This is a genomic window from Vibrio sp. J383, assembly GCF_023503985.1.
Classification (GTDB): domain Bacteria; phylum Pseudomonadota; class Gammaproteobacteria; order Enterobacterales; family Vibrionaceae; genus Vibrio; species Vibrio splendidus.
On sequence record NZ_CP097293.1, the window covers coordinates 2,474,813 to 2,532,483 of the forward strand.

The window sequence follows — 57,671 nt, forward strand, 5'->3', positions numbered from 1 at the left end:
CCACTGGTTCAAATTGTTTAAAGACAACGGACTTGCTGACAGTCATATTCTTGATATCCCACACCCGTTTGTATGGATTGTACAAAAAGCTCGCCCAGTCATGATCGAAGCGATTTGTCGTCAATACATCACCGGCTCAATGTGGCGTGCATACGCAAACGGCGAACGTGAATTCTGTGGTATCGAGATGCCTGAAGGCCTCGAGAAAGACAAGAAGCTACCAGAGCTACTGATCACGCCTTCAACAAAAGGGATTTTGAAAGGTATCCCTGGTGTTCCAGAAGCTGACGATGTGAACATCTCGCGTAACAACATCGAAGATAACTTCGCAGCGTTCAACTTTACTCAAGCAAGCGATATCGCACACTACGAGAAGCTGCTAAAAGAAGGCTTCAACGTTATCAGCCAAGCACTCGCGAAAGTCGATCAAACCTTTGTGGATACAAAGTTTGAATTTGGTTACGTCAACGATGCTCAAGGTAAAGAAAAGCTGATCTACATGGACGAAGTGGGTACTCCAGATTCATCTCGCATTTGGGATACTCAGGAATACAACAAAGGCAATATCGTTGAAAACTCTAAAGAGGGTTTCCGTCAGTTCTTGCTTAACTACTTCCCTGATGCAGACATCCTTTTGAACAAAGAACGCATGCCAGAGCGTGAAGCATTAGCTCGTGACAATGAACTGCCTCTCGATTCACTGATGTCTCTGTCTCGTACTTATCTTGATATCGCAGCGAAAATCACAGGTGCAGAGATCGTACTGAGCGAGAATCCTAAGCAAGAAATCATCGATGTACTGCGTGCTGACTATGGTCTAGTTGACTGATTGACTGATTGACTGATTGACTGATTGACTGATTGACTGATTGACTGATTTCAGTCTAGAAAGCGAATAAGCTCGTAAACACAAGTTTCAGATACTAAAAGGGCCTCATCATTATTGAGGCCCTTTTTACGTGTGCGATTTTTAATATTCTTTGAGCTCGCTTCTAAGCGATATGTTCTAAGCTCTAAGCTCTAAGCTCTAAGCTCTAAGCTCTAAGCAATACTGAGAGATTACAGCTTGATAGTAAACTCTTCTCCAGTATTCTCGGCGATCACCAAATGACTGCGCGTCTCGATGTACTCTATCTGCTCTTCTTCAAGAGAATATGGCATAACAACTTTGAGCTCATTGATCCCTTCCAGCCTAGCTAGCTTAAGTAAGGTAACAATGTTTGACTCATCACTTTTACGCGTCGACATTGATTTTAATGCCATCTGCCATAAACGATCTTCAGGGCTTGCTAGCTCTTTAATGCTATCTCGCCAGACGGTACTGAATACTGGTGCAATTGTGGTTAGTGCTTCCAGAAAAGTCCATTTTTTACTGCATGAGGCGCCAAGAAAGGTTGTGTAATCGAACTCTACACGCGTCTCTATCTGTTTTTCCATGATGTCCCCCGACACTTTGACAACACAATATACTCAATATCTATCAACTCTTTCTTTATAGCAATAGGATATAGAAGAATAGTCTTTTATGACCTTTTGATTGGTTAAAAAGGCATATAAAAATCAATTTTGTAACAAAATAAGCACTGAATAATCATATATGCACCTATTTGATTAATATTTTAGAGATAAAACTTATCTATCTATTTTATATCAATTATCCGGCTCGCTTTTTTGTATTGAATACGCCAGCCAGACCATGTTGGCAGCTCCCAGCGTTTTGGTGATAACTTTCGGCTACCCGATTGATAGTGCACGTAAATCAGCTTTCGTGCGGGCAAGTATTCTACATCGAGTTGTAAGTCGGCAAGGCTCAGTGCAAACGGGTATTTTTCAGAGAACTCTGAATAGAACCAACTTGGAATGCCATCAAATGGAATATCGACATGGTCGAACATTTCCAACTCGCTCACATCAGTGACACCTAACACTTCAAGCTGTTCTATAAACCATAGCTCAAAGTTCATTTGGTCAATTTCTGGTGTGTATTGGGCTTGTTCATCGAGCCCAAGTTTCACATACAACTGCCAGTGTTTGATTTCTTGAGTGCGAACCTTTGCAAAACCGGGAAGTTGGACGCCTTTTAACACAAGATCGACAATAGGCTTTAATGATAGTTGCCCTTCAGCAGCGACGAGCTTAGTCGTAATTGTACGGCCTGCGTACACCAAAGCCATCTCGGTAAAAACACCATCGTCATTTACTCTTGTTTCACCTTGCTCCCACTCTCCGAGTTCAGCTTCAATGATAAGCTCAAGAGGAATAGGTGCCGTGACCGTCGCTAAGGTCAGTGTTTGCTTAACACCTCTTCCCGGCAAACTATGGGTATCAAGCACCAACATCGCTTGTGCATTGTCCGGGAAACGATTCTGACGGCCAAGTACTACCTCTAACACTCCATTGGCAAAGGCTTCTTTCCTCTTCAGTCGGCGCACAAACACCAGCTCAGGATGCAAATTCACAATAGTCTTAAGCAGTTCAATACGCTGGAAACGTGACGCGACTTCTAACTGAGGAAGTTCAAACACCTCACGCATTTGCTTTGCCAGCCCTTGTGCTTCATTCAGTGCCTGTTGGTCGATTTCTAAATGCGGATAATCGCGACCACGAACAATCTGAATTAACAGGCTTAAGTCACACCCTTCTTTCTCTTGCTGAGCCAGCGCTTCCAAATGTTCTGCATTGTTTGGTAATTGGTACAAGCGAGCAGGAACGGACAACGCAGCTGTGAGATCGACCATCGCTTCTTTTAATGCTTTGGTTTTGATTCGAGTAACAATATCGGCATACAAAGCATCAATCGGCAATGGATACAGCTTTTTGCCATGCTCGGTAATTTTATGGTCGGCGTTAATCGCCTCCATCGTCAGCAAGGTTTGAGTCGCGCTGTTTAATGACTTCTCAGGAATAGGGTCAAGGAAGGACAAGCTCTCAAACGGAGCACCACAACATGCCGCGGCCAACATAGGTTCAGTCAACTCTTCACGTTGCAATTCAGGCGGTGTCACTAACTCCAACGCCGCATGTTCGCCATATAGACGCACACAAATGCCATCCATCACTCTACCCGCACGGCCAGCTCGTTGTTTGGCACTCGCTCGTGATATGGATTTAAGCATCAGTGTGGTTCTTCCGTTTCGTTGAACGGTACGTCTTTCTAACCCTGAATCTATCACCACGCCAATATCAGGTATGGTGAGGGAGGTTTCAGCAACGTTGGTCGCCAAAATGACCTTTCTCAGGCTATTACCTTCAGTATTGATATTGCGACCCGATAACGCTAAATCTCGCTCTTTATCACTGACCGACGCATGCAATTTCACTACTTGGATGTCTGGATTCTTTGCCAAGGCTTGTTCACATTGCACGATCTCTTTTTTACCTGGTAGGAAAACCAAGATATCGCCATGTGAAGCGAGCAGTTGATGATTCACTTCTTCAGCAATGCGTTGCTCTAGATGTCGAATGTCGGGCAATGCTCTTGATTCATTCGCCCTGTGTTCAATAGCAACTTGATAAGTTCGGCCTTCACAGCTAATTCGATTCGCATCCAAGTAATGAGCAAGACGCTCCCCTTCAATGGTTGCTGAAGTGATCACCAAGCGATGGCTCTCTTTTTGTTTGAGAATCGCCACCAGCAGATCAATGTCCCAGCGCCTCTCGTGAAACTCATCCACCACAATCACATCAAAACTGGCTAATCCGTCTTCGGATAACCAACGCAGCGCGATACCGGGAGTCACAAAAACAACGTTAGTTTGCTCGTTGTACTCCGACTCAAGCTTAATCGCATAGCCAACCTTGCTACCAATCTTCTCACCCGATTGCTGTGCGAGGTATTTAGCCAATGACGTACATGCGATACGTCTTGGTTCCACCACCAGCACTCGTCCATGCTGAGAAGCCCAAAGTGGCAAACGCGTTGATTTACCCGATCCGGTTTCAGCTTCGACTACAAGGTGAGAATTGGAGATTTGCTCGTGGAATACGTTTTGATAAGAATCAATAGGAAGTAATGACATAAAAAGGAGGAGTCGCGAAAAAGTGTGAGCGAAGTATAACGAATTATGGCGCTAGAATTCGATAAGTGTGGGACATAGGTAAGAATATCATTTTGTTTGCAAAGATCGGAGGGAAACTATTTACAATTGAATAACTAAACCGTTATCATTTTTCGGTTACCCTTTCTCCCATATTAGGCATCCAATGAACAACGATAAACGCCCTCTATATATCCCTTATGCTGGTCCTGCTCTACTAAGTACCCCTCTTCTAAACAAAGGCAGCGCATTCTCTGCTGAAGAGCGCAGTTCTTTCAACCTTGAAGGCTTGTTACCGGAAACGACCGAAACAATCCAAGAGCAAGTAGGACGTGCATACAAGCAATATTGTAACTTCGAAAGTGATATGGATAAGCATATCTACCTTCGTAACATCCAAGACACTAATGAAACGCTTTTTTATCGTTTAGTTCAAAACCACATTTCTGAAATGATGCCTATCATTTACACGCCAACGGTTGGCGCAGCATGTGAGAACTTCTCAAATATTTACCGTCGTGGCCGTGGTCTGTTTATCTCATACCCGAACCGCGATCGTATCGATGACCTACTGAACAATGCGACAAACCACAACGTTAAAGTTATCGTGGTTACGGATGGTGAGCGTATTCTTGGTTTGGGAGACCAAGGTATCGGTGGCATGGGTATTCCAATTGGTAAGCTAGCACTGTACACAGCTTGTGGCGGTATCAGCCCAGCTTACATGCTACCTATCGTGCTCGATGTGGGTACAAACAACCCTCAACGTCTTGCTGACCCAATGTACATGGGCTGGCGTCACCCTCGTATCACAGGTGCTGACTACGATGCATTCGTTGAAGAGTTCATCCAAGCGGTTCAACGCCGTTGGCCTGATGCATTAGTTCAGTTCGAAGATTTCGCACAAAAGAACGCAATGCCACTGCTTGAGCGTTACAAAGATCGCCTCTGTTGTTTCAACGATGACATCCAAGGCACAGCAGCCGTAACGGTTGGTTCTCTACTTGCAGCATGTAAAGCAGCAAACAGCAAACTTTCAGATCAACGCATCACCTTCTTAGGTGCCGGTTCTGCAGGTTGTGGTATTGCTGAAGCTATCATTGCTCAAATGGTGTCTGAAGGTATCAGCGATGCACAAGCACGCTCTCAAGTTTACATGGTTGACCGTTGGGGTCTGTTACAGGAAGGCATGCAAAACCTGCTTGATTTCCAACAGCGTCTCGTTCAAACCAACGAAAACACCAAAGACTGGGAAAGCGACGGCACTGGTTTCTCTCTACTAGACGTTGTTCGCCACGCGAAACCAACCGTATTAGTTGGTGTATCTGGTGCTCCAGGTCTGTTCAGCAAAGAAGTCATCAAAGAGATGAACCTACACTGTGAACGCCCTATCGTGTTCCCACTGTCTAACCCAACAAGCCGTGTTGAAGCAACTCCAAACGACATTATTCGTTGGACTGATGGCCAAGCACTGGTTGCGACAGGTAGCCCATTTGAGCCAGTAACTCATAACGGCACCACTTACCCAATCGCTCAGTGTAACAACAGCTACATCTTCCCAGGTATTGGCCTTGGTGTATTGGCTGTGAATGCGTCACGTATCACTGATGAAATGTTGATGGAATCAAGCCGTGCGCTTGCTACGTGTTCTCCACTTGCTATCAATGGTTCAGGTGCGCTACTTCCACCATTAGAAGAGATCCACACCGTATCTAAGAAGATTGCTCTTGCCGTTGGTAAGAAAGCGATTGAGCAAGGTGTTGCACTAGAGATCACTGAAGAAGCTCTTCAACAAGCGATTGACCAGCACTTCTGGCAGCCGGTTTACCGTCGCTACAAGCGTACTGCATTCTAATAAACCGTGCTGTACTTTGAATAAAGCGTACTGCGCTTGGAATAAAGAGCGTTAACTACTCTTATAAGAGCCTCTGCAACTGCAGGGGCTTTTTTCTTTACACTGTCTTGTCTTTTTAACTGATTTTTCTCATTTTTATTTGGTATTATCGAGCACTCAAAAATTAATGCTCAGTCAAAGGACCATACCGAGAGTGAAATTTGATTCTCACATTATCCGTAGCTACATAAAAAAAGCTTACAAAAAACTGCAAGGTTTTCTGTTTGGCGCTTTCCTCGTGTTCTTAGTTGGCAGCGCTGCGGTTATTGCGATCGATTATTGGGTTTCATGGCAAGCGGAAGATCGCATCATCTACGATATTGATGACGTGCCCGAGCTTGAGGTCGCGGTTGTGCTTGGCACAAGCAAATATCTGGGCAGAACACTCAACGACTATTATAAACACCGAATCGAAGCCGCGATTGAGCTGTTCGATCGTGAAAAAGTGGATCAATTTCTACTGAGTGGCGATAACGCTCATCGCTCTTACAATGAGCCGTGGACGATGAAACGCGACTTGTTGAAAGCGGGTGTCCCCGATGAACGCATCAATCTAGATTACGCCGGGTTTAGAACCTTGGACTCGATTGTTCGCGCCAAAAAGATATTCGATACTGATAACTTTCTGATCATCACTCAGAAATTCCACTGTGAAAGAGCGCTATTCATCGCCAATTCTTACGATATTCATGCGCAGTGTTTGGCAGTTTCAGGGCCAACCCACCATTCGGGAACCTCAATACGTTTACGTGAAGTGTTTGCGCGCACCAAAGCATTCCTTGATCTGTATATTATGGGAACAACGCCAAAGTTCCTTGGACCTAAAGAGCCGATTCAACCCAGTCCAAAACCGGAATCATTTCCGATTCCAAATCCTATTACTGACCCGACTGTAAACCCTGTTGTTGACCCTACAGCAAGCCCTATTTTAGAACCAGCAGAGACCGATGTGTAGAAAACTACACATTTTGAATTTGTTGCCTCACACTTCCCCATTGTTAAGCAAAAACACACCAACACTCCTTTATTAACTTGAGTAACATTCTTCCAACAAAGTCTGACCCTACATCAAGCTATATACCTCGAAAATAATAAGCACGACTCAATGAAGTCGTGCACCAATAAAACGAGGATAACAAAAGGAGCGTCTTATGACGGCACTTGTTACTACACTGAAACACTGGTTGTTTACCCGCAACAGCATGATCTTAATTGGTAATTTCACGCTATTTGCAGTTTTGCTCAATAATCTTCCTTTCGAATCACAAGTGAATACGGGTTTGAGTATTCTCGTGTTCGTTGCCATTTTATGGTTAACAGAAGCGATTCACGTCAGCATCACCGCTTTGCTCGTTCCCCTATTGGCTGTCTTGTTTGGTGTATTTAACACGCCCGCTGCGCTGGCTAACTTTTCGAACCCAATCATCTTCTTGTTCATGGGTGGCTTCGCATTGGCAGCTGCGCTGAACAAGCAAGAGTTAGATAAAGCGATTGCTGACAAAGTACTGTTGATTGCAAAAGGCAGAATGTCTGTCGCCGTGTTCATGCTGTTCGGTGTGAGTGCGGGCTTATCAATGTGGATCTCAAACACAGCCACCACAGCAATGATGCTTCCTCTTGTTCTAGGCATCATGAACAAAGTTGACCAAAGTGAAGACCGTAACACCTACGTATTTGTGCTACTAGGTATCGCTTACTGTGCGTCGATTGGTGGCATCGCAACCTTAGTGGGTAGCCCACCAAACGCAATTGCTGCCGCAGAAGTTGGTTTAAGTTTCACAGAATGGATGGCGCTAGGTCTACCTATCTCAATGATCTTATTGCCAATCACAATGGTTGTCCTGTACGTGATGACTAAGCCAAAGCTCGACCACAAATTTGAGCTAGACCACGCTCCTGTAGAGTGGACAAACAGCAAAAAAATCACACTGTCTATCTTCCTTTTAACCGTAACGCTTTGGATATTCGGAAAACCAATCAACGCAATGATTGGCGGTTTCTCTAAATTTGATAGCTTGGTGGCGATTGGTGCCATTGTACTGCTTGGCGCTTCAAGAGCGGTTGAATGGAAAGATGTCGAGAAGACAACGGATTGGGGTGTACTTATCCTGTTCGGTGGCGGTATCTGTTTAAGTAACATTCTTAAAGCGACTGGAACCAGCGTATTCCTAGCACACTCACTAAGCGGATTTCTAGAAACAGCAGGCGTGCTTCTAACTATTCTAGCCGTGGTAGCGTTCGTGGTATTCCTAACGGAATTTGCGAGTAACACAGCGAGTGCAGCCTTACTTGTCCCTGTATTTGCAACCATTGCTGAAGCGCTGGGTATGTCGCCAGTTATCTTGTCTGCACTAATTGCGATTGCCGCATCTTGTGCCTTCATGCTACCAGTCGCGACACCACCTAATGCGATTGTATTTGGCTCTGGTCATATCAAACAAAAAGAAATGATGCGAGTCGGTATGGTGTTGAACCTAGTTTGTATCCTAGTGCTAACACTGTTCGCGTGGATCTTCTGGTAAGCAGCAAACACTTATAGAGAAAGCTTTATAGGCAAGTGCTTAGAAACACATATTTATAGGTAAATGCTTATAGATAAATGTTTACAGGAATGCCCCCCCAAAAAATCTGGTTGCAGCCTCCCCCGGCTCAACCAGTACAAAAATGCCCGCTCAGCTAACAAGATCCGTTTAACTAACAAAATCAGTTTAACTAGCAAGATCCGTTTAACTAACAAAATCAGCTAAACGGGCATCTAAAAACAAGAAACGCTTTTCCCTTTTGGTGGCCCCGCGCCACCTTTTTTGTATCAACTTGCCACTAACCACACATTATCGTTCTAAGATCTGGCTCTCACGCCACACTTGGCACCAGACGCGTCCAACCTAACAGCAACATAGAAGCACACATAACCCAAACGACAGTGGCTAAAGAGAGCGTCGATACCAAATTGTAGCGATAACTGAACACATAAACCGCGCCAAGATAAGCCGCGTATGGCACAAGCGAGAACAAGCCAAAGAGTGCCGTGGTACGTAACTCCACCATGGTTTGTTCCGTGCCAACAATGTAGTGAGCAATCAAAGCAAAGGTTGGAAACAACGGCACTAACCCTGCGATGTAAAAGCTCTTACTTTTCGACAGCAGCGCAATCAACAAAACAGCCGCCGCACCAAGCAAACATTTAAAGAACAGTGAGATCATTTTTTATACGCTATCCAAGCAAATCAATAAAGGCTCTAGAGGGTAAACTCATATAGCGCCCATAAAAATGCCACACGTCACATATGCACGTGTGGCTTATAAACTAACCAAAACAATTTTCAGATTAGTGACTCAAGATCACCTGATTTCGGCCTGAATGCTTCGCTTGATATAGAGCTTCATCAGCGCGAGCAATGGTCTCTGTCACCCGCTCTTGTTTCATCTCAGCAATACCGATGCTGCAAGTGAGTGGATCTCCATGAACCCAAAGGTGTTGGCTGACCAAAAGTCGGATTTTCTCGGCCTTTCTCTGTGCTTCACCAGCCTCAGTCTCCGGGCAAAAAACAATGAACTCTTCACCACCCCATCTCACCAATTTGTCGGAAGCGCTGATCGAACTGCCGACCACCATGCTGAATTCTCGTAAAATATGATCACCCATTTGGTGTCCGTATTTATCGTTGACGCTCTTGAAGTAGTCAATGTCGAGATACAACATACTCAGCTTTCCATGCCCCTGCTTTACCTGCTGAGACTGCATTTTTAGCCAATCACGAATCGCGTGTCGGTTGAGAATCCCAGTCAGTTCATCACGATGAGCCTTTTCTGAAAACTCAAAGTTTTGCTCTCTCAGTGCTCGATTGACGTTCTTTAAGTGATGATGTCTTTTCTCTGCAAGCACCATACGTTTTCTTGAACGGTTTAACTCAGACAATAAGAATACGGTGCCTGTGCTAACCCAAACAAACAGTAGAATCAAGAACAAGCTTTCGCCTGAAATATAAGATCCCTCGAACTCAATACTACGGATGACTATTCTGTGGTGACCCAGTTTCGCTCCAGACGCGGTAGCAAACTCAACCATATTCACGTTCGAATACTCAGGCGCTGAATGCTCTAACGCAATCTCGTTATCCGCTAACCACCATGTCATTACTTGCAGGTTTTTGATCGGAATCTCAATCACACCACCATCCACGCCAGGAGAAAACTCCATCCCGTTGTACTTATGCGTGTACTCGTCATCAGGAACCGAATAAGCAGGATTATAATTACGCAGGTAAGTTCGCAAACGACCGCTAGAATCGGCCTCCGCATGGTAATCAATATTGACTCTAAAGGTGTGGTACTGCGAAAGGTCAAGGCCAGTGGTAATGTCTGGGTTGATACGAATTGATAGGCCGCAATAAGGCCACGGATACTCAGACTTTTTAAGCTCGCAGTCGAGAATATACTGGCCATTTTGATAAGATAATTGGGACGTACTGACACCCTTATCCACTTGATCGCTGGTCGCGATAAACTCATATTTATCCGGCGTAATTGCCGTTATCACACGATTTCCGCTCACACGGTAATACTGGACAATCGCCAGCGTCGTGATAACTAAAAAGATGACTATTTTATGGATCCACTTCACGTCTAAGCTTCCGGCTTAAGGTCCCTATAGTTGGGATTTCACGATAAAAACAAGTTAGGTAAATTAGTGATCTTAATGCCAATAATTTACTAAAAAACGTTATATCACGCCTGAACAAAATGTCATACCATAATTTTAAACGAGCGTTTACTCATCAATTATCCATCGCAATAATCAAGTAATATTGCGTATTAAAACGGACTCTATTTGTTATACTCATCGCATAATCATCGTTAACCGTAACGCCTGCTTACAGAGCGTCCGAGTCGACGAAATAATAATCAAAATACAACGAGTAATGTCATGTCTTTATTAGCAAAAGGAACACTCAAGAAAATGAGTGCTTCGCTCGATGGTGCGGTTACCTACCGTTTACCTGTCGGTGAAGAGTTTGTAGAGCTAAACCCTCTGATTGGTAAAACCATCAACCTCACTCACACCGGTAATATTTTTTGCTGCTCGTGTGGCAAGAAAACTAAGAAAAGCTACTCTCAAGGCCACTGCTTTGTGTGCATGAGAAAGCTAGCAAGCTGCGACATGTGCATCATGAAGCCAGAAACTTGCCACTACGATGAAGGCACGTGTCGTGAGCCTGAATGGGGCGAAGCGAACTGCATGGTTGATCACTTCGTTTACCTATCGAACACATCAAGCCTAAAAGTGGGTATCACTCGTCACACTCAAATCCCTACTCGCTGGATTGACCAAGGTGCCACTCAAGGCCTACCGATCTTGAAGGTAAAAACACGTCAGATTTCTGGCCTGATTGAAGTTGAGTTAGCAAAACACATTGCCGACAAAACCAACTGGCGCACGTTGCTAAAAGGCGACGGTGACGATATGGAGTTGGTAGAAAAAGCCAAAGAACTCTTGCCATTGGTTGAAGATAAAATCCAAGAGATCAGAGCGAAGTTTGGCGACGATGCAATCGAGATTCTGAGCGAAAACATCACTTCACTGAGCTACCCAGTTGAGCAACACCCAGTGAAGATTGTTTCTCATAACTTTGATAAGAACCCTGAAGTGACAGGTGTGCTGCAAGGTATCAAAGGCCAATACCTTATCTTGGATACTGGTGTGATTAACATCCGTAAATTTGGCTCTTACGAAGTAGAAGTTTCTGCTTAGTAAGCCAACGGTTTTGAGATGATCGCTGTTTTGATAAACCAAAGCGAAACGGCTTTGATCGGTGAAAGCGAAACGGCTTTGATGAGCTAAAACTAAAATGCCCTCAGCAATTGCTTGAGGGCATTTTTGTATCATGACCAAACATTATAACGGGGTGACACCCTAGTTAGCTTTGTTACTTAAGCTTCTAGATTTATAGCTTATGCTTCTGGATTTATGGCTTAAGCTTCTAGATTTATTACTTATGCTTCTAAATTGATTGGGTGTGCTAAATTGACCGAGTTTACTCAATAGATTGAAGTCGTTTAGTGCGGTAATGCTTGGCTTATATCGCTGGCAAACACTTCTCCACACACGCAGTTCTTTCCATTCGCTTTGGCTCGATACAAAGATTGGTCAGTTAGGTTAACCAGCGCATCAATAGACACTTTTCCTTCGCAAGCTCGGCTATCACTCACTCCGATACTCACGCTCACATTAAAACGAACCTGCTCATCAATCTTAAATTCGGTTTGATTAAACTGTTGGCGGATTTGATCAGCGACTTGACGCGAAATTTGAGATGACGCGTTAGGGATAAATACAATGAACTCTTCACCGCCCCATCGACCAGCCACACCGCCCGCTTTCTCGACATTACGCTTAGTCACATCGGCCAGTGCGCAAATAACCTCGTCACCCACCATATGCCCGTAAGTATCATTGATCGATTTGAAATCATCGATATCAAGCAACATACATACGAGATGAGTATCAGAGGCAATATGTTCCCTTAACCACTCATAAATCGCTCTGCGATTGAGTAAGTCAGTCATTTCATCGTAATTCGCTTGATGAACCAACTGCTTTTCCAACATCACCTTTTGAGTCACATCTTCAAGCACAACCTGAACAGCTGGCTGACCTTGCCAAGTGATCGCATTATCGTAAATATTGAAAAATCGATGAATGCCGTCGAAACCAATGTTTTCAACCACAGTGCTGGTTCCCGATAACTCACCAGATACAATCGCTTGATAGTGCTTACTGATGCCTTCCGTGTTCTGTTGAGGCACTAAGTCGAGAATTGAATCCAACTTTAAGACTTGCTCAATTGACTCGCCACCTTGGAGTTTTACCCACGATTGATTGACCATCAACGGCTTGAAATCTCGGTGAACCAAAATACCTTGCCCTGATTGCATGATCATATCGTGAAACATCTGATCTTGCTCACGCACCACATTTTGCAATTGAATCGCAGGAGAAAGATCGATGACCGTCACTTGCAAAGCAGGTCTTCCTTGCCATTCAGTTACATGATCAATAGAAAATACCGTGAACTCTCTGCCATTGCGGTCAACATTGATATAGGTGTGCACCTGAGGATCTCGTTGACCATCGACGGTTTCTAGATAGTTTTTATAGGCTGCAACGTGAAATTCTTCAGATATGAGGTCCAGAAAGCTATCTATATTAGACAGCAGTTCTTCGGGTGATTGGTATCCGTAGATGCGTGCATAATTAGCGTCAACACTAACCACATTCATATCTTGAATAGTTATTACACCGTACGTGGATTCGAAATTTATTGAAGACATGGCTAACTCCGCTCTATATCTGTACTTCACAAACTGGAGCATAACAACACATCCCACCAACACTTCCACACAATCTATTGCGTATTGGGGGCATTAACATTACATCTAGTATATCGTACCGATACAGGCTTCTCTACAATTCTATCGCTAGCACAAGTGTTTAAAAGTAGACAAGTATCTCATTCCTATTATTCGGGTCAAAAAACAAAAATGATAACGTATGCCAATGTAAGTATTACCTTTTTCTACTTTTGGCTTTGAGCCGAGTTAGCACTCTAGTGTTCACCGCCTCAAACTTGTTGGCTATTCTTTTAAACCTACGCGCGTTATTCATTCCAATCGGAAAAGTAAGCGACTAAGAAGTCGATCGCCAGCCGTGCTCTCTGGGGTAAAAAACGACGGTTTTGATATACGACCCAACTGCTGGTTCCCGCTCCCCAATACTCTTCTAGCACCGGGACAAGCTTTCCATTACTAAGGCCACCATTGAAGCTGCTCTTAGGTAGGTAGACAACACCAAGCCCCTCTTCACATGCTTTCAGTACTGCACTCGAATTGTTGCTGCGCCAGCGCCCATGCACTCGCACCGCATTCAACGGTTTACCCTCTTTCTCAAATAGCCACTGATCACTGTTGGCGATAATACAGCTGTGCATTTTTAACTGCTCTGGATGAGTCGGCGTACCAAATTGCTCTATGTAGTCTTTACTGGCTGCCGCCGCCATCGGGCGATCGACGAGCTTTCTTGCCACCAATCCTGAATCATCCAATCGGCCATAACGAATCGCGAAATCGATGCCATCTTCGATGAAGTTAACCATCTTGGTATTGAAATTCATTTCTATGGTGAGCTCAGGATGCTCTTTGGCAAATTCCATCAGCGCCGCCGCGACATGATTTTCTGCAAACGCGCCTGCCGCACTCACACGCAAAGTGCCGCTAAGCTGAGTCTGCTGAGAAGTCACTTGCTCGTTCGCTTGCTGAAGCCCAATGACCAAATCTCTACACTGCTGATAATAGGTGTGACCCGATTCGGTCAGGCTCACCATTCGTGTAGAGCGTGCAAGCAGTGCCACACCCACTCTCTCTTCTAACCTTGAAACTTGGCGACTTACATGACTGGTACTGCAACCCAGCTGTTTTGCTGCTGCAGAAAAGCCGTGACACTCGGCTACCGCAACAAACTCATTAATACCTTCAAAGCTATCCATACTTCACCTGTTAACGTCTAACGAATTCACATTCGACTAATTCACATCTTACTATTGCTATATAGCAATAATGTTTTGCCTATTCGGTATATTATCACTCAAATGGTTTACTACTAGTATTACAGGTAACGAAACAGCGGCATATCTATTAGAAACACTGATGTCTGTCTTAAAAACGCGGATGACTAAACAACGACGCTGAAACCAAGCAAACGTGCTCAAAGGGACGAATCATGAAAAAAATACTAATACCTGTAACTAACCACGCAACACTAGGCGATACAGATCAAGCGAACGGTACTTACGCGCCTGAACTGACTCATGCACTTAAAGAGATCATTGCTGCGGGTTTTGAGTACGACATCGCGTCTATCAAGGGTGGTAAAGGCCCATTGTACGGAACCGATATTGAAGGTGATTCAGTAAACGCCGAGATCTTGGCTGATGATGACTTCCAGAACCGCATTAATAACACGATTCCTGTAAGCCAAATTAACGTAGAAAGCTACGATGCTATCTTCTACCCAGGTGGTTTCGGTTTGCTTTCTGACTTAGCAACTGACGAGCAATTCGCAGCTATTGCGGCTAAGCATTATGAAGATGGCGGTGTGATCGCATCTGTATGTCACGGCCCAGCAGCCCTGCTTCCGATTGTTTTAAGCAACGGCGAGAAGCTATTGAGCTCTAAATCGGTGACTGGTTTTACACGTGAAGAAGAAATCGACTTTGGCACCATCAACGACATCCCATTCCTATTGGAAGAGTCTCTTGCTCGCAGCGCAGCGCGTTTCAACAAGGTTCAACCTTGGCAAGAGCTTGTGATTGTTGATGATCGAGTGATTACTGGCCAAAACCCAACCAGCGCGCACGCTGTAGGTGCAACTCTGGTTAAGCACCTGTCTTAGTTAAATCAAGGGCTTATTCGAATAACTGGCGTTGATAAAATAAGCTCAATCAAACAAAAAGAGCATGCTTCCTACTCAATACTCTTGAGAGAAGCATGCTCTTTTTTCGATCTAAAGGCACAAACAGCAAAGGCAAGTGACTTCTTATTAATTACTTCTTGCTAATGGCTTCTCGCTAGTTACTTCGCAAGATCCCTTCAAGCACATTGAACAGCAAGTCGATCTCTTCAATCGAGTTGTAATGCATACAACCAATACGCACCACGCCCTGCTCTTCAATACCCAACTGTTTCACCAAACCTAATGCGTAGAAATGTCCGTTCCACACACAGATATTATGTTCACCCAACTTCTTGGCGATGAACTCTGGAGAGTGATTATCAAAGGTAATCGCAAACGTTGGGGTTCTTAGGTTCGAATCAAATTCGTTTTTCCCGTAAAGCTTTGCCCCTTCTAGATCAGACAAGCGTTTAAGGAAGTACTCACTGAGTTGGCTTTCATGCTTATTATAAAGCGCGTAGCTTTGCTCTAAACGAGAACGTAATGAATCGGCGGGATCGCCTAACTGCGCCAAGTAATCCACCGCCGCAATCACACCGGCAAGGCCTTCAAAACTTTGCGTTCCTGTCTCAAAACGACCTGGGCCGATATTAGTCGCAGGCTCAACCTTGTAAGGCTTTAAAGTATGCAGCCATTGAGGCGCAACATAAGCAATACCCACATGCGGGCCGAAGAACTTATACGCTGAACACGCTAAGAAATCACAATTCAATTGCTGAACATCAATCAAATGATGTGGTGCGTAATGAACGGCATCGACATAAACCTGCGCGCCATATTGATGTGCAAGCTCGATCACTTTCGCCATGTCGACAATAGAGCCTGTGGTATTCGAAGCAAACGTCACCGCGACAAGCTTGGTTTTCTCGTTAAGCAGCGATTCAAAATGCGCCATATCCAAACTGCAATCCGACTCGTCTACACGAACTTGGCGAACAATCGCGCCTTTGTCGTCTGCCGCTTGCTGCCAGCTCGATACATTTGAGTAATGGTCTAACGCCGTGACGATAACTTCATCGCCCTCTTTCCAATCGCGGCTGATCGCTCGGCTAAGTTGGAAGGTCAGCGATGTCATGTTCGCGCCGAACACAACGTTGCCAGAAGACTCCGCATTAAGCAGTGCTTGCGCCGCTTCTCGCGCTTGCTGCATTAAGCTTGTGGTCTTTTGGCTAGAAAAATAGTGGCCGCCTAGGTTTGAATTGAAATGCCCTAAGTATTCGGTCATCGAAGCTAAAACATTCTCAGGCACCTGAGATCCACCCGGACCATCAAAAAAGGTCACAGGCTTGCCGTTATGATATTGGCCTAAAGCACTAAACTGTTGGCGCACATCATTAAGAGTGAAGGACATTGCGCGCATCCTTAGCTGTTAGAACAAACACATCCATATAGCCCATCTCATCGTGGTCTATGGTGCGAATCGGTTGTGCATTGTGCCAAAGCTTACTGTCTGCCAGCATCGCAACCTCGCCATCGCCTAACACTTTTCTAAAGAATGGCGCTTCATGTGAATCTTGATACAGCATGATTTCACCACCCACAATGTTGTGACGGTTCACACCGATCAAAGCGATATGGTCAAAACCATCTTGGTGAACACCTTCAGGAGCAACTTGAGTCTCTTCAAAAATAGCGGCAATGCGGATCTGATGGATTTCGATTTCTTGCCCGTCTTCAAGCCCGTTGGTTTCAATAAACAGTTCACACATTTCCTGCATGCCTTCACTGCCTAAAATATTCGCTTCAATCGGCTCGAACTGACGAACAACGTCACCTTGAAAGTGATTAATGTTTTCAGACTGAACAAAGTTATGTTTGTCTTGCTCAACGACTTGTCCATTACTGAATTGAACCACCGAGTATCTTCTCAATCGAAACTGGCCATCCGCATGCTCTGTGCTTGGTAGCTTAGAGAATGATGGTGACAACTCCTCAACCGCGTGGTTACTGAGGTGGGTAATATGTAGGGTATTTTCGTGAGCATGTAACATCATCGACTCCTTAATGATTGTTAATTTACTTTCGATATTTAACGTTTTGTTTACATAAAGGATACTTGAAGATCTTGTCAAATCAACATTAAACAATCATTTATCCCGTCAGATTTAATAATTCAGACACTAAATCCAACTTGAAAATCAAAAGCAGTGTATAACACCAGAATAAAAGATGACCAACTCTTAAAACTAGCACACTCCACTAGCTAGTTATAAATCCCTACAAATTTAAATTTAACGATATTATAAACTAGCAAGCTATGTTTCATATTGTGTCAGCCCTTTCGCTTCAATACGCCAGCCTCCTTGCCTGAGTCCAGCCCTCACTCTCGCCATCATTCATTTCTAAGCTTTTGCACAGCAAAATACGACCTACCTATCAATTGCCAAGCTATTGATTATTTACACAACAAACTGAAATTGGTTAATTTATGAGTAAGCCAGAAACCAAACGCCTTTGCTTGCGCGTCTGGAACAGGTCGAGTTCGGGGGGAACTCGACCGCCCTCAAATGGTTTGCTTCCTTTCGAGCAGCGGTTTCACTTACCTTTCAACCACAAAGATGTTTGTCTCTATTAAGTTCCAGCCTCAAACACCTATAGTTATGCTCAATAACACACCTAAATAGCGACAATGCTCAGTTTCAAATGGCGCGTACCTAATTCGAATTGATGATGCTGCCTGTCTAGAGTTTTGAAATGGGATATTACGAAGGAAATTTACTTAGTGGATTCTGAAAACTAAGAGCATGAAGCTTTTAGAATCGGACATAACAACGGACACCACTTTCAAATTACCAGCAGGCATTCACAAATGTTACACGTTATTCGCTAACACGTTATGACCAAAGGTGAGTTTGCAGAGACTTCGTATAATCTGTGTTAACCAAGTAATTCTATTTTGATGTACTAACCTAAATCTACTTTTGGTGTACGAGCAGTCAGCTCCCTTAAAACCTGTATATATAGCTCGAAAATTGTTCGTTTGAACATCCCTTCCAAACACCATATTCGCATCCAGGTTAACTCCCCCTTGTTTCACACCAACAACACTCTACAGACACAATACACTAAAAAGCCAACTCTCTTGCGAGGAAGTTAGGGGAAATTTTTAGTTCGAACTACTAATGTTTGCTTACTTTTGTATTACCGTTTTGTCCAAAGTTGCATTTATACAAACGCTTTTGCCAAAGATATTCTCCTGCACAAAATAAACTCGGCACCGATACGAATGGTTGGCTCAAGCGGTACAGTACCTATGCTTTACCTTAATGGAAGAGTTGAGTTTTATGCCAACCCACCTCTATAAGCATTTTATAACTATAAAATAAACTAGTTAATTTTTATCTATTGATGCTACCCATCTAAATCGACTTGATTTTTTACTAAATTCAATCAAACGGCACTTTCTGCTCACTTATACTGATTCTCTGATTTATTTCAGCCCATTTTGCGTTGCATTTCAAAACTACACAAAAAATTAAAATAAGCATTTTATAACTTTATTATAAGCATTTTATTATCGAAAATTAATCCCAAAAAACCATTGACTGAAAATGCACATAAAATTAAGCTAATCAAATCAACAACTTAAAGGCACGGTGTGAAGATGAAAAATACAGGCAATAAATCCCCAAAGATCAATAATCAACATAAGCAATTATTAGCTAAAAAAATCAATGAACTAGGTATTGATGGTGTTCTATATCCGAATGCAATCGAGGGCCGGCATCCATATACACAAGAAATTATGCTGTTGGCTATGAGCCAAAATGTAAAACAAGGCGAGTTAAGTGTGCTTTGTGGGGTAACCCAATCCCAAATATCACAATGGGCTAATGGTAAAGGACTTGCAACTGTAGACAAATTAGCAAGACTACTACCTCAATTAAAGAACACAGCACCAGGCAGTTCTTTTCATAAATTAGATGTAGTTAAGAAAAGAACCATAAAACTACCTAAAGAATGGGAACAAGAGAGTTTTATTGCGTATTTACAGAAAGTGATTACGGATGAGGCAAGTAAAATAAACCTCAAAAATATTTGTAAACCTGTTTTTGAAAAACTGAAAACTAAGTCACCTCATGACTGGTATTCAGCTGACTACAGCTACTATTGGAAAAGTATTAACTTCAATTTGGAATTCTTAGAGGCTGCCGTATACGGCACACTTAAACAAGAGCACTCTAGCCAAATAGAAACAATAACCAAACAGCATCAAGAGCAACTTGATAGCATTACCTCAAAGATTGGTGAACTTCAAAGTAGCAAGCAAAGTGCAGAGGAAGAGGAGCAAGATAATCAATCAAAAATGGATACTCATGCTGCATCAATGCAAGAATTCTACAATGAGCGTCCCGAATTGTCTGGTGTCTCTGATGATGTCAAAAAATCCTTAGCTCTACGTGAGTACCCTGAGCCTGAAGCCATTCATGATTCAAATCATACCTATGAAATGTTATTACAATCTATTGCAGAAGATATGAATGCTAGCATCGATTATTCAACCGTCATTGAACTACTTAATCATAAAGTTGAAGAGTTGAAAGCCGAGCATGATACGGAAATTTCCACTTTGAAAAATAGCCAAGATAAAGAAAAAAATGAGAGAACAATTCTTGGGAAATACAATCCAGATTGCGCTGTTCCATCGATTCAAACCTCTGATTTTTTTCTATTACCGTTAAATGTAATTCAGTCAAAAGCAGATGAATTATATGATTCAATCACTTTTGATTTAGTCGTCCCATTGAAGGCTGTCATAAAGAACACATATCTACGTACCGAACATGAGATTGTAATTGACACAACAATTAAGTTAAATGCTAAGGAAGCATTTATAGATTTCTGTAGTGCTTTACCCTTGCTATATGAAAAAGAATTAGTACAAGTTTCCGGTCATTGTATATTTACTTTCGGAGATATTAAATGTTATCGGTTACACAGTGATCGACTGCTTATTAAGCACAAAAGTCAAAGCGAGCATGACTACATTCACGTCGACTATGACGGCAATAGTGCGATAGATACGATACGTAAGCTCAATGACATTTATAACATTGGTTCTGAACTAGAGGAAAACCTAACAAATACTCTTATTGACCAAGGTTATTTACTTACTACTGTTCGTACAATCTATTAGTTATCAATTAAGTTTACACAAGGAAAATATATGACAGCGTTTACTTTTGCAGTACTTGTTGATGGCGAAAATGTCCAGCAATCAAAATATCCAGAGATTTTAAGCGAAATTGGTAGGAAAGGTGTTATAGCTCTTAAGTGGGTGTATGCCGATTGGACAAACCCAAGTCATAAAAACTGGCAGCAATATATATTAGATACAGCATCGACACCAAAGCAGCAATTTCACCATGGGAAAGATGCTGCCGACCATGCACTTATCATGGATGCCATTGAGCTAATTTGTACCAACGAAAAAATTAATGCTTTGTGTATTGTTAGTAGTGACGGTGGATTCGCAGGCTTAGCCCAGAGAGTTCGAGAAAAAGGCTTACATACGATGGCTATAGGAAAGAAAATCACGCCTGAGCGCTTTCGTAATGCTTGTCATGACTTTGTTTATTTAGAGAACCTGAGCCAAGAAGACGCAGATGATGAAAATGAGAAAGAACAGAAAGACACGAACAATCCAACTGAACTTGATGGGTTACTATTAAAGGCTTATTGGCAATTTAACAATAATGAAGATTTTGTTTATCTTGGCGATCTAGGTACTAAGCTGAAACAGGTTGATAGTACCTTTGACACTCGAAGTTACGGGTATTCAAGCTTAAAAAAAGCCATCAAAAACCTGAGCCATCAATTTGAGATTTTCGGAGAAAAAGAAGACAGGTGTTATGTAAGGCCAACATCGTTGACTGGAAATGTAAAAGCTAAGCCTCAAGCAAATAAGAATTTTGCTTTCCTTGTTCATAACAATGAAGATTTTCATTTTAAGAAAACCGATCTGAATGATAGCAAGTTGTGGGAAAAACTATCGAAAGGTATGTCACTAAAATTTCAGGTATCTTCAAATACGACAGGAAAAGCCCGAAGCGCTTGTAATGTCGAGCCAGCATAATAGTAAAACTTATAAAAATGATAGGGGCATTAGCCCCTACATTAAATAGCTCAGAAATTTAGACGGTTCCATTAGTGGAACATATTGAGCTTCTTTGGCCAAACGTACTTTTTCAAACTCGGTCTTTCTGGTTAGTTTAATACCAATGATTTGGCTACAAATTTTTTAGATATTCTGAATACGAAAGCAGTGATCAGCGATACCTATTTCATTACAACTACACCCAAATCAATTCGAGTTCAATATTGATGACTACCTTCGAACTTTACTGTTACTTCCGTTTTTCGTAACAGCACTTAGTCGCGCCTAAATCAAACCTTTAGATAGCACGATTTTACTAAACTGATAATTGTCCATTTAGCTCATCAGAACCTACAACCCGTCTTGCACCCACTAAAACATACAAGCTTCTTCAAGGTCGATTTCAAAATCAACGGGCGGTAAGTTTACTAAGTGCTTGTTCGTAGCATTCAGTAGTTCGACTTTCGCGGGCTTCCCTACTTCGTTTGTGTAGATAGTCGCTAGATAAAGCTTGTCTGAACGGTGGAACGCATCATGAAAGCTCACTTCTTTGTTTAGCAAGCTGGCTAGCAATGGTTTGGTTACCGGAATATAAGCCCACTTAATGCACTGGCCGTTGTCGTAATCCCCACTCCAATACACCATAAACCTTTGGGTATTTTCATTCTTAACCGAAAAGCACTTCGGCCCTAAGACGTCTTGATACACTTCCAGTAGTTCCAATTTACCTAGCTGTGTGCCTGTTGGGAGTAAGTTCATTGCTCGTTCCTCATCTTTCTAACTTTGCCTATCAAACCTTGCCTATAATCTTATAGTTAAACACTGTTTTTATATACAGTTATTTGGGCGTATTTTGATATGCCCGTTCGAAATCGAAAAGGCGGCAGCAACAATCCATGAGGAAGACGGTGGTTTCGCCGATCTTTAAGCCACGAAAACGTTTGTCTCAATTAAGTTCTAACCTATAACGATTAATTACACTTCAGCCCTTGTTTACACTTTTATTGCCTCCATATTTTCCATACAATCCTAAGCGATTATAAATAAAAACAAATTCAATTTCGGAGTCCTCATGAGCGACGTAAAGCACTGTAATTTATTGATTCTTGGTTCTGGCCCTGCTGGCTATACAGCTGCAGTTTACGCTGCTCGTGCAAACCTAAACCCAGTACTGGTTACCGGTATGCAGCAAGGTGGTCAGCTTACAACCACGACAGAAGTAGAAAACTGGCCGGGTGATGCTGAAGGTTTAACGGGTCCAGCTCTAATGGATCGCATGAAAGAGCACGCAGAGCGCTTTGAAACAGAGATCCTGTTCGACCACATTAACGAAGTAGACCTTTCAAACCGCCCTTTCCGTCTTAAAGGCGATTCTGGCGAGTACACGTGTGATGCATTGATCATCTCAACGGGCGCATCGGCTAAGTACTTAGGTTTAGATTCTGAAGAAGCATTCAAAGGCCGTGGCGTTTCTGCTTGTGCTACATGTGATGGTTTCTTCTACCGCAACCAGAAAGTGGCGGTTGTGGGTGGTGGTAACACGGCTGTTGAAGAAGCACTTTACCTATCTAACATCGCGTCTGAAGTTCACCTAGTTCACCGCCGTGACACATTCCGCGCTGAAAAGATCCTAGTGAAGCGTTTAATGGACAAAGTAGAGAACGGCAACATTGTTCTTCACACTGACCGCACGCTAGACGAAGTTCTAGGCGACGACATGGGTGTAACGGGCGTTCGTATTAAAGATACTCAGTCTGATAAAACAGAAGACATCGAAGTAATGGGCGCATTCATTGCTATCGGTCACCAACCAAACACTGAAATCTTCAAAGGCCAAGTCGACATGAAAGATGACTACATCATCGTTCAGTCGGGTCTTGAAGGTAACGCGACACAAACAAGCATCCCAGGTGTGTTCGCTGCGGGTGACGTAATGGACCACAACTACCGCCAAGCAATCACTTCTGCTGGTACAGGTTGTATGGCTGCACTAGACGCAGAACGCTTCTTAGATGGCCTCAACGATAAGTAAATCTGAGATTGCAGATTTAATTGTCGTCGCTTTAACGCTAGCAACCCCTGCCCTAACATTGATAGATGCAGGGCGTCATCACAATTTGTTGTAAATCCTTAGAGCCCAGCGGTATATCCACTGGGCTTTCTTTTGTATACTACCCGCCCTCAACAAATAATAATTATCATTAAGCCTTCATAATGGATAAGAAAAAACAACGCAGCTTGAACAAGTGGCTTAAACAGCAAAGTAAGTTAGCGAAACGCTGGCTTATGATTGCGATTGGCCTTGGCGTACTTTCAAGCGTGTTCTTAATTGCTCAAGCAGCTCTCCTCGCCTCTATTCTTCACCAGCTGATCATCGAGAACGTCGATAAATCTGAACTGGTTGGTCATTTCGCAGGCTTGGCACTATCGGTCGTTGGCCGTGCTGGGTGTACATGGGGACGTGAAATCGCAGGTTATCGCTGTGGTGAACAAATCCGTGTCTACATTAGGCAACTCATCTTAGACAAATTACGCGAGCTAGGCCCTGCCTATATCAAAGGTAAGCCAGCGGGTACGTGGGCAACGCTGTTGCTAGAACAAGTAGAAGACATGCAAGATTTCTTCTCTCGTTACCTGCCTCAAATGTCTTTGTCGGTAATGATTCCATTCATTATTTTAGTCGTGGTGTTCCCGGTTAACTGGGCGGCGGGTCTTATCTTCTTAGTGACCGCTCCTCTGGTACCGTTATTCATGGCACTAGTTGGAATGAAAGCCGCTGACGCCAACCGCAAAAACTTCAAAGCGCTACAGCGTCTTTCGGGTCATTTCTACGACCGCTTGCAGTCAATGACAACTATTCGTCTTTTTGATCGAACCAACGCTGAGACAGAGGTACTTAAAGGTGCTTCTGAGGTGTTCAGAACACGCACCATGGATGTATTGAAAATCGCTTTCTTGTCTTCCGCTGTACTTGAGTTCTTCACGTCGATCTCTATTGCGATGACTGCGGTTTACTTCGGCTTTACTTATATTGGTGAATTAGATTTTGGCCACTATGGCGCAGGCATTACACTATTCGCAGGTTTGTTTATCCTTATCTTAGCGCCAGAGTTTTACCAACCTCTACGTGATTTGGGTACTTTCTACCACGCGAAGCAACAAGCAGTTGGTGCAGCCGAAAGTATTGTCGAGTTCCTAGAAACAGACATCACTAAGGTTAAATCAGGCGACACTCAACTGGATTCGGCTCAAGGCATTAATATTGAAGCTACCGACCTAAAAGTGTTAAGCCCTGAAGGTGTTCAATTGGTTGGCCCTATCTCGTTTGCACTTAACACTCGCCAATCAACGTCGTTAGTTGGCCCAAGTGGTGCGGGTAAAACAAGTTTGATCAACGCCATCCTTGGTTTCATGCCTTATGAAGGAAGCTTGAAGATCAATGGCATTGAACTGCGTGACTTAGACTTAGCCTCTTGGCGTAAAACGATTAGCTGGGTTGGTCAAAACCCGTTGCTACTGCACGGCAGTATTCGTGACAACGTAACTCTAGGTAAGCATGATATCGCTGACCAAGTTGTCGAGAATGCACTTGAGCAATCATTTGCTAGCGAGTTTGTAAACGACCACGGCTTGGATTATATGATTTCTGATCGCTCTGGCGGCCTGTCTGTTGGTCAATCTCAGCGTTTAGCTTTGGCTCGCGCAATGATTCAAGACGGTCAGTTCTGGTTGCTCGATGAACCAACTGCCAGCTTAGATACTCGTAGCGAACAGTTAGTGATGAAAGGCATCAATAGCAATATTGAAAGCCGCACTGCCCTACTTGTGACGCACCAACTCGCTCCTCTTAGATCAGTCGATAATATTCTGGTTATGCGCGATGGTGGTCTGGTTGAACAAGGTCATTACTCCCAGCTTTCGACTGCGGGTGGTTTGTTTGAAGAGATGCTGAACGCGAACTTAGCTCAACAAGACAATAAGGGTAATTTAGATGCGTGATTTACTGCCTTACCTGAAACTCTATAAAAAGCATTGGTTTGGCCTATCGCTAGGCATGCTATTGGCTTTCGCTACTCTGTCGGCTTCTATCGGCTTGTTAACGCTATCAGGCTGGTTCATTTCAGCTTCTGCGGTTGCAGGCCTTACGATTGCACGTGAAACTTTCAACTACATGCTGCCGGGGGGCGGTGTACGTGGTTTGGCAATGAGCCGTACTGCGGGTCGTTGGGGTGAACGTGTTGTCAGCCACAATGCAACATTCAAACTATTAACTGATTTACGTATCTTCTTCTTCAAGAAGCTGGCTCCACTGATCCCAGGTCGTATTTCAAATCTTCGTGACGCTGATCTACTGAACCGTTTGGTTGCTGATGTTGATGCCATGGATCACGTCTACTTGCGTTTAGTAAACCCTGTGACGGTTGGTGTGTTCGGGATTTTCTTCCTAACTCTATTCTTGATGTGGTTCGATACTTCCCTTGGTTTGATCTTGGGTTCTATCCTTCTGATCATGCTGTTGGTTTGGCCAATCTTGTTCTACAAACTAGGCAAGCGTAACGGTGGTGAACTGACGCAAAACAAAGCAGATCTTCGTGTGACTACGCTAGATTGGATTGAAGGCTACAGCGAACTGACTCTATTCGGTGCTGAAGAGCGTTACCGTAATGCGATTCTAGAAACGCAACAGAAGTTGATGGCGAATCAGTTTGTGAATGCCAACCTAACCGGTATGGCGTCTGCAGCTCTGATGTTATTCAACGGTTTGACGCTTGTTCTGATGCTTTGGCTTGCCGCAGACGGTGTGGGTGGCAATGCACCCGACCCGTTCATCGCGCTAATGGCGTTCGCAACTATGGCAAGTTTTGAACTGCTGATGCCTATTGCAGGTGCATTCCAGCATTTAGGTCAAACTCTGTCTTCTGCACGTCGCTTGAACGAAGTGATTCTGTCAGAGCCCGAAGTTCAGTTTGCTGAAGAGAAACTCGACATCAACAAGCCACTTGATATTACGTTCTCAAACGTGACGTTCAACTACCCTGATTCTGATCGCAGTGTTCTGAATGCTGTTGACTTAACGATCCCTGCCACGCACAAGGTTGCGATTGTTGGCCAAACGGGTTCTGGTAAATCGACTCTGATTCAGCTTCTGACTCGCTACTGGGATCCTAAAAAGGGCTACATTTCTATTGCGGGCATTGAGCTAACACAATGGAACGAGTCACAACTGCGTGAATCTATCAGTGTAGTAAGCCAGCGTGTCGACATCTTAAACGGCACTCTGCGCGACAACTTGTTGATTGCAAGACCAGAAGCAACCGATGATCACTTAGCCAATATCCTAAGAGATGTTGGCCTAGAGAAGCTACTTGAGAATAACGCGCTTAATAGCTGGTTAGGTGACGGTGGTCGTCAACTGTCTGGTGGTGAGAAGCGCCGTATTGGCATTGCACGTGCCATTCTTCATGATGCTCCTATCCTGCTTCTAGATGAGCCAACAGAAGGCTTAGATAAGCAAACAGAGCACAGCATCATGGCGCTGTTCGAGAAGCACTTCGAAGGCAAAACGGTTATCTTCATTACGCACCGTTTGATTGGTCTAGAATCGATGGATTCTATCGTTCTGATTGAACAAGGCGAGATTGTTGAAAACGGTTCTCATGAAACGCTGTTAAACGAAGCAGGACGTTATTTCCAACTTCGTCAGGCAATCTAGCCCGTCATAAGTTATAAAGAAAACCATTCAAAGCCCGAGTTTATACTCGGGCTTTTTTGTGTCTCTCAATTTTTACTCTCTACTCCGCCCCTATCAACCTGAACTTGTAACCGGCAACTCGTAACCCGCATCTGTTATTGTTCTCGGACTTAATGTCATAATCGACATTCAAAATCATAGGCTTATAAAAGTATCGACCACCTTCCACATCTTTAAACCATAAACATAAAAACACATTAAAATCACACGTTATCAAACCGTGTACTTTTGGTTATTACTTAAACAACTCAATAGATAAAAATATCAACACAAACACCAGCACTATTGCCAATCAGGAGTTAACCGTTGAAACGTATTTATCTAGCAGGACCCGAAGTTTTTTTAAGTGATGCAGTCTCTATCGGAGACCAGAAGAAGAAGATTTGTGAAGCCTATGGGTTCGAAGGCATTTTCCCACTCGACAACATTTTAGAACTGAATGAGCCAAGTCCACAGCAAAACGGTTTAAAAATCGGTCGTGCAAATGAAGAGTTGATTGAAAGCTGTGACGCAGTGATCGCCAATATGACGCCTTTCAGAGGTGCAAGTTGCGATGTTGGTACTGCCTATGAAATGGGCTTTGGCAAAGCGCTAGGTAAAACTGTGCTAGCGTATACCAACAGCTCAGAGCTTTTCTTGAAGCGAAACCTCGACCAATTGCCAAACGCAAAACAAGTCGACAACCAAGCCTATGTCGATGGCATTGGTATGACGCTAGAGAACTTCGGCTTAATTGATAACCTAATGCTCGATAACTCAGTGTCAGGCCCCATAGAGCTAGAAAACGTAGCGGTCGTTTACGATCAAACGGATGTGTATCGTAACCTGCGCGCATTCATTCGCTGCCTAGAACAGTTGAAAAACGCTTAAGCGGCTAGTTAAACAAATTGCTATGATTCTCCTAACATCCTCACAATGTTGGGAGACTTATATTAATGCTGAGATATTAACGATAAGGTATTAACGCTGAGGTATTAACGATAAGGTATTAAAGCTAAGGAAAAACATGAACGAGACTTGCATGATGTCTCTTACGAGAGACGAAGTAGCGGAACGCAAAGACTATGATGCAATAAAGGCATCATTCGACGATTTATGGTCTTCGATTGACCAAAGCGAAGACGCAGCAGTTAGCATTTGTACCAGTGAAGGAACTTGTCTTTTTGTTGATCGAAAACACCAGTTATACAACATCAAACTTGGCATTGATCAGAATGAAGAGTATCTATCATGCAGAATGAATCAGGTTGGACTTGAAGAGGTTGAGAGATTTCTCTACGCCTATTGCACGTACAGCAAAAGCCAATTGATCGAGTTAATCAAAGAACAAAACGAAGAAAGCTAACAACGACAGTCTTCACGCAACTATTATCAACACAACGATAGTCTGAACGAATGTCGATAACCCTTCCCTCCCAAACCATTCAGGTCAAAGTCATTCAAACAACCCTCAACCATATCGATTTCACAGGCTAAAAAGCTACCTCCCACACGAAAGCTTAGTGAACTAAAGGAAAAAGCAGTTCAGTTAAGGGAAATCACAACTAGCACATGGCTCGCAGCTCACCACACTCTATCTTAGCTCTCACATCGAAAATCAGTGTATTCCAAATATCGCCTAAATGGACAACCAATATTATGAGTAACATTATTCTAGAAAGTCGGAGTGAGCGCTAAACATGCACTTATAACTGAATGATGCGTGGGTAGGAATGAGTAAGCCAAGTGACGTTATTTTTTAATTATTGTAAATTGGGTCCTCCCACACATCTTTGAGCTGAGCCTCTATCTTGAGTTTATTTAGCTCCGCCTTTAACCGCTTAATTTCTAGATCATACAGTCGGTTACAGTTTAAACGTTCTTGCTTCTTACCTAGCGGTATCACCAATTGAACGTAAACACCGCTGTCATCGCTATCGGTTCGGTTGTTGATCGACTTATACTGGTCGGAATTTTGAGTGTCATATTTATCGTCTGTTACCGTTGTATACATACCCGTTTGCAAATACATTTCTGGCGTAATACTCGCTTCACAAGTAGTACCGTCTGCTGTAGATATTCTATCGTATCCACTTGGAACATTGGCACTTGGTATGTAAAACGAAGCAAAAGCTAGTTTTGTAATTGTAAGCGAGAGTATGGATACAATAATTTTACTGATGTGCATATACGAGTCCGTATTTTCACTTTTGAGGTTGGCAAAGAAACGCTGCAAACTTCAAATGTTTCTTTTCTATCTCTCTCTACAGGAAAAATGAGTGATTTTACTTTCTGTTTTGAGCTTCTAATTAGAAATTTATCCCCAGAAACAACACCATCGACATAAATTTGGAAATACTGATCAAACGAAGAATCATTGCCTACCGTTATATCAATTGATGTGTTCTCGCTGTAAACAATCTTTTTAACTTTCATTGGCCCCTGAAAATGAGCAAGCGTATTAAAAGAACACAGACAAACTAACAATACTAAGTATCGAGCTATTTTTGACATGTGATTGTCACCCCCATTTCCAACTTTCCACCTCCAAACCGTGACTTTGGTATATTGCTAAAGTTTGCATACACCTCTGCGTCAAGCCTCCGACGTTTCCTTAACGGATATAACTCGTTGTGTGCCAATTGCCTATCCGGATAACCTCCTCCCCCAGTTTTGAGTACAAAGAGGCTCTGAGAATCCAATACCTGAGACCAAGTATCTACGCTCACCTTTCGATTGTTAACGGTAAGCGAATCAACACCTAACGAAATAAAATAACCACGGCCAAAGCTACTTACCGTAAACTTTGTTGGATCATTGCGTGATAGACCATCAAAACTAATTTCGCCTCGATCGTCATAAACCACCAAACTGCAATAACCTTTGCGACTGGACGCTCTAAAGACTGATTGAGCGAGACTGGTATTATTAACAAAGATATTCAAACTACTAGTGTGAACATTTGGATTACTTTGAAATAGTCTGACCACAAAAATCTTAGATTCTTTACTTTCTAGACCAAATCGAACCCGATAAGGGGTATTACTCCTAAATTTCTCTCCGCCGTTAATAGCTTGACCATTAGGTGATACCTGATAAGCGACGGCATGACTCCAAATACTCAACAGTTTTAGCTCCAATTCTGCTTTGTTATTAGATAAATTTGTAACTTTGATTGGGACTCCAGTGCTGAAACCATCTCTACTAGGCCTTAACCAACTGCGAGATTGCTCTAGTACTCCTAAAGGTGCGTAACATACTTCAATTTTGACTTTTTTCTTCGAAGACAAATCTGCTCTTTCTCTATCTATGCACTGCATGTCATTAGAAGCATTGGCGGTGGCCGTTAGTAAAACCAACACCAATGCAATTGCTAATATACGCCACATATTAGAAGAGAAAGTTAAGCTTAGCTGCATGTCAGAGTTGCTACAGCAGTTATCGTATGATCCCCCGCTGCAATATCAGAATAATTTGCGTCCACTCTGGTTGAGAACTCAATTTTCCCATTATTTGTCGTGTCTTGTTCTGCGTTTTGTGTAATCTCAGTACCCGCCTTGTTATATAGTTTTATTTTTGCCAGTGCTAATGCAGAGCTATCACTTTGATTTTTCAAACTTGTTGCCGTAACGTTTAGTTTATATTTGAGTGTCCCTGAACCTTTATTGGTATATGGCAAAAGCACTAAATTTTTTTTCGCATCGTCAACGGTAGTGTCTGTAAACTTAATCTGGTTATTCGTGACTATTGTTTCACCTCCACTTTTAAAGCCACATATTTCAGGAATCTTTGTAGTAAAGGTTAAATCTCCGCTGGTACTTTGATTATTCAATAGATCAACAGCGGAATATGTATTACAAGAAATTAGTGCTGTTGTTAGAAAAAGCATATAGCAAGTTTTATTTTTCATTTATTATACTCTGGTTGAAATTATAGACATTTTGTCTAAATATGAATTAAGTTGAAATTTGTTAACTGGTTTAGGTATATCTTTCTTTGCTATAGTGACAGGGTACGTTTTTGGTATATCCAAGTAATATCCTTGAAAAAAGTCAGCACCATATTGTGCCGCAATATTGTAGTTTTCAACATTTTCAATCCCTTCGAAAATAACGGTTATTCCTTGCAAGCTTGTAATCGCGTTTAACTCTGCCAGTAAGTTATCTTCTTGTGGCTGATTCATCCCGAATTCAACCAGCATGTCTCTACTTACTTTTATGTAGTTTGGTTGTACAACAGCCATTCGACTGTACCCTGACCATCCAGTACCAAAATCATCTAGCGCAAACGATATTCCAAGACTCTTGAGATACTCCGTACCTTTATGAAGACTTTCAATATCTGATATTGGGCAATAATCTTCGACAATCTCTACTACAATCTGTTTTAAATCGACATTTTCTTCTTTGATCAATGGGAGGTACAACTTTGCTAGGTCATCCCCAATCGAAAAGTATTTAAAAAAGCATGGAGTTAAATTTAGGAACAACTTAACATCTCTACTATAAATATTTGAATTTCTAAAATTCCGTAAATGCATGATGTTCAGATAGAACTTAAATCTAAATTCTGCCTTTTCACCAAAACCTTCTAGAATCTTAAAAAAACGCTTTATGTTGACTCGCTCACCTTGCATTTCAATACGGCAAAGCGCTTCGTAACCAAAGACTGTTTTATCGCTTCGGCTTATCGACTGAAATACGCTGTGAACTTTAAAACCAAGAACTGACATTTCATATCGACTGTTATCTGTGTTCCACTCGACCATAGAATAACTCCCAATTGTATTAGTTTTTGTCCAACAATATCTTCATAGAAGCTACTAATATTATTTCTGCTTCTTCTAATTCCATACGCTGCGCAAACACCAATTCTGAGCTTATTAAGTCATTGATATGAGATGCTAATGTTTGTCGGTCGCTCTTCGTGATTTGTTTACTCTGAAGCGCCAGCAAGCGAATTAACAAGCTAGTGACATCAAGCTCTTTAGACTCCACACACGCCACTTGCCGATATTCCTCAATGTAATCATGTAACTGCACTACACATTTTTTAGAAATGGTTCTCATCCAAACTCCAACAAGCTTTGTTGACTATCCCTCTAACAATTCAACTCCTATCCGTGAAGTAGATCTCAATAGTACGTACCCAACTTATAAAACTCATCACAGAAAAGTAACAAAAAAAACACCAAACCTACATACCACACATTTTTCAAACGAAGTCGATTTTAGATAGCCAAAACCATAAAAAAAAATAGAATCGACAACAAATGGGTTAGCGTAATAAAAAAGACAATAATTAATTTTTGAGAAATAGAATGAATGATAATAATTCACTAGTAATTAATGACGAGTTACATATCAACCTAAGTGATCGTTCGGTCATGAACATAGAAAATAAAACCTTAATCAAATTAAGGCCAAAACCTTTTCGTGTTTTACTTTATCTTCATTACCACAATGGCCACTGTATTAGTAAGGATGAACTTTTTAATGAATGCTGGAATGGTGCTGTTGTATCCGATCAGTCATTAACCAATACAATAAGTACACTAAGAAAAGCACTTAGTACGATTGGGATAAACAGTATGAAACTGACGACAGTAAGCAAAGCCGGCTACCTACTGGAGAACGTAACGACTGAAGTGCCAGTAGATGCTATTAATGCTTCAAGTCCAGAGGTTTCAGAATCTAAAGAATATGTTGAAATTGAAGTATTACCATCGTTTAATAAAGAGGTAGACAAAGAACTCCCAACAAAAAATAATGAGAAACTGGTTTACCTGAAAAAATTAATGATGTTGATGCTAGCAATTACGTCGCTATCCTTAATAAGGGGTTGCTATAACACAAACAATATTAATAAGAACATGAACCAGCGCTTGGTATCTACCGAGAATATTTCATACAACCTTATTGATAATACGGGGATATTAGATCTTGAGAATATTGAAGGGATAATACGATTGAACTCGTATAAAAACTGTAAAGCGAGACATATTGATATCACAGTAACAAAAGAAAAAGACGGCGTATTCGAAACCGATTTTTCGATCGTTTATAAAAACAAGGCTTACAACTACTTGCACTCTTACAAAGTAGTAAGTGATAACTCTGAAGTTCGCATAGTACAGTTATCGAGAATACTTAGCTTATGTAAGCTCTCATTTTAAATAGTCATTATTACTCACTTATTCGTCGATATAAATTAATCAAATCATTTTGTGTGGTTTTCATTATCTATTTGTTTGAACAAAACCTTAATAACTTAGCTAAAGTACGCTCAGCTTAAACACAGAGCTTAAATAAACAAATTCAAGAGACCCACATGAAAAAAACGCTAACCACACTAGCTGTATTACTCCTTACAACTACAATAGCAACAAGCGTTACCGCTGCGGACTATTTAACCACCAGCGATACAGCCCCAACAGGCAAAGACAATACGCTGACTTTTTACTACGAGACAACTTTCAACCTCGTTGGTAACAGCCTGTCTGTGGGTGATTACTTGCCATCGGTTACGTTGATGACGAACCAAAATCAGCCATACGACACTACAGAAAAAACGGACAAAGTTCGTATTTTTAGCGTACTGGCGTCTATTGATACACCAGTATGTAACCAACAGGCTCAGGACCTTTCTAACTTTGTAAAAGCGAACCTAGCATTAACAAGTAACATTGAATTCATCGGCTTAAGTGCAGATACCACGTTCGCTCTAGATCGATTCAAGAAAGAGAAAGGCATTACCGACAAAGTAACTTTACTTTCAGATGCAAAAGACCACGTATTTGGATTTGAGTCAGGGACACAAATCAGCGAACTAGGCTTACTCGCTCGCAGCACATTCGTTGTCGACAAAAACAATAAAATTGTCCACATTCAACGTGTTCCGGAGCTCACTATGATTCCAGACTTGAACAAAGCTGTTGAAGTAGCGAAAGAGTACTTTTAAACACAGATCTGAAATGGGTTAGCTACGGCTAGCCCACTTAAAACTTCGCCAAGAAAAACCTTCGAATAATCAACAAATATAATCTATCACCCAAAAGCCATTTGTAAGTGTTATCGATACACAGCTTACAAACGCTTACTAAGAGCAAATACCATCTCTAGTAACATGCAGGCTTTATAGCTTGCCGATAACTTGGTTCCCTATGGTATACAAACTCACTATTCCAACTCTTATTTTTACGACGATGCTCACCGCGTGTGGTGGAAGCAGCGACAGTAACAACGCTTCAAAAAATGTCATCGATGCATCAAGCGCTAGCTCAGTTGTCAGCTTGGGAAGCAATTACTCACTGCATTTCAGCGTGAAGTCGATTGCAGCGGGTACAGACAAAAACGTGAACATTGATATTACTCAGTATGGTAATAATCTAAAATCTAGCGGCAGCTTCGCACAAGTTCATGGCGTTCCTGAGCGCAATTACAAAACTCAAAGCGATGCAGACATCACCTTTTCAGTAACGGCAACAGACTCAGCGGGTAAAACGTTCAACGTTGAAAACTTCGATATTTACTACGAAAACTTTAACGCAACAACGACACCTGAAAAGCTTGCTATCGCTGAGGTTGAAAACAACATAAACAACGTCATTCGATGGAAAAAATCGGACACCGTGACCATCAATAAACAATTCATTATTGATGCTACTGGCGACAAATTTAATATCGACCAAATGAGGCCTATGAACCTATACGTTCGTGTAGGCAATACCTTGAGTAATGGTATTCAACTTGTCCCATCCTTCGCTCAAAGCGCCTCAGAGACATTCTCACGTGTGCCTACAACTGACTGTTCTGTTATCTCAAATACAACGGGCGAACTACTCACGAACGGCATCAAACAGCAGACTTGCGTAGAAGCTCACGGTTATAAGATCCCACTGTTAATTGAAGACAAATCTGCAAACAATTCAGAAGCAAAGGTCGCTCATATTAAGAACATCATGGAGTACTACCTTGATAGCTTCCCTGCTGAAGTGACTAAGGCAATTTACGACAGTAAAGCGACCATGGCATTTTTTTACGATGAAGATTGGTCTGACAGAGATGGCGGTGACTTCTTAGATGAAAATTACCGCTTCCAAGATCTGTTTGCGACTGAAACTACTGACACAACTGCTGGCGCGAACAAGCCTGACTTAGGGACTCAAAGAGACGCTGCGTTTGAAGAGATCATTCACTTTGTACACGATTACGGTGTGATGAACCTAGCGGTAAAATCATCTTCGTCGAAATGGGGTGTGATGCAGAAAGAGTTAGATGAACTGAATGAGAAAGCGATTCTTGCAAGCTCTTACTTTCCGAACGGAAAAGACTCGACGATTGTCGAAGCTGATTTAGACGCAGAGTCATACGATCAAGAGTACCTAGCCTATTCTTTGTATGCCTACTACGACCTGAACCATAAAGGTTACAGCGCTGTTGAGTTAAGTTCTGCGACGTTCACTGAGCTGCAAGCGAACGACCCTGCGATAGTTAAATTTATGGAGCAATACTTCCCTACTCGTGCAGCCCTTAAAGCTAAGTTCCCAGGTTACCCGAACAACTAGTTTGGGACGTAACTCTAACTAGCAGGCACAAAAAAGCCGAATGTGACAATCACATTCGGCTTTCAAATTACCTGTTAGCGCTTACAGCTTGAAGCGGCTGATTTCGCTTTCTAGCTCGTGAGACAGTTCAGACAGCTGAGCAGCTTGCTCTGCAGCTTGGTGCGCTTCGTCTGCTAGCTCGTTAGATACGTCACGGATTCCCTCAGTGTTACGAGTAATCTCAGACGTTACTGACGCTTGCTCTTCTGCAGCAGAAGCAATCTGTGTTGCCATGTCGCTAATGCGTTCAACAGCAGCGTGGATTTGCGTTAGGCTTGCAGCCGCTGAGTTCGCGTCATCAACACTGGTTTCAGCAAGACTACGGCTATCGTTCATGATGCTAACCGCTTTACCTGTTGTACCTTGTAGCAACTCAATAGTTTGCTGAATCTCTTGCGTTGAACCGTGTGTACGTTGGCTCAGAACTCGAACTTCATCCGCTACAACCGCGAAACCACGACCTTGTTCACCGGCACGTGCTGCTTCAATAGCCGCGTTAAGTGCAAGTAGGTTCGTTTGTTCTGCAATACCTTGAATGTTAGACAAGATAGCGTTGATGCTATTACCGTGCTCTTCAAGTTCTAGGATCACGTTAGTTGCGATTTGAACTTCTTGAGCAAGGTTTTGAATGGAGCTTTGAGTCTGTGTCACTTGACCAGTACCGTGCTCACACGCGCCAACCGCTTCAGATGAATTCTGTGCAGTGTGGTCAGCGTTACCTGCGATCTCTTGTGTCGCTGCAGCCATTTCGTTAACGGCTGTTGCTACCATGTTGATCTCGTCTTGTTGCATTTGGATACGAGCACTACGTTCTTCAGCTTGAGAAGCCGTTTGACGTGCTTGGTTGCCTAGCGCAGCAGATACTTCGCTTAGCTTGATCACCATGGTGTGCATGTTGCCTACAAAACGGTTGAAGTTTTCAGCAAGCTTACCAATTTCGTCATCGCTCTTAGGCTCAAGACGTTGAGTAAGGTCGCCCTCACCTGAAGCAATTTCTTCAAGTGCCGCTGAAACACGGTTCAAATCACGGAATAGGAAGCTCACTAACCAAGACACTAATACGATTACGATTAACGTAATAATGACAGCCGTTGTGATCAACTGAGTAAGTAGTGTTGAGTGGTTCGCTTCTTCTGTTGCTTTGTCCATCTGAACCGCGAAGATCCAGTTAGTGTTAGGCACCTTCGTGAAGTAAAGCAGCTTCTCAGCGCCACGTTCTTTGATGATCTCGATGCTACCCGTACGCACTGCGTTCTCGATAATTGGCATAGAGATGTCGTTTGAAAGCTGGCTTACCGGCTTCAGGCTTAAGGCTGAATCTGGGTGTGCTAAGAATGTGCCGTCAGAGGCATCAATTAGCATTGCGTTCGCATTGTCACCAACATCAAGGCTGATTACATCGTTCACTAGTTGGTCGATAAGTACGTCTGCACCCACTACACCAACAAGTTTGCCGTTATGACGCACAGGTTCTGCAATCGTTACTAGCAATGCTTTGGTGATCGCATCTTGGTAAGCCGTTGTGATGATTTGCTTACCTGCAGCGTTTGCTTCTTGGTACCAAGGACGTTGACGAGGATCGTAACCAGCACGATTACGTTCAGGGTGTGAACGGTACATTCCGCCTTCTGGAGTACCTAAAAAGATATCGTCAAAGCCACCCGCTACACGAGCTTGCTTAAGGAAAGGAACAACATCATCCTCTCGTGAAAAGTCATTAAATGCAGATGCGATATCGGTGCGGATATCAATCCAGTTTTTAATACCTTCAGATGCTGCTTCTGATACGCTTTCAGCTCGCAGGTATACGCCGTTACGAGTCTGTTCAAATAATTGGTTTGCTGATAACCAAGTTAACGCTGTTGCCATAACGACAACAGCAGATAGGCTAGCACCTATTAACTTCTGCTTAAGTGTTAGTTTCATGTCAAAGTTTCACGAGTAGTGGGAAATCTCGCGCATACTACCCAATATCAGTATTAAATTCGAGCGATTTTATAATTTAATAACGTAATATAATTTTAAGCAAACCATTGGCTTATCGAATGTCAATTACTTGGCTAATCGCCAAATTTAAGACGTTATTTTGAAGGTGATTCCATCGGAATATACTGTTCTCTAGACTGTAAAATAGATACAAAAAAGGCAGGAGAGTTTCCTCTTCTGCCTTTCTTTTTACTTTATATTCGACTTCAACTAAATGGAAAGTCGATTAACGATCAGTCTATCGCTTCTCGGTACGCATACCCATTAACAAGCTAACACACATCAGTAATAGAATGATGGTGAATGGCAATGCCGTAGAGATTGCGCCCGCTTGTAGAGCCTGTACTGCTTCAGTACCACCAACCCACAATAGAGCGACTGCAATCGCACCTTCAAGGAACGCCCAGAACACACGTTGAGGCACTGGCGTATCAACTTTACCACCCGCGGTGATGCTGTCGATAACTAGAGAGCCTGAGTCAGACGACGTAATGAAGAATACTAGAACTAAGATAACCGCAATGATTGATAGCAGCGTACCGAACGGTAGAGCATCAAACATTTGGAACATCGCTAGTGATACATCAGTCAAACCATCTTGACCAAGGATACCAACGTTATTCACGATTTGGTCAATCGCCATGCCACCAAATACTGACATCCAAATGATAGTAACAGTCGTTGGAACAATCAGAACCGCTGTGATGAACTCACGAACAGTACGGCCTTTAGAAACACGCGCGATAAACATACCTACGAATGGTGACCATGAAATCCACCAAGCCCAGTAGAATACCGTCCAGCCGTGCATCCACGCTTCATCTTCACGACCATGAGGGTTACTCAAAGGAATGATGTTTTCAACGTATGCCATAAAGGTTGTTGGGATAGAACCTAAACTCACCGCATAGCCGATTAGAGCCACTAAGATAAGCAGTAGGAAAGCAACCAACATGTTGATGTTACTGATAACTTTAACGCCGCCATCAATACCGCGAAGCACTGACACGACCGCTAATAACGTTACTACGGTAATAACAACAACTTGTAACCCTAAGCCAGCCTCGATTCCGAAGACATGTTGAATACCACTTGCTGCTTGTTGTGCACCTAAGCCCAGCGACGTCGCCAAACCAAACAGCGTTGCAAGAACCGCCAGAATATCAACAATGTGACCAGCCCAACCCCACGCTCTATCACCCAAGATTGGGTAGAAAATAGAACGAATAGAAAGAGGCAATCCCTTGTTGTAAGAGAAAAACGCAAGTGACAGTGCTACTACGCCATAAATCGCCCAAGGGTGTAGACCCCAGTGATACATGGTTGCACCTAGCGCCAACTTAGCAGCTTCTGGTGTGTTGGGTTCAACACCTAACGGGGTTTCAAACCAACCCGTGAAGTAAGCAGCGGGTTCCGCCACACTCCAGAACATTAGGCCGATACCCATACCTGCGGCAAACAACATCGATAGCCAAGACATGAATGAGTAATCTGCCGTCGCATCAACACCACCAAGGCGGATTTTACCATACGGAGAAACAATTAAGCCTAAGCAGAAAACAACGAAAACATTACCCGACCAGATGAAAAGCCAATCAAACGAATTGATGATCTGGCCTTTAACGCCATCTAGTGCTGCCTTTGCTGAAGCGGTATCTGTAATCAGAATACCGATCAGGAACAAAGCAATAAGTCCTGCACTGATACCAAATACTGGGTTATGAACATCAAAACCCCATTTTTGGACGTTATCTTGACCGACAGTGTAATCCGTACTGTCGATACTGTATTTATCTATACCTTTAGTCATTATCCCTCTCTACGGAATATTGATAGGGTCTGTTGACCTTACTATCCCTTACTTACTTGTGACTGAATCACAAACTCGAACACACGATCCAAGTAATACAAGCTGTTGTCACAATAATTCAAATACTTGGATGTCTGAAGTTTAGCAGGTTAACTTATTGTTTTCAGTAAACCAGAATCGGTTCGATGGGTTTTCATCCAATATTCACGTAATTACTCAAATTACTGACGAAAAAAAGGCCGAACAAGTCGGCCGTTATTTGAATAATACTTTTAACTCAAAGCATTTTGCTGCTTAACCAATTGATTTTCGGTACGCAAACCTAGCAATAAGCTTAGGCACATAAGCAATAATATGAACGCAAATGGTAGCGCCATTGATACCGTTCCAGCTTGCAGTGCTTGAATGGATTCCGTACCGCCAACCCACAATAGAACGGCTGCAATCGCACCGCCCATCAACGCCCAAAATACACGTTGAGGAACAGGAGCATCGACTTTACCGCCAGAAGTAATGCTATCGATAACCAATGAACCTGAATCTGACGAGGTGATGAAGAACACCATAATCAAACCAATCGATACCACAGAAAGCACAGAACTCATTGGCAGCGCATCATAAGTGTGGAATAGAGAAAGCGTAATATCTTGCAGACCATTCACACCAATCTCACCCACCTTGTTCGCCACTTGATCAATCGCGATACCACCGAAAATAGCCATCCAGATGATGATTACTGTCGTTGGGATGAACAATACAGCAACGATGAATTCACGAATCGTACGACCTTTAGAGATACGAGCAATGAACATGCCTACGAATGGAGACCAAGACATCCACCATGCCCAGTAGAATACCGTCCAGCCTTGCATCCAAGTTTCATCGCCACGACCATGAGGATTACTTAGAGGAATAAAGTTTTCAATGTAACCCATCAATGCCGTTGGAATAGCTTTAATACCCGCCATGCCACCAGCTATGGTTACGAAGATAAGCAAGCCCAAAGCAACCAACATGTTGATGTTACTTAAAACCTTCACGCCACCGTTAATACCGCGAACCACTGACATTGTTGCTAAGAAAGTGACCACTGCGATAACAATCAGCTGCATGCCAATACCACCATCGGTACCAAACACATGGTTAATACCGCTGGTTGCTTGCTGTGCGCCTAGGCCAAGCGATGTTGCAAGGCCAAATAGCGTAGCCAGTACCGCGACGATATCAACGACATGTCCAAACCAACCCCAAGTTCTGTCACCGAGTAGCGGGTAAAAGATTGAGCGAATTGAAAGCGGTAAGCCTTTATTGAATGTGAAGAAAGCGAGGGCTAGAGCAACAACAGCGTAAATCGCCCAACCGTGAAGACCCCAGTTGTAGATGGTTGCACCTAATGCCAACTTAGCCGCTTCAGGAGAATAAGCTTCAACACCGAGTGGCGTTTCATACCAACCCGTGAAGTAAGCTACTGGCTCTGCAACACCCCAGAACATCAAACCAATACCCATTCCCGCGGCGAATAACATCGACATCCAAGATAGGTTGGAGTGCTCTGCTTTGGCATCATTGCCACCAATACGTATCTTGCCATACGGGGAGACAATGAGGGCAAAACAGAAGATAACGAAGATGTTGGCTGCCCACATGAAGAAACCATCGAAGTTACCGATGACTTTCCATTTGATTCCATCCAGTGCCGCTTTTGCGGTTTCTGGATCTGCGACTAGAAGTGCAATCAAGAAGACAATGATCGCTCCTGCACTGATTCCAAATACTGGGTTATGAACATCAAAACCCCATTTCTGAACGTTATCTTGTCCTACTGTATAATCGGTATTTTCAATACTATACCTATCTTTTACAGGCTCCATGCTTCCTCTCTAATTGGTAGCGCACAGTTTGCAACATTGCATTCTGCACCTAAATTTCGAAAAGAAGAATATCAACCTGTCGCAAAAATACTAAAAAAACCTCCAAAAAGCAGGGCTGAATTACACATTTAGTAATTAAATTACACATTTAGTAATTAAATTACACATTTAGTGTCATTTAGCGTACGATTACTCCACAAGCCCCGAATTGACAGCGTACTTGGCAAGCTCTGCCGTAGAGTGAATATCCAGTTTATGCTTGATGTTTTGTCTGTGTGTTTCTACCGTTCGGTAACTGATATTCAAACCCTTCGCGATCTCTTTACTGCTCTCCCCTTTTGCGACTAATTTCAATACCGCTTCTTCACGCCTGCTCAATGGATTCTTCACAGATTGCGGGGGAGTAATCGGCTGAGTAAACAAATTCTGCGTCACTTTTTCACAAAAATAGGTCGAGCCTTGATTGACCGTTTTGATCGCTTGCACCATTTTTTCAGCCGAAATCTCTTTCAACATATAGCCAACTGCGCCTGATTGCATCACCTTCATGATGTATTCACGGTTGTTATGCATGGTCAGCATCAACACCTTAGCTTCTGGGTCTTCTTCTTTAATCAGATGGGTCGCATCAATGCCGTTCATGATAGGCATACTGATATCCATCAACACCACATCAGGGCGCAGAGACTTAACGACCTCAACCGCTTCTAATCCATTACTGGCCGTACCTATCACGCTAATATCTGGCTCGAGTTCCAATCTCGCCATAAAGCCATCCAGTACCACTTGGTGATCGTCAGCGATCACAACTCGAATAACTTCACTCATTCATTAATCCCTCTAGTGTCAGTAACACTGTAATTTCCGTTCCAAGGCCAATCTCACTCATCAATTCAAAATCACCACCGATGAATTCCACTCGCTCTCTCATGTTACGTAGACCGATCCCTCGTTTTTCCATCGCTTTATAGGTGTTGAAACCGACACCGTTGTCTTGGATTAGAAGCTGTAACACGTTGCCAATTTGCTGTGCGATAACCGTTACTTTGGTCGCTTGTGCGTGTTTCTCTATGTTATTTAAGGACTCTTGCACCACTCGATATAAGGTCGTCGCGGCCTCTGATTTCAATTTCCCGGGCTGAGTACTAAACAAGGTTTCAACCTCAATGCCCGAGTGCGCCTGAAAATCCAATAACAACGAAGACAGAGCCGCTTCTAAGCCGATATCATCCAAAGAACTTGGGCGAAGTTGATGCGAGATGTGCCTCACCTCTTCGATCGCTCGCATCAATGAATGCTGCGACTTATTCAAATGCGCTTTGAGGTCTTCATTTTGTAACTTATTACCAAGTAGTTCTAAGTGGCAACGACTTGATACTAATAATTGATTAATACCGTCATGTAGCTCTCGCGCTAAATGCTTCTTCTCGTCTTCTTGGAACATCACCGTTTTATGGGCGAGCTCTTTTAAATTATTATCCGCAATTCGATGTTCATGCATGTTAATGGCCAACGTCAGCACGATAATAACCGCCACCGTCACGCTAAGAATCACCACAATAGAGAAGAACGTGGTTTCAATATTCTTGTTGATCGCAGCCTGCATCGAAGCCACTTCTTGGTGCACGTCTTCAATATACAAACCCGTGCCAATCATCCAATCCCAACGCTCTAACCAAGCGGCGTAACTCAGCTTAGAGACCACTTCCCCAGTCGAGGGCTTTTGCCACAAATACTGGTGGAATCCTCCTCCGGTTTGAGCCTCTCTTAGCAGAGCTTCGATCAGAAAATCACCATCTTCATCTTGCAATTGAAGCAGATTTTTTCCAATCAATTCCGGCTGTATCGGATGAACCAAGTTGGTTCCGTGGCGATCATATGCGAAGAAATAACCATCAGAGCCATATCTAAGTTTAGACAATATGGTTCGAACTTCTTTTTTGGCTTGCGCTTCTTTGATATCGGGGTCGTTGTAGATATGTTCGATCGCATCGAATGCGAGGTCGACCGTGTCTTTGAGGGCGTTTTCACGCGACTTGATTAAGCTGTCTCTGAAGATCTCGACCTCTTTCGCACCCAACGTCTTGGTTTGGTGTAACGAGATCCAACTTATGCTCGCCGTGACCAGTAGCAACGGGAGTAGCGTCAGCAAAATCAGCTTAGCTTTTAGAGGCATTCCTTTCCCTCACAAAAAACGGCTTACTGAACATCAATAAGCCGTTTTACTTTAGCAATTTATAGATAGCCGTTGAAACATATCATTCACATTCTTGGCTTCACTCACATTCCATAGAAAGAAGGGAAAGCGAGAAGTGATCCAAGTACGAGGATTTGAATCAGAATGAACGGCATCACGCCTCGGTAGATGTCTTTTGTGGTGACGCCTTTCGGTGCAACCCCTTTCAAATAGAACAAACTAAAACCAAATGGCGGCGTTAAGAAGGAGGTTTGTAGGTTCATCGCGATAAGGATAGCGAACCAAGTCATGTTGATGCCCATCAGTTCAGCAACAGGCGCAATGATCGGCACGATGATGAAACAGATTTCTACGAAGTCGATGAAAAAACCCAGAATCAAAATCACCAACATGGTAATGATCAAGAAGCCCCATTTTTCACCCGGCAACTGCAGCATCCACTCTTCAACTAGATAATCACCGCCAGTATAGGTAAACGCCATCGAGAATGCCGTCGCACCAAGCAAGATAGCAAAGACCATTGCCGTGACTTTCACCGTTTCTTTGGACGCTTCATACACCATCGACCAACTGAATTGACCGTACAGCAAAGCAAGTACCAAGGCACCCGCGCCACCTAATGCAGCTGACTCTGTCGGCGTGGCAACACCCGCGAAGATAGAGCCCAATACCACAATGATCAGCGCGAGTGGCGGTACGATAGCTTTCAGTGCATTGATGACTTCTTGTTTACGACTAATTGAGTCATCACGTTCAATTGGTTGAGCCGCTTCTGGGTTAAGCTTGGCGTATATCAAGATATAAACGATATACGCACCCACCAACATTACGCCCGGCCAAATCGCCGCTTGAAACAAGTCCCCTACTGGCACACCGAGTACATCACCTAATAAGATCAGTACGATAGAAGGCGGAATGATTTGCCCTAACGTGCCAGACGCACAAATAGTGCCGCAGGCTAAGCCTTTGTCGTAGTTGTACTTGAGCATGACTGGCAACGAGATAAGACCCATGGCAACCACAGAAGCACCTACTACGCCCGTTGAAGCAGCAAGCAGTGAACCTACCAGTACCGTCGAGATAGCAATACCACCACGAACACCACCAAACAGTCGTCCCATTGACTCAAGCAACTGCTCAGCAAGCTTGGTCTTTTGTAGAACAAGCCCCATGAAAACGAACAATGGAACGGCCATCAGTACCGTATTTTCCATGATCGATTGAATTCGATATGGCATGAAGGCGAACATTTCGATGCCTTCAGCCCAAACACCAAAGATTAACGCGATACCACCAAAGGTGAACGCGACCGGGAAGCCAAGTAAAAGTGCAAACAAGGCTACGAAAAACATTACTATTCCAATCATGTTCAGCCTCTACTTATTCTTTGTGTGAGTATTATTTGTGTGAGTATTGTTTGCATGCGTGTTATTTGCATGGATAAGGTGCGGATTAAAAATCTTGTTCAGCGAATGCAGAATCAAACCAACGCCACTGACTGCCATCAAGAAAAACGACAGTGGGATCATCGCTTTAATGATCCATCGGTAAGGAAGGCCTCCAGGATCGCCCGACGTTTCGCCAAGGTTATAACTCTCTTTCGCAACATCGATTCCAAACCAAGCCACTAGCAAACAGAAAGGAAGCAGGAAGACAACGGTACCTATTAGGTCAATAATCGCTTGTGCCTTGAAGCTGAGTTGTTCGTAAAAAACATCCACTCGTACGTGGCCACCCGCTTTGATGGCATAAGGAACACCTAGCAAGAATACGGCTGAGAAAAGGTGCCATTCCATTTCTTGGAAGGCGATAGACACATCGTTAAAGGCGTATCGCATCACAACGTCATACACAACGTTCGCAACAAGAAGGATAAACAACATACTGGAAAGCCATCCCAGTGCATCACCGATACGATTAAATAGGCGTTCAATATAAATTAGACTTCGCATTCCCGACTCCATGGAATTTGAAAAGACATCGTGTATTAGAGTTAGGGCAACTAAAACAAGTAGCGCTAACAAGATGCACGACGTAGAAAGGGTTCTTGGGATCTTGTTACAGGATTTATCCTGCTTAATTATTATGGTTAAAATGAACCCGCCGCTTAGTCACTCTTAGTTACCTAACAAGAACAGCTTTGGGTTCATTTAGCTTCAGTTCGACAACTGTCGATTATTTCGCTTGGCTATTTAAATAAGCTCTGTGTGAAATATCCGTCCATGAGCGCACTTGCTCTAGGTAGCTTGCTTGTGAAGCTTGGATCTCTTTCGCCAGCTCATCTTTCTCAGCATGTGCAGCAAGTAGGCGATCGTTCGCTTCTTTCAGTGCCGACATTACTTCTGGCGGGAAATCTTTAACTTGTACGTCTGGGTATTCTGTTTTCATTGAAACCCAGTTCTTGCCACTTTCGTGCGTTGCTTGTGTGTACATGTCGTAAGCCGCTGTACGCATTGCAACACGCAAGATTTCTTGTAGGTCTTCAGGCAGCTTGTTCCATGTACGCTTATTCACTAGGAATTGAAGCTCTGAACCCGGCTCATGCCAACCTGTGTAGTAGTAAGGCGCGATTTTGTGGAAACCCATACGCAAATCAAGTGATGGACCTACCCACTCTAGTGCATCGATTGTGCGACGCTCTAAAGACGTGTAAAGCTCACCAGGAGCAATGTTAGTCGGCTTAGCACCTAGCTCCGCAAGGATCTCACCAGCAAAGCCTGGGATTCGCATTTTCAGACCTTGTAGATCTTCAACGCTGTTGATCTCTTTTTGAAACCAACCGCCCATCTGGATATCCGTGTTACCACCTGGGAACGACATTAGGTTGTGTGGAGAGTAAACCTGCTCCATCAACTCCATACCACCACCGTGATAGAACCACGCGTATTGTTCTGCTGGCGTCATACCGAAAGGCATAGAAGTGAAGTAAAGAGTGTTTGGAACTTTACCTTTCCAGTAGTAAGAGCCGGAGTGACCCATGTCGTATTGACCAGACTTAACCATGTCAAAAACGCCAAGCGGTGCTTTGTGTTTGTTCGCTGAATCGATTCTGATTTGCAGTCGACCATTCGACATCTTCTCAGCCATCGCAGCCATGTTTTTGGTTGCATCACCGAAAACAGGGAAGTTTGGTCCCCATGTTTCAGCAAGCTTCAAGCGATAAACCTTATCAGCAGCTGTGGCGCCAGTTGCGACCAAAGCTAAACAAGCCGCTGCAGTAACCGCAACGTTTTTGAAAACTCGTGTGAGGGAGTTAGAAATGAGACTCATGTTCACGTCCTTTTGTTGGATTAACACTCTTTCTGTGAGTATTTTTTATGGTTCAACATAAGAGTGCACCTTGATGAGGCAACTAGATATCAGGGAGAGCACGCACGACAGGCCCACACAAACTGCGTATTAGACCAAAGGATTACGTAGAACTACGTAGGAGATAATTGAGTTATGTCGATTTTAAAGGACTTACTCTATTCACCAGGGGAATACTTATTGATAAATACCTAAGTATTAATAATTAAATACCGTTAACAATTGATTGCCATTTCGTGATGAGGCTCTATTCACACCACAGATCAAATACGCACCTAAATGCATTAAATCCATGAGAATCAAGATTTCAGAGAATCAGACGCCCTACTTTGGTGCTTACTGATTCGAAACATGGGACACAAGACAGACAGATGAATAACGGAAGAGATCAGCCGATTGGAAATAAGGCTGCTGGGGCTAGGTTCGAATGCTAGGTTTGAATATGAGTATGGGGGGTTTGGGTTTGGGTTTGGGTTTGGGTTTGGGTTTGGGATTAACATGATCCGCCAGATACAAAAAAGCCTCGAAAATCGAGGCTTAAAAACTTTAACGAAGCGAATGTAATCCCGCGGGATTAGATAGCTTTGTAGATAACCTTGTTACCTGCAAGTTGCTCTTTCGCTACTAGGTTTTCTTCAAGAAGTTTTTTCAATGCGCCTGTTGCCCATGAAGCTGCTTTCGCGTCTTCTTGACCAGCTGCTAGGCCGATACCTTTAGGGTTAATGCCTTCAGCATTGCTAACAACGATGTCTAGAACTTGTTGTTGCTTAGGAGTCAGTGCTACTGCAACTTCTTTAGTTGCTGCTACTGCTTTCTCTACCGCTGGTTTTGCTGCTACAGTTTTTTCTGCTACAACTTTCTCTGCGACAGGCTTCGCTTTTTTCGGCGTTGCCACTGCTTTAACTACAGCCGCTTTAGTGCGTTTCTGCAGTTTAGCCTGCACCTTACGCTTATGAGCAAGTCTCATTGAATATTTCTCCAGTTCACTGCTCTTTTCGCAGTGGTGAAAATTTGAAGCGCGATTTATACCAAAAAACAGGAGCTATTTGTAGAGTGAAGCGCCGAAAGTCGACGAAAAATACCGATATTGTCTACTAGCGTCTATTATTTAATCATCGACTTATCAATTCAGGGTCATATACACTGGTTATCCATCCAGACAAAAATATGAAAACTTGGTGTTGCCTATGGACACTCGTCACCTTACAAATTTCTCTTTGCCTTCGTTCACACGTTCGTACCGTATTCTGGCCGTTGTTTTAGGCTTCGTTTGCTTGATCGTTGCTCTGTACAGTGACAATCCAAAGTTACTGATCGTGGGTGCATTTTGCATTATTGCCCTACTCGGAACTGGCTATTATTTAATGTTGCGCAGCAGAGTGATGTTCACTCTCACACCGACTCATTTTCAGCAGCATTTTTATAAAGGTGGGTGGGTTTTAAAGTGGAGCAATATTGAAAAGATTGGCCTATGTACTTACGAACAAGATGGGTGGCATCAACCTCTTCCTTGGGTTGGTATCAAGGTTAAAGATTACTCGCCCTACCTCGATTCAATTTGCCCTAAAATCACTTGCGAGTTATTGCTGAGCCAGCGAGCGCTTTTGTATCTGGGCGCCAAGCAAGCGGGTAAAGAGTCAAACTTTGAAGATATGGTCCTAGACTCATCGCATTACCATGCGCGCTGCACTGAGAGCGGTTGTGTGGAACTGAACAGATATAAAGAGTCACAAAATACTGACGAGGTTATCTTCAATGATAGCCAAACACAGACTAGCCCAGGTTCATCCCATGAATCGAAATCCCATAAATCGAATGCGAAAAACGCAGTGATTAAAGACTATTCCGGGTTGCAGGCGATGCTAGCGAATAGGATGAAATATCAGAGGGGTTTCCACGGTTACGATATTTTCATATCAACTCAAGATTTGAATATGAGTGGAGAGGAGTTTATTGGACTGGCTCGACGCTACTTGGCGGCTGCCGAGCGTCTTTCTGATTAAAATTAAACAGGTTTAAAAATAAACTCGTACGCAATAAAAAAGCTTAGCTTTCATAGGAAAAGCTAAGCTTCATTTTCAATCGTTCTTCTATTAAATCATAGACCTAGTACAGAGGCATTTCATCCGCTACGAATGGGTTTGATGCGCGCTCACGGCCAAATGTAGACTCAGGGCCATGACCCGGAACGAATGTTACGTCGCTGCCTAGTGGCCAAAGCTTAGTCTTGATTGAAGCAATCAGCGTGTTGAAATCGCCTTGTGGGAAATCCGTACGACCAATAGCACCGTTAAATAAAACATCACCAACAAACGCCATGCGCGCTTGCTCGCTGAACAGTACAACGTGACCAGGTGTGTGGCCCGGAGTATGAATCACATCAATCACTTGGTTACCAAAAGTAACTTTGTCGCCCTCTTCCAACCATGTGTTTGGTTCAAAGGCTTTGCACAGTGGGAAACCAAACATCTGGCTTTGATTCTCTAGACCTTGAAGCCAAAAGTTATCGGCTTTATGCGGGCCAACAATGTTCACGTTCAAGATCTCAGCAAGCGGTACAGTGCCGCCAACATGATCTAAGTGACCATGCGTCAGTACCAAGTTCACCACTTTAACACCTAGCTCTTCAATGATCGCAGCCAGCTGTTGAACGTCACCGCCCGGATCGACAACGATGCCTTCCATTGTCTCATCACACCACACAATTGAGCAGTTTTGAGAGAAAGAGGTAACAGGGACAACTTGATACTTGAGAGACATATACAAACCTTAAAGGGCAAACTGAAATTTGGGCAAACTATGACATTGGATGTCTACTTTGACAAGTCCCTACCGTTTCGCTCGCAATCTAAGCCTAGCGCTACCAGCTGCGAACTGGGCCAGTATCGATATGGATAAAGTTGCTACGTGCATAATAACCTACACCACCCGCATTCAGGCTTTTGGCTACGTCTCTTAATTCTTTTAGGTTGACGCCATCAATACGGAAATCAATCGCTTTACCCAACATGTGGTAGCTCTTCTTAGCTACGCCACTCGACTTAGAGCGCAATGCTTCATTGGTCGCAGGAGAACGGTAACCAGAGATGATTTGAACTTCTTTTTGAATACCTAAGACATTTTGAATCTGAGTGATCTGATCAAACAGGTTCTTATCCATTGGGTGAATTTCATTACGGCGGAAATCGCGACATAGTTTGCTGAGGCGTGCCATCTCATCACCAACATAGTTAGTGCCATCGAAATAACAGGTCTCTAATCGTTCACCAGTGTGAAGATTGTTCATGCTAATCGTTCTTGGTTGATCAGGGTATGAAGCAAAAGCGATAGAAGGAGTAATTGAGGCGACAACAGCGGTACCACCAGCGTAAGTCAGAAACTGACGGCGTGAAAATAAACTTTGAGACATACAGCAAAAAAACCAATTAGATCGAACGAAAAATGCACGATACATAATGGTAATTGCTGCGTCAACGTACAAAAACCGCCCAAAAGGTTAGTATTTGTAACCTTTGCACGGTTAGTTATTGATCCACATTATAATTTTATCAATAGAAGCTTGGTTGTCATTTTTTGGTCAAGATCACCCTTATTGGCTTCACTGATAATTAACCACCCTCTTTATCATATTGATAGATGTCACCACGATACTGTATGCCCCCTTCTTCAAACAATACGGTTTGATAAATGATATGTACGGGGATTCGCTTCTTGAGTCGCACCTTAGTATTCGGAGCAAGATCATCATTTTGGTTCGGTACTTTCCTTACCTTGGTAGCAAACAACAACTCAGCCAATTCCTCTGCATGTTCAACACGTATGCAGCCGGAGCTATAAGCGCGGAAGTCGTCATTAAACAGGCCTTTACTTGGCGTATCGTGCAGATAGATCGCTCGCTTGTTAGGCGTATTGAACTTGTACAAACCTAATGCATTACGCGAGCCCGCTTGCTGACGCATGCGATATGGGAAAGAATTGAAATTAATGGTCTGCCAATCGATCTCTGTGGTGTCGACCGTCTCCATAGTGCGCCAACCATCAATCACTTGGAAGTTGTGTGTATCTAGATAGCTTTCGTCCGCTTTCACCTTAGGCAAGATGTCTTTGACCATGATTTTCCATGGCACATTCCAAGTCGGGTTTAGGATGACCGAATCGAGATTTATCTCTAAAAGTGGTGTTTTTCGCGACTTTCTGCCCACCACGACTTTGGACTCAAAGACCTCTTCGCCATCTTCCCAATACTTCATATCAAAACTAGGCACGTTGACCACGATGAGAGAGTCTCTGTCTCTTGGCCACAAACGAACACGTTCGGCATTCAGAGCCAATGAAGTCAATCGATCATCAAAGCTCATGTTGATCCATTTGATCGTATCTGGCCCGACGATCCCATCGTCTGTAAGGCCGTGCATTCGCTGAAAAGATTTAATCGCCGTTTGCAGATCTCGATCGAACTCGGGAAAATCGACCGCGATCATCGAGGTATCAACACCAACCAAGGCAATGCGCTCAACAAGAACCGTTTTGTCTGAAAGCTCGTCACCCAAGCGCTTCAAACCTTTCTGTCTATATCGTTCAATATTGAGTTCAGAGGCGGTTTCTAACACCGAATAGGTCGCTTTGAATTGGTCAAAATCCCCAACAGGCGGCGCGTAAGACAACACCATCTCTAATAAGTAATCATTGGCAACGCTGCTTTTTAATCTCATCAGAATATGCGGAGAAGGCGCAGGTAATTTGGAATGCAGCTTGCCCGAGAAGTACCACTCTTTACCGGCAAGCGGCGCATTTTCAACGTAGCTCAGGTAGTAGATAAAGGTATCGGTGAGTAATATGTCCAACTCTTGCCATTGAGCATGGGATTGATAGTGACGGATTTGATTGAGTTGTCGCTCGAAGAGTGGTGCCATTTGAGCTTGTTCGAGAAGCGACAATTGAAATTCAAACGTCTTAACAAGTTCAGGTGAATCCCAAAGAATAGGCAGAGATGAGTCTTGATAAATACTCTGGGTAAGCTCTGGATAAATCAGCATAAAAGAGAGCTCTGAATCAGCCGGAATAAATCGACTCTCGTCAGAACTCGTATAGCTCCATGCGTGCACAGAAACTAGAACTAATAATCCACAGAAGTATTTTGCGAACATGCTTAACTCCATCACCAACCATCTCATAAGTATGGCAAAGAAATAGGAGTAAGCATGTTATTTTTAAGAAGCTTTATAAATCAGATTGAACTCCAATGGTTATCCCACTGGACCGATGATTGCTGAGTTGATTTCTCATAAGGCTTGCTCTGGCTTACCACACTTCCTGCCCCAGAGCTTAATCGAAACTCACCATCAAGCAGCACAGCACCAGAAGCATCAGATAATGCAGACAGTTCTACTAACTCTTTGGTTTCTTTAGACCAAATACCGTAACAGTTGCCTCTTGGCGAAGTCGCAATAATCCAATCGTCTGACGCCGCAATACTTGCGATATAGTGATTGAACCTTGCCCATTGCTCTGGCTCTGCGTTCAGTGATTCAAACTGGCCGCCTTTAGTATGCATCGCCAATAGCGAAGGATACTCATCTGGTTCACCACGATATTGCTGGCCACAAAGCACGGTTTCAGCACCATCATGGGCTAAGTGTCGAATGCTCAGCTTCTTATCCAACAATTCAACCTGATCAAGTAACACACCTTCAGGAGAAACATAACTCAAGCTCGGCTGCATCGAATCGAGGTTTTTCGGTGTTCTACCATCAGTATGAACGCCACCAACGCCGATCGCGAGATTACCATCCGGCATGATGATCACTTCATGAGGCCCAATACCAAAACCGCTGAACTCTTCGACCTTACGATAGCCTTGCGCGACATCGTAAACGCCAATCACACCTTGGCTGCTGTCCGTTTTCCCTTCAGTGGCATACAGTAACTTGCCATCTAATGAGTAAACGCCATGACCATAGAAGTGACGGTTGTTACCTTTCACGACCATTTTGATCTGCTGACCGTTTTTATAGTCAAACACCATAAAATAGTCACCAGGACGACGAGCAAAAACCACCGCATGTGATGAGGTTGGGCAAATCGCGACGCCATGACCACGATCTGGGATCGGCAGCTGACTCAATGGCATTCCATATTCGTCAGCCACAACCGCTGAATATTGGCCTCGCCCATTCAGCGCACAACCGATTAATTGAGGCTCACTAGATGAGCTCACAGCACCAGAGCGACTAGCGCAGCCAAACGGAAGCATTGGAACAGCTGCACAACCCAGTGCAGCCTTGAGTAGCGTTCTTCGCGTAGTATCAGTCACCATCGGTAGCATTAAATCCTATTACCACGCCAAGCTCTATCGCCACTTCTTCATGAATCAGGTACTTCAAACGTTCTAGTTTGTTGTATTGAGTCAGCACATCTCGATAGCCCTCTTTGCTCTGCAATAACTCAAACAAGCTTGAGTCTGTAGGCCAAGTATCTAGCGTCAATGTGAACTGCTCAGCAACACGGTCAGCAAGGTCGTTTAAGCCCTTCTCTCTCAACAAGCCGTCTAGGCCATTGCCATCGGCAAGGTACAAATTCTGAAGTGCTGCTACATTCGCTTTTAGTTGAGTCATCGAGGTTTGTGCACGCCATGATTCCGAGAAGTAAGGACGCGGATGACCAATTTTCGCCATCGGGCGACTCAGCTTTTTCATGCTGTAATCAAGTTGGTTGGTCAATAAAGCGATGTATTCAGACTCCCAGCGAGTCTCGTCTAGCGCTAACCAAGGGTTAACCTGCCATGCCTGTGCAATCGAAGATGACTTAATCGCTAAGTTTTCAGTAATCGCTTGTGATGATTGGCAACCTAGCGCTTTGTCTTGAAGCAGTGGCGATTGCTCGTCATAAAGCGACCATTCCAAGGCACCTAGCCCTTGAACGGTCACACTCTGCTGCGCGATTTCGTCTTGAGTCCAAGCTTTGTTTTGCTGAGTTAACTGACGCATCTTAAGACCCGTCGTGTTCTTTTTGTCTGGCCAGAATTGAACATTCCAGCTCTCTTCAAGCGCTGCTGTTGGGCCTCTTTCTTGGCCTTGTAGTGCCATCCAGCTGTTCATGGTGAGCTGCCACTGATTTTTCAACGCATCTAGTTCTACATTGTTGGTTTGGCAATAACCCTGCATCAAGACTTCTAGCTCGTTGGCTTGCTTGGCGAATAGGACTGCAGAATCAAACTCTTGTTGATAGACACTGCGACTGATGTGGTCGGTCGTGTCTGCTTGATAAGACACACCGTTAACCTCAGATGAAGCGGCTTGCTCACCCGATGATTGGCAGCCTGCCATGATTAATACCGACAAAGGCATTAACAAAAATTTATGCGTCATGCTGTTACCTTACTTCCTAATTTTTCTTTTAATTATATGAGTTCATTAAATACGAAACGACCGCTGGCCTCGTATTCCTACAAGTTCAGCGGTGCTAAGTGGTTTGATAGCGGCTTTCTTAAGTCACTAGCCGTTAACTAAACTGAATTCAACTCAGCCTATAACGAGTTTAAGAACGCCAATAGCGCTTCACGCTCGCTGCTACTAAGAGCTAAAACGTTTTGTTTCGCCATTTCTGCTTCACCACCATGCCAAAGCACAGCTTCCATAACATTTCTCGCACGACCATCATGAAGTAAGAAGGTGTGGCCATTCACTTCTTTGGTGTAGCCTAATCCCCATAAAGGTGTTGTGCGCCATTCTTGGCCATTCGCAAGATACTCAGGACGGTTATCCGCTAAGCCTTCACCCATATCGTGCAGCAACATATCGGTATATGGGCTAATTAACTGCTTAGACAACGCAGGCAAACCTTCACGCTCTGCCGTGCGGAATTCAGCTTGGTGACAACTTTGACAACCCGCGTCTTTAAACAGCTTTTTACCCTGAACAACGACTGGATTGTCGACATTACGACGAATAGGCACCGCTAAATGCTGAGAATAAAACTCAACAAAATCTAGAATGTTGTCGCTGACTTCTGGTTTGCCACCATTTGGAAAATCATCACAAGTTGATTGCGCTGATGTGCAGTTTTCATTCGGGAATAAGCGACTCGTTAAGCCCAAATCACCGTTAAACGCCGCGGCATTTTGCTGCATTAGGTTTGGCTGTCCAGCTTTCCAACCAAAACGACCTAGAGCCATTTCGTTGGTTTGAACATCGAGAACATAGTTAGCTTTACCGGAAATACCTTGCTTGTCGGCCAATTGCTGCTCTGCAAATCCAAGAATCGTTTCTTTTGAAATGCTCTCCAGCAGACCAAGGCCAATCATTGGCGGCGCAACGCGCGCAGAAAACTCTGTTTTAGGGTGCATCTCGCCAAAAGCAAGATCGGTAATCTTTAGGGTTGGTTTACGTAGAGTCACGACTGTGCCGTCTTTGAATTCAACCGGAACATCTGTGTAGCTGATGTTCACTTTACCCTCTGGTTTCACACCTTGAAGCGCGAAATCTTGTAACTGGCCGCCGTAAGTCGGTTCTGGAATACCACCATCGCGAATGAAAGCTTGTCGCTCCTCTGGCGTTTCAGCTGGGATACTTAAGCGAACCAACATTGAAACCGCGTTCTCATCGCCTTTTTCTGGCGCATGACCACGACCATCTTTAATATGGCAGTTTTGACAACCGTTGGTGTTAAACAATGGGCCCAATCCATCACGTGCATCGGTTGATGATGGTGCAGGAACCCAAGGGTTTCTAAAGAAGCTGTTACCTACGCTGAAATCCAAGCGTTTGCTCATTGGCAAATTGGCAGCAGGAAGAGAAAAAGCATTAGCGCCCTCTTTCTTCACCGTTGTTTTACCACCTGAGTAGGTTTCATGAGCGTGTAATGGAGATAAGAAAAACAGTGCGGTTAATAGTGAGGCTGAGAGATACGACTTCATACATTGCCTTGCTGTGTTTTTGATTTTAGTTTTTATTTGGGAGTAACTTTCTTGAGTAGCAAACAATTAAGGGCTCAATGAGAGCCCTTACAATAGTTTTGGACTCGGGTTCTTAGAACTCGTGATCAGCCGTGTCTGGGTTTAGGCTATCAATGCCAATAACACCAGCAGCACGCTCGATTGCAGCTGTTTGAGACACTAGCGCAACAATTGTTTTGTTTACTAGCGCGTTACCTGCAGCGTTGTCAGCAGCGATTAGCTGATCGAAGTGCTGGTTGTTTTTCTCTGCAGAAACAACAAGCTGACCAACTTGTGCACGTGCTAGGTCAAACTGCTTTTGAATCTCTTTCGCAGCTTGCTCGTCTTTTTGCTCAACTAGATCAAACAGGCTAGGACCTGAAAGTAGAGAACCATCTTCACGCTTGTACAAGCCAGTGTATACGTTGTAGATACCTTGCTCGTTGTAGTAGTGAGAGTTGTGCGTGTTATCAGAGAAACAATCGTGCTCGTCTTCAGTAGAGTTTGCTTCTAGTGCAACCTTCATACGCTCACCCGCTAGTTCACCTAGAGACAGTGAACCCATGCCAAATAGCATTTTACGTAAGCCGTTTTCGCTAGATTCAGAAAGAAACTCTTGACGGTAGTTACCTTTCTCGCCTTCAGCCCACTGTTTTTCCATCCATTCTAGATCTTGGATAAGCAATTCAGCTGATGCTTTTAGGTATGCGCCACGACGGTCACAGTTACCATTAGTACACTCAGCGCCAACAACGAAGTCAGTGTAAGCACGCTCACCTGCACCGCTGTTTGTGCCGTTTAAATCTTGACCCCAAAGTAGGAATTCAATCGCATGGTAGCCAGACGCTACGTTTGCTTCAGAGCCACCGATCTCGTTGAGATCTGCAATTAGTTCTGGAGTAATGTTGGTTGCGTCTACCGTTGTCTGACCAATTTGGAAAGTTTTATTAGCAACGATGTTTGCGCTAGCGCCTTCGTTACCAAGCTCATATTGGTAATCAGTCGAAACGTAATCGATTAGGCCTTCATCAAGTGGCCATGCGTTCAATTGGCCTTCCCAATCGTCAACAACAACGTTACCAAAGCGGAATACTTCTGACTGTTGGTAAGGTACGCGAGACTCAAGCCAAGCTTGTTTTACTTGTTCGAAATTGCTAGCAGAAGGAGAAGCTAAGAAGGTATCAATAGAAGAGTTCAACGCTTTTGCTGTAATTACTGAATCTGCAAACACTGCATGAGCAATATCTGCGTAATGTTCTACAACTTGATCTTGAGTTACTGCTGCGAAAGAAGAAGCAGAGGCAAAAAGGAGTGACGAAGTTACGGCTTTTGTCACTAAAGATTTAATAGTCATGAAGCATCCTTGTTGAGCTTTAAATTATTATTCGTAGTAATAGTGCAAACCATTATCATTTGCACTACGGATTGGAATAATACAAACTTACAATTTTATTGCAAGATAAATACAAAAAAACCTCACATATGTGAGGTCTTTAAACATTTTAATGTTCAGCGCTACAAAGAGGCTAATCAGATATCCAGATTATGCTTACCGTGTGAGACTTTTGCCTTCAGGTAGCTTTCATTACCCGACTTAACATGAGCAGAGGTGTTCACCACTTCTTCAATCTCAATACCAAAAGATTTCAGCTCATTGATTTTCTTGGGGTTGTTAGTGACTAGGCGAATTTTTG

At 43.4% G+C, this 57,671-nt stretch carries 48 protein-coding genes (2 of these 48 running past the window's edge); 17 read left to right on the forward strand and 31 right to left on the reverse strand.

Going from position 1 to position 57,671, the window contains the following annotated elements:
* Positions 1-829 carry the 3' portion of a phosphoribosylaminoimidazolesuccinocarboxamide synthase gene (locus M4S28_RS11155; RefSeq protein ID WP_004733417.1) on the forward strand. It extends 275 nt beyond the left edge of the window, so 829 of the gene's 1,104 nt are visible here — the last part of the coding sequence; its start codon lies beyond the left edge, outside the window; it ends in the stop codon at positions 827-829.
* A gap of 230 nt (positions 830-1,059) precedes the next feature.
* On the opposite strand, the gene M4S28_RS11160 is transcribed toward M4S28_RS11155, so the two are convergent.
* Together M4S28_RS11160 and M4S28_RS11165 are read right to left on the reverse strand one after the other, a co-directional pair.
* Positions 1,060-1,437, reverse strand: coding sequence for a hypothetical protein (locus tag M4S28_RS11160; RefSeq protein WP_004733416.1), 378 nt, complete (start codon positions 1,435-1,437; stop codon positions 1,060-1,062).
* Positions 1,438-1,640: 203 nt separating this feature from the next.
* Positions 1,641-4,019: a helicase-related protein gene (locus M4S28_RS11165; protein WP_249631815.1), complete on the reverse strand. Its 2,379-nt coding sequence runs from the start codon at positions 4,017-4,019 to the stop codon at positions 1,641-1,643.
* A 184-nt stretch (positions 4,020-4,203) separates the two neighbouring features.
* Here M4S28_RS11165 and M4S28_RS11170 point away from each other — a divergent pair, with 184 nt between their 5' ends.
* The 3 genes from M4S28_RS11170 (at position 4,204) to M4S28_RS11180 (ending at position 8,453) form a co-directional block, all read left to right on the forward strand.
* A complete protein-coding gene (locus M4S28_RS11170; protein WP_004733414.1) occupies positions 4,204-5,892 on the forward strand; it encodes an NAD-dependent malic enzyme in 1,689 nt (562 codons plus the stop codon).
* A gap of 193 nt (positions 5,893-6,085) precedes the next feature.
* Entirely contained in the window at positions 6,086-6,886 is an 801-nt protein-coding gene (locus M4S28_RS11175; RefSeq protein ID WP_029406252.1) for a SanA/YdcF family protein, read from the forward strand.
* A 196-nt stretch (positions 6,887-7,082) separates the two neighbouring features.
* Complete coding sequence (locus tag M4S28_RS11180) at positions 7,083-8,453, forward strand: SLC13 family permease (protein WP_102450415.1); 1,371 nt, start codon at positions 7,083-7,085, stop codon at positions 8,451-8,453.
* A gap of 331 nt (positions 8,454-8,784) precedes the next feature.
* Here M4S28_RS11180 and M4S28_RS11185 read toward each other — a convergent pair whose 3' ends face one another.
* Positions 8,785-9,135, reverse strand: coding sequence for a GlpM family protein (locus M4S28_RS11185; RefSeq protein ID WP_004733411.1), 351 nt, complete (start codon positions 9,133-9,135; stop codon positions 8,785-8,787).
* A 124-nt stretch (positions 9,136-9,259) separates the two neighbouring features.
* Complete coding sequence (locus M4S28_RS11190; protein WP_249631816.1) at positions 9,260-10,555, reverse strand: GGDEF domain-containing protein; 1,296 nt, start codon at positions 10,553-10,555, stop codon at positions 9,260-9,262.
* A gap of 303 nt (positions 10,556-10,858) precedes the next feature.
* Between M4S28_RS11190 and M4S28_RS11195 the strand changes: the two genes are divergently transcribed.
* Positions 10,859-11,683: a DUF2797 domain-containing protein gene (locus tag M4S28_RS11195; RefSeq protein WP_017082764.1), complete on the forward strand. Its 825-nt coding sequence runs from the start codon at positions 10,859-10,861 to the stop codon at positions 11,681-11,683.
* 305 nt (positions 11,684-11,988) lie between these two features.
* Here the strand turns inward: M4S28_RS11195 and M4S28_RS11200 are convergent, their stop codons facing one another.
* Both M4S28_RS11200 and M4S28_RS11205 read right to left on the reverse strand, forming a co-directional pair.
* Positions 11,989-13,212 carry a sensor domain-containing diguanylate cyclase gene (locus M4S28_RS11200; RefSeq protein ID WP_249632734.1) on the reverse strand — a complete coding sequence of 408 codons (1,224 nt, stop codon included), beginning with the start codon at positions 13,210-13,212 and terminating at the stop codon, positions 11,989-11,991.
* 377 nt (positions 13,213-13,589) lie between these two features.
* A complete protein-coding gene (locus M4S28_RS11205) occupies positions 13,590-14,474 on the reverse strand; it encodes a LysR family transcriptional regulator (RefSeq protein WP_061021593.1) in 885 nt (294 codons plus the stop codon).
* A gap of 233 nt (positions 14,475-14,707) precedes the next feature.
* Here M4S28_RS11205 and M4S28_RS11210 point away from each other — a divergent pair, with 233 nt between their 5' ends.
* The gene (locus M4S28_RS11210; protein WP_249631817.1) at positions 14,708-15,379 is read left to right on the forward strand and encodes a type 1 glutamine amidotransferase domain-containing protein; all 672 of its coding nucleotides are present in this window, start codon (positions 14,708-14,710) and stop codon (positions 15,377-15,379) included.
* A gap of 175 nt (positions 15,380-15,554) precedes the next feature.
* On the opposite strand, the gene M4S28_RS11215 is transcribed toward M4S28_RS11210, so the two are convergent.
* Both M4S28_RS11215 and M4S28_RS11220 read right to left on the reverse strand, forming a co-directional pair.
* Positions 15,555-16,790, reverse strand: a complete 1,236-nt coding sequence (locus M4S28_RS11215; protein WP_249631818.1) for a cysteine desulfurase-like protein — start codon at positions 16,788-16,790, stop codon at positions 15,555-15,557.
* Positions 16,774-17,430, reverse strand: a complete 657-nt coding sequence (locus M4S28_RS11220; protein WP_029223539.1) for a 2OG-Fe dioxygenase family protein — start codon at positions 17,428-17,430, stop codon at positions 16,774-16,776. The genes M4S28_RS11215 and M4S28_RS11220 overlap by 17 nt, the downstream gene beginning before the upstream one ends.
* A 1,613-nt stretch (positions 17,431-19,043) precedes the next feature.
* Here M4S28_RS11220 and M4S28_RS11225 point away from each other — a divergent pair.
* Positions 19,044-20,576 (forward strand): helix-turn-helix domain-containing protein, encoded by a 1,533-nt coding sequence (locus M4S28_RS11225; protein WP_249631819.1) that lies wholly within the window; start codon positions 19,044-19,046, stop codon positions 20,574-20,576.
* A 30-nt stretch (positions 20,577-20,606) separates the two neighbouring features.
* The gene (locus M4S28_RS11230) at positions 20,607-21,515 is read left to right on the forward strand and encodes an NYN domain-containing protein (protein WP_102556774.1); all 909 of its coding nucleotides are present in this window, start codon (positions 20,607-20,609) and stop codon (positions 21,513-21,515) included.
* Between the two features lie 393 nt (positions 21,516-21,908).
* Here the strand turns inward: M4S28_RS11230 and M4S28_RS11235 are convergent, their stop codons facing one another.
* Positions 21,909-22,295 carry a DUF6575 domain-containing protein gene (locus M4S28_RS11235; protein WP_249631820.1) on the reverse strand — a complete coding sequence of 129 codons (387 nt, stop codon included), beginning with the start codon at positions 22,293-22,295 and terminating at the stop codon, positions 21,909-21,911.
* Positions 22,296-22,608: 313 nt separating this feature from the next.
* Here M4S28_RS11235 and trxB point away from each other — a divergent pair, with 313 nt between their 5' ends.
* From trxB to M4S28_RS11260, 5 genes are all read left to right on the forward strand, one after another.
* Positions 22,609-23,568 carry a thioredoxin-disulfide reductase gene (gene trxB / locus M4S28_RS11240; RefSeq protein WP_004733400.1) on the forward strand — a complete coding sequence of 320 codons (960 nt, stop codon included), beginning with the start codon at positions 22,609-22,611 and terminating at the stop codon, positions 23,566-23,568.
* Between the two features lie 182 nt (positions 23,569-23,750).
* Positions 23,751-25,535, forward strand: coding sequence for a heme ABC transporter permease/ATP-binding protein CydD (gene cydD, locus M4S28_RS11245; protein ID WP_249631821.1), 1,785 nt, complete (start codon positions 23,751-23,753; stop codon positions 25,533-25,535).
* Complete coding sequence (gene cydC, locus M4S28_RS11250; protein ID WP_249631822.1) at positions 25,528-27,249, forward strand: heme ABC transporter ATP-binding protein/permease CydC; 1,722 nt, start codon at positions 25,528-25,530, stop codon at positions 27,247-27,249. Before cydD ends, cydC begins: the two co-directional genes overlap by 8 nt.
* Before the next feature lie 345 nt (positions 27,250-27,594).
* Complete coding sequence (locus M4S28_RS11255) at positions 27,595-28,158, forward strand: nucleoside 2-deoxyribosyltransferase (protein WP_108189350.1); 564 nt, start codon at positions 27,595-27,597, stop codon at positions 28,156-28,158.
* Positions 28,159-28,294: 136 nt separating this feature from the next.
* Positions 28,295-28,633, forward strand: coding sequence for a hypothetical protein (locus M4S28_RS11260; protein ID WP_249631823.1), 339 nt, complete (start codon positions 28,295-28,297; stop codon positions 28,631-28,633).
* Positions 28,634-29,026: 393 nt separating this feature from the next.
* Here M4S28_RS11260 and M4S28_RS11265 read toward each other — a convergent pair whose 3' ends face one another.
* From M4S28_RS11265 to M4S28_RS11285, 5 genes are all read right to left on the reverse strand, one after another.
* The gene (locus tag M4S28_RS11265) at positions 29,027-29,455 is read right to left on the reverse strand and encodes a hypothetical protein (protein WP_249631824.1); all 429 of its coding nucleotides are present in this window, start codon (positions 29,453-29,455) and stop codon (positions 29,027-29,029) included.
* A gap of 313 nt (positions 29,456-29,768) precedes the next feature.
* The gene (locus tag M4S28_RS11270; protein ID WP_076678892.1) at positions 29,769-30,686 is read right to left on the reverse strand and encodes a hypothetical protein; all 918 of its coding nucleotides are present in this window, start codon (positions 30,684-30,686) and stop codon (positions 29,769-29,771) included.
* Positions 30,677-31,177 (reverse strand): hypothetical protein, encoded by a 501-nt coding sequence (locus M4S28_RS11275; protein ID WP_249631825.1) that lies wholly within the window; start codon positions 31,175-31,177, stop codon positions 30,677-30,679. Before M4S28_RS11275 ends, M4S28_RS11270 begins: the two co-directional genes overlap by 10 nt.
* 3 nt (positions 31,178-31,180) lie before the next feature.
* The gene (locus tag M4S28_RS11280; protein ID WP_249631826.1) at positions 31,181-32,035 is read right to left on the reverse strand and encodes an EAL domain-containing protein; all 855 of its coding nucleotides are present in this window, start codon (positions 32,033-32,035) and stop codon (positions 31,181-31,183) included.
* Between the two features lie 19 nt (positions 32,036-32,054).
* Positions 32,055-32,336, reverse strand: coding sequence for a hypothetical protein (locus tag M4S28_RS11285; RefSeq protein WP_108189356.1), 282 nt, complete (start codon positions 32,334-32,336; stop codon positions 32,055-32,057).
* A gap of 251 nt (positions 32,337-32,587) precedes the next feature.
* On the opposite strand from M4S28_RS11285, the gene M4S28_RS11290 reads away from it, so the two are divergent.
* From M4S28_RS11290 to M4S28_RS11300, 3 genes are all read left to right on the forward strand, one after another.
* Positions 32,588-33,442: a winged helix-turn-helix domain-containing protein gene (locus M4S28_RS11290; protein WP_249631827.1), complete on the forward strand. Its 855-nt coding sequence runs from the start codon at positions 32,588-32,590 to the stop codon at positions 33,440-33,442.
* 155 nt (positions 33,443-33,597) lie between these two features.
* Positions 33,598-34,227: a redoxin family protein gene (locus M4S28_RS11295; protein ID WP_249631828.1), complete on the forward strand. Its 630-nt coding sequence runs from the start codon at positions 33,598-33,600 to the stop codon at positions 34,225-34,227.
* A 202-nt stretch (positions 34,228-34,429) separates the two neighbouring features.
* Positions 34,430-35,833 carry a hypothetical protein gene (locus M4S28_RS11300; RefSeq protein WP_249631829.1) on the forward strand — a complete coding sequence of 468 codons (1,404 nt, stop codon included), beginning with the start codon at positions 34,430-34,432 and terminating at the stop codon, positions 35,831-35,833.
* Between the two features lie 81 nt (positions 35,834-35,914).
* Here M4S28_RS11300 and M4S28_RS11305 read toward each other — a convergent pair whose 3' ends face one another.
* From M4S28_RS11305 to M4S28_RS11345, 9 genes are all read right to left on the reverse strand, one after another.
* Positions 35,915-37,798 (reverse strand): methyl-accepting chemotaxis protein, encoded by a 1,884-nt coding sequence (locus M4S28_RS11305; protein WP_017083880.1) that lies wholly within the window; start codon positions 37,796-37,798, stop codon positions 35,915-35,917.
* 298 nt (positions 37,799-38,096) lie between these two features.
* A complete protein-coding gene (locus tag M4S28_RS11310) occupies positions 38,097-39,668 on the reverse strand; it encodes a BCCT family transporter (protein WP_017093820.1) in 1,572 nt (523 codons plus the stop codon).
* Positions 39,669-39,940: 272 nt separating this feature from the next.
* Positions 39,941-41,539, reverse strand: a complete 1,599-nt coding sequence (locus M4S28_RS11315; protein WP_249631830.1) for a BCCT family transporter — start codon at positions 41,537-41,539, stop codon at positions 39,941-39,943.
* Between the two features lie 189 nt (positions 41,540-41,728).
* A complete protein-coding gene (locus M4S28_RS11320) occupies positions 41,729-42,367 on the reverse strand; it encodes a response regulator transcription factor (RefSeq protein ID WP_249631831.1) in 639 nt (212 codons plus the stop codon).
* Positions 42,360-43,715, reverse strand: a complete 1,356-nt coding sequence (locus tag M4S28_RS11325; RefSeq protein WP_017078693.1) for a cache domain-containing protein — start codon at positions 43,713-43,715, stop codon at positions 42,360-42,362. The genes M4S28_RS11320 and M4S28_RS11325 overlap by 8 nt, the downstream gene beginning before the upstream one ends.
* 104 nt (positions 43,716-43,819) lie before the next feature.
* Complete coding sequence (locus M4S28_RS11330; protein WP_017083881.1) at positions 43,820-45,103, reverse strand: TRAP transporter large permease; 1,284 nt, start codon at positions 45,101-45,103, stop codon at positions 43,820-43,822.
* 9 nt (positions 45,104-45,112) lie between these two features.
* Complete coding sequence (locus tag M4S28_RS11335) at positions 45,113-45,700, reverse strand: TRAP transporter small permease subunit (RefSeq protein ID WP_026012254.1); 588 nt, start codon at positions 45,698-45,700, stop codon at positions 45,113-45,115.
* Positions 45,701-45,911: 211 nt separating this feature from the next.
* Positions 45,912-47,006: a TRAP transporter substrate-binding protein gene (locus tag M4S28_RS11340; RefSeq protein WP_017060957.1), complete on the reverse strand. Its 1,095-nt coding sequence runs from the start codon at positions 47,004-47,006 to the stop codon at positions 45,912-45,914.
* A 613-nt stretch (positions 47,007-47,619) separates the two neighbouring features.
* On the reverse strand, positions 47,620-48,012 hold the full coding sequence (locus M4S28_RS11345; protein ID WP_004733388.1) for a hypothetical protein: 393 nt from the start codon (positions 48,010-48,012) through the stop codon (positions 47,620-47,622).
* Between the two features lie 220 nt (positions 48,013-48,232).
* Between M4S28_RS11345 and M4S28_RS11350 the strand changes: the two genes are divergently transcribed.
* Positions 48,233-49,048, forward strand: coding sequence for a DUF2982 domain-containing protein (locus M4S28_RS11350; protein ID WP_017089793.1), 816 nt, complete (start codon positions 48,233-48,235; stop codon positions 49,046-49,048).
* A 103-nt stretch (positions 49,049-49,151) separates the two neighbouring features.
* Here M4S28_RS11350 and M4S28_RS11355 read toward each other — a convergent pair whose 3' ends face one another.
* The 8 genes from M4S28_RS11355 to M4S28_RS11390 all read right to left on the reverse strand — a co-directional run.
* Entirely contained in the window at positions 49,152-49,805 is a 654-nt protein-coding gene (locus tag M4S28_RS11355; protein ID WP_004733386.1) for an MBL fold metallo-hydrolase, read from the reverse strand.
* A 100-nt stretch (positions 49,806-49,905) separates the two neighbouring features.
* On the reverse strand, positions 49,906-50,454 hold the full coding sequence (gene mepK, locus M4S28_RS11360) for a peptidoglycan L,D-endopeptidase MepK (protein WP_004733385.1): 549 nt from the start codon (positions 50,452-50,454) through the stop codon (positions 49,906-49,908).
* A 199-nt stretch (positions 50,455-50,653) separates the two neighbouring features.
* Positions 50,654-52,192, reverse strand: a complete 1,539-nt coding sequence (locus M4S28_RS11365) for a L,D-transpeptidase family protein (RefSeq protein ID WP_249631832.1) — start codon at positions 52,190-52,192, stop codon at positions 50,654-50,656.
* A gap of 80 nt (positions 52,193-52,272) precedes the next feature.
* Complete coding sequence (locus M4S28_RS11370) at positions 52,273-53,361, reverse strand: DUF1513 domain-containing protein (protein WP_029222584.1); 1,089 nt, start codon at positions 53,359-53,361, stop codon at positions 52,273-52,275.
* Positions 53,351-54,412: an imelysin family protein gene (locus M4S28_RS11375; protein ID WP_017106660.1), complete on the reverse strand. Its 1,062-nt coding sequence runs from the start codon at positions 54,410-54,412 to the stop codon at positions 53,351-53,353. The genes M4S28_RS11370 and M4S28_RS11375 overlap by 11 nt, the downstream gene beginning before the upstream one ends.
* Before the next feature lie 158 nt (positions 54,413-54,570).
* Entirely contained in the window at positions 54,571-55,959 is a 1,389-nt protein-coding gene (locus M4S28_RS11380) for a di-heme oxidoreductase family protein (protein WP_249631833.1), read from the reverse strand.
* Between the two features lie 112 nt (positions 55,960-56,071).
* On the reverse strand, positions 56,072-57,331 hold the full coding sequence (locus M4S28_RS11385) for an imelysin family protein (RefSeq protein ID WP_249631834.1): 1,260 nt from the start codon (positions 57,329-57,331) through the stop codon (positions 56,072-56,074).
* A 176-nt stretch (positions 57,332-57,507) separates the two neighbouring features.
* On the reverse strand, positions 57,508-57,671 hold the 3' portion of the coding sequence (locus M4S28_RS11390; RefSeq protein ID WP_004733379.1) for a GTP cyclohydrolase II. 433 nt of this gene lie beyond the right edge of the window; only the last 164 of its 597 coding nucleotides appear in the window; its start codon lies beyond the right edge, outside the window; its stop codon occupies positions 57,508-57,510.

Coding starts and splice junctions, on each gene's coding strand:
- M4S28_RS11325 (WP_017078693.1), bottom strand. CDS start 43,715: ATGCCTCTAAAAGCTAAGCTGATTTTGCTGACGCTACTCCCGTTGCTA.
- M4S28_RS11335 (WP_026012254.1), bottom strand. CDS start 45,700: ATGGAGTCGGGAATGCGAAGTCTAATTTATATTGAACGCCTATTTAAT.
- M4S28_RS11355 (WP_004733386.1), bottom strand. CDS start 49,805: ATGTCTCTCAAGTATCAAGTTGTCCCTGTTACCTCTTTCTCTCAAAAC.
- M4S28_RS11235 (WP_249631820.1), bottom strand. CDS start 22,295: ATGAACTTACTCCCAACAGGCACACAGCTAGGTAAATTGGAACTACTG.
- M4S28_RS11290 (WP_249631827.1), top strand. CDS start 32,588: ATGAATGATAATAATTCACTAGTAATTAATGACGAGTTACATATCAAC.
- M4S28_RS11340 (WP_017060957.1), bottom strand. CDS start 47,006: ATGAGTCTCATTTCTAACTCCCTCACACGAGTTTTCAAAAACGTTGCG.
- M4S28_RS11160 (WP_004733416.1), bottom strand. CDS start 1,437: ATGGAAAAACAGATAGAGACGCGTGTAGAGTTCGATTACACAACCTTT.
- M4S28_RS11330 (WP_017083881.1), bottom strand. CDS start 45,103: ATGATTGGAATAGTAATGTTTTTCGTAGCCTTGTTTGCACTTTTACTT.
- M4S28_RS11195 (WP_017082764.1), top strand. CDS start 10,859: ATGTCTTTATTAGCAAAAGGAACACTCAAGAAAATGAGTGCTTCGCTC.
- M4S28_RS11365 (WP_249631832.1), bottom strand. CDS start 52,192: ATGTTCGCAAAATACTTCTGTGGATTATTAGTTCTAGTTTCTGTGCAC.
- M4S28_RS11265 (WP_249631824.1), bottom strand. CDS start 29,455: ATGCACATCAGTAAAATTATTGTATCCATACTCTCGCTTACAATTACA.
- mepK (WP_004733385.1), bottom strand. CDS start 50,454: ATGTCTCAAAGTTTATTTTCACGCCGTCAGTTTCTGACTTACGCTGGT.
- M4S28_RS11370 (WP_029222584.1), bottom strand. CDS start 53,361: ATGGTGACTGATACTACGCGAAGAACGCTACTCAAGGCTGCACTGGGT.
- cydD (WP_249631821.1), top strand. CDS start 23,751: ATGGATAAGAAAAAACAACGCAGCTTGAACAAGTGGCTTAAACAGCAA.
- M4S28_RS11320 (WP_249631831.1), bottom strand. CDS start 42,367: ATGAGTGAAGTTATTCGAGTTGTGATCGCTGACGATCACCAAGTGGTA.
- M4S28_RS11310 (WP_017093820.1), bottom strand. CDS start 39,668: ATGACTAAAGGTATAGATAAATACAGTATCGACAGTACGGATTACACT.
- M4S28_RS11180 (WP_102450415.1), top strand. CDS start 7,083: ATGACGGCACTTGTTACTACACTGAAACACTGGTTGTTTACCCGCAAC.
- M4S28_RS11200 (WP_249632734.1), bottom strand. CDS start 13,212: ATGAATGTGGTTAGTGTTGACGCTAATTATGCACGCATCTACGGATAC.
- trxB (WP_004733400.1), top strand. CDS start 22,609: ATGAGCGACGTAAAGCACTGTAATTTATTGATTCTTGGTTCTGGCCCT.
- M4S28_RS11385 (WP_249631834.1), bottom strand. CDS start 57,331: ATGACTATTAAATCTTTAGTGACAAAAGCCGTAACTTCGTCACTCCTT.
- M4S28_RS11305 (WP_017083880.1), bottom strand. CDS start 37,798: ATGAAACTAACACTTAAGCAGAAGTTAATAGGTGCTAGCCTATCTGCT.
- M4S28_RS11225 (WP_249631819.1), top strand. CDS start 19,044: ATGAAAAATACAGGCAATAAATCCCCAAAGATCAATAATCAACATAAG.
- M4S28_RS11280 (WP_249631826.1), bottom strand. CDS start 32,035: ATGGTCGAGTGGAACACAGATAACAGTCGATATGAAATGTCAGTTCTT.
- cydC (WP_249631822.1), top strand. CDS start 25,528: ATGCGTGATTTACTGCCTTACCTGAAACTCTATAAAAAGCATTGGTTT.
- M4S28_RS11205 (WP_061021593.1), bottom strand. CDS start 14,474: ATGGATAGCTTTGAAGGTATTAATGAGTTTGTTGCGGTAGCCGAGTGT.
- M4S28_RS11300 (WP_249631829.1), top strand. CDS start 34,430: ATGGTATACAAACTCACTATTCCAACTCTTATTTTTACGACGATGCTC.
- M4S28_RS11295 (WP_249631828.1), top strand. CDS start 33,598: ATGAAAAAAACGCTAACCACACTAGCTGTATTACTCCTTACAACTACA.
- M4S28_RS11315 (WP_249631830.1), bottom strand. CDS start 41,539: ATGGAGCCTGTAAAAGATAGGTATAGTATTGAAAATACCGATTATACA.
- M4S28_RS11165 (WP_249631815.1), bottom strand. CDS start 4,019: ATGTCATTACTTCCTATTGATTCTTATCAAAACGTATTCCACGAGCAA.
- M4S28_RS11210 (WP_249631817.1), top strand. CDS start 14,708: ATGAAAAAAATACTAATACCTGTAACTAACCACGCAACACTAGGCGAT.
- M4S28_RS11220 (WP_029223539.1), bottom strand. CDS start 17,430: ATGTTACATGCTCACGAAAATACCCTACATATTACCCACCTCAGTAAC.
- M4S28_RS11285 (WP_108189356.1), bottom strand. CDS start 32,336: ATGAGAACCATTTCTAAAAAATGTGTAGTGCAGTTACATGATTACATT.
- M4S28_RS11275 (WP_249631825.1), bottom strand. CDS start 31,177: ATGAAAAATAAAACTTGCTATATGCTTTTTCTAACAACAGCACTAATT.
- M4S28_RS11260 (WP_249631823.1), top strand. CDS start 28,295: ATGAACGAGACTTGCATGATGTCTCTTACGAGAGACGAAGTAGCGGAA.
- M4S28_RS11270 (WP_076678892.1), bottom strand. CDS start 30,686: ATGCAGCTAAGCTTAACTTTCTCTTCTAATATGTGGCGTATATTAGCA.
- M4S28_RS11185 (WP_004733411.1), bottom strand. CDS start 9,135: ATGATCTCACTGTTCTTTAAATGTTTGCTTGGTGCGGCGGCTGTTTTG.
- M4S28_RS11215 (WP_249631818.1), bottom strand. CDS start 16,790: ATGTCCTTCACTCTTAATGATGTGCGCCAACAGTTTAGTGCTTTAGGC.
- M4S28_RS11170 (WP_004733414.1), top strand. CDS start 4,204: ATGAACAACGATAAACGCCCTCTATATATCCCTTATGCTGGTCCTGCT.
- M4S28_RS11230 (WP_102556774.1), top strand. CDS start 20,607: ATGACAGCGTTTACTTTTGCAGTACTTGTTGATGGCGAAAATGTCCAG.
- M4S28_RS11350 (WP_017089793.1), top strand. CDS start 48,233: ATGGACACTCGTCACCTTACAAATTTCTCTTTGCCTTCGTTCACACGT.
- M4S28_RS11375 (WP_017106660.1), bottom strand. CDS start 54,412: ATGACGCATAAATTTTTGTTAATGCCTTTGTCGGTATTAATCATGGCA.
- M4S28_RS11380 (WP_249631833.1), bottom strand. CDS start 55,959: ATGAAGTCGTATCTCTCAGCCTCACTATTAACCGCACTGTTTTTCTTA.
- M4S28_RS11345 (WP_004733388.1), bottom strand. CDS start 48,012: ATGAGACTTGCTCATAAGCGTAAGGTGCAGGCTAAACTGCAGAAACGC.